Below are 57,671 nucleotides of genomic sequence, written 5' to 3' on the forward strand. Positions count from 1 at the left end.
CTATCATGCGGGAGAGTAGGTAGCTGCCATATTTATTGAAAAAAGGTTCAGGAGCAATCCTGGACCTTTTTTTATTTATACCCTTCCCGGAATGCAACTATAGAGTAGCATTGCTACTGCGCAAAATTGCCCCTGTTTTCCTTCCCCGAATGCAATTTTATTACACTTGCTCATTCCACTTTCCTCACATTCCTCTTTCCCCATCAATCAAACGCCCCAAACAATATCCCATTTAATAAAATGGATAGCTATTGGATTTCAAACCAGCCTGTTTTCTCCATACATGAATTCCCATCACGGATTACAATTTTACTACACGTCCTTACTCTTCTTTCCCAATATCCAAACGTCATGAAGAATACTCAGTACAGTTAACTGCTACGCGCGCTGGGCATTTTTGGTTATTCATCTTACACGTTTTACACCTACCAGGAATATTGAATTGCCCTTGTCCGTATACTATTATCCTTTCACAAGGCGATTTATACCCGTTTCGACGCTTTCAATTGCATTTATGGTACTGTATGTAGCAGCACACTTTCGTTCTTGGGCATTTATCACTGAAACATAAGCTGACATACGAGGAATTCGCCTTCATGCAAACGAATCCTTCCTTCATATTCGATTCTTTCTTATAACAACTATATTAATTGCAATCAATGTGCGGTGATTGCTCACTCCGAATCGAGACTCATATCATTTATACCCATCCTGAAATAGATAATACTGCAAGTTCTGGTTTAAACTAATAGACCAATCATTTGATAACAACCGCACTTAAGCTTCCCAACAAAAACGATCGGCCAGATCAATATCCCTTTATCAGTGCATCCACAAGGCCTTTCCAGACAACCACCAATGTCCTGATACCTCAAACATTATATTAACATCCTGCAGAAAATAATCCACTACGCAGATACAATGCGTACCGCCGTACGAAATTCACAGTCCCATCAAACCTAACTAGCGTATGAAACCTCTGAAAGGAAAAATCATCCTCGTCGCCGGCGCCACCCGGGGAGCCGGAAGAGGAATCGCATCCATGCTCGGTGAAACAGGTGCCACCGTCTATTGCTCCGGCCGAAGCACTATAGGTGCACCTGCTTCCGGCCCCTCCCGCCCGGAAACCATCGACGAAACAGCGGAAATCGTCACGGAATTGGGTGGGATCGGAATCGCCGTGCGGACAGACCACAGTAAAGAAGAGGAAGTGATCGCCCTGATGGACCGGATACAAAAAGACCATGGTCATCTCGACGTCCTCGTGAACGATGTATGGGGCGGCGATGCCCTCATGCAATGGAACCTCCCGTTTTGGGAGAATGACCTCTCAAAAGGATTCCAGATGATGCGCCAGGCGATCGATACACACATCATTACCGCCAAGTATGCCGTGCCGCTCATGCTTCCCGCGAAAAAAGGCCTGATCGTAGAAATAACCGACGGAGATGGCTATTTCTACCGTGGACAACTGTTTTATGATCTGGTCAAAACAACCATCATCCGTTTGGCCTACGACATGTCGCAAGACCTTGAGTCCCACGGCATTGGCGCGCTTGCCGTAACGCCCGGCTTTCTTCGCTCCGAAGCCATGCTGGAGCACTTCGGAGTTACGGAGAGCAACTGGAAGGATGGGGCCAGGGTAGATCCGAACTTTATTGCGTCCGAAACACCCTGGTTCGTTGGTCGTGCTGTTGCCGCATTGGCAGCAGACCCAACCGTCTTCGAAAAAAGAGGGAAAGTTTTCAGTTCCTGGAGCCTTTCAGATGAATATGGATTCTCCGATCGTGATGGGACCAGGCCACATTGGGGAAATTATGTTCGAACAACGATCCCCGAATACCTCCACAAACCGCTGGATGATGAATTTTATAGCTATTGGAAACTGATCTCGGGAAAGAAGATCGGCGGAGACGCGTGGGAATAGGGAGGGTGGATTTTGGATAATGAAGGTTGAAAGCACGCCCAATTGCAATGAGGATTCACAATGTGAATGGATGCATTTATAGTTAAGTGCTGAATTCGAATGCTGTTGCAGAAGTTTAACGAATGAAAGTGGTAGGGAAAGTTGTATGCAATACTCTTGTGTAGAAATGTTGTGCGAGTAGCAGAAAACGCCATACAATTCTCAAACAGCGCCATGCTGCCTGCCGAAAATTGCATGGGATCGATGTTACCTTTTTTAAGGATTATTGTTTGATCTATGAGGCATTTATTGTGGGTGATATCGATGGGCAGATCAGACTTTAGTAATAATGATGTAAACTCAGCACGATATTGAACCGTATGATATCCATTCACCATGGATAGCATGGGTAGCCAACATCAAGATTTCGTGTAGTGAAGTACAAATTGATCTGGGAATCTAGAAGTATCCATCTGCCAGAAATATGGTCAGATGAAAGAGATCCTATTATTAAGAAGAACTTAAGTTCGTTATGCCGAATTGTAAATAGTTCGATGGTTGTGAATCCAGTATACAGATCCGGATTATCGTACGCCGATGGCAGATGTCCTATTTTTGTGAACCAGTTTAAGTTGTTTGCCGAGTTGTACGTGGTTTGATGGCTGTAAATCCAGCATACAGATCCGGATTATCGTACGCAGATGGCACATTCCTATTTTTGCGAACCAATTTAAGTTGTATTCCGAGTTGGACATAGTCTGATGACTGAATCCAGCATACATATCTGGATTATCGTACGCCGATGGCAGACATCCTATTTTTGCGAACCAATTTAAGTTGTATTCCGAGTTGGACATAGTCTGATGACTGTGAATCCAGCATACATATCCAGATTATCGTACGCCGATGGCAGACATTCTTATTTTTGCGAACCAGCTTAAGTTGATTGCCGAGTTGTACATGGTTTGATGACTGTGAATCCAGCTTACATATCCGGATTATCGTACGCCGATGGCAGACGCCCTATTTTTGTGAACCAGCTTAAGTTGATTGCCGAGTTGTACATGGTTTGATGGCTGTGAATACAGCATACAGATTCGGATTATCGTACGCCGATGGCACATTCCTATTTTTGCGAACCAATTTAAGTTGTATTCCGAGTTGGACATAGTCTGATGACTGTGAATCCAGCATACATATCCGGATTATCGTACGCCGATGGCAGAGGTTCCTATTTTTGCGAACCAGCTTAAGTTGATTGCCGAGTTGGACATAGTCTGATGACTGTGAATCCAGCATACATATCCGGATTTTCGTACGCCGATGGCAGACGTTCCTATTTTTGGGAACCAGCTTAAGTTGATTGCCGAGTTGTACATGGTTTGATGACTGTGAATCCAGCATACATATCCGGATTTTCGTACGCCGATGGCAGACGTTCCTATGTTTGGGAACCAGCTTAAGTTGTTTGCCGAGTTGTACATGATTTGCTTACTAAGCATCCAGATCCAGATGATCGTACGCAAATTCCAGCCCTGTACTTGAAAAATAAATTGCAACCCGATCTACAATTTGCAGTAAAACATGTTTAAAAAAAGAGGCGCCGGATTTCCAGCGCCTCTTCAACATATAACGTGTATTAACTGCTAAAACGTAAATGCGTCCAGTTCAGCCGGTGTAAGCTGATGGCGCTGTTTCCCTGTCATGCTCTTGAGAAACACAACGCCAGGCGCATTGTCTTCTACATAAGCGATGTAAGGAATGCCACGCTTTTCGGCGTATTTGTATTGTTTGTCCTGCTTGATTTCGTCCGGGAAAATTTCCGTGCTGATACCGCGGTCCCGCAGGCGGGAGATATATCCGTAAACTTCCGCCAGTTTCTCCGCCCCAGGGTGAAAGAAGATCACCTGCGTACCCTGTTGCGCGGTTTCCGGGAACAGTTGCAGCTCCTCCAGCACATCGTAAATCCGGTCTACACCAAAAGAAATCCCCACACCCGAAATCCCCGGAAGCCCGAACAGCCCCGTCAGATCGTCGTACCGGCCGCCGCCACCAATACTTCCCATGTTCACGTTCTCAGGCGCCTTCACCTCCACGATCATGCCGGTGTAGTAATTCAGGCCGCGGGCCAGCGTCAGGTCGATCTCGGGTTGACGGCTGAACGACGTCAGCCCGCTTCCCAGAATGTAGCGCAATTCCTCCACGCCCTTGCGCCCCGTTTCCGACCCCGCAAAAAGCTGCGTCAGCCGGTCGAGCTTTTCGTCGTTGCTGCCCTGCAGCGAAATAAATTCCATCACTTTATCGGCCTCCGGCCCCGAAAGCCCACGCTGCGCCAGTTCTTCCCGGACCCCGCTATCGCCGATTTTGTCGAGCTTATCGATGGCGATCGTAATGGGAAGCATCAGATCCGGACGGCCGACAAGCTCCGCCAATCCCGTAAGGATCTTGCGGTTGTTGACTTTCATCCGATATCCCGAAAGCCCGAGCGTATTGAAAACCGTATCGTAAATCTGCAGCAGTTCGATTTCGTTCAGGAGGGAATTGCTGCCCACCACATCCGCATCGCATTGGAAAAACTCGCGATAGCGGCCACGTTGCGGCTTATCGCCCCGCCAAACCGGCTGGATCTGGTAACGTTTGAAAGGCAGATGGATCTTCCCCTGGTTCATCACCACGAATCGTGCAAAGGGGATGGTGAGGTCGTACCGGAGCGACTTTTCACACAGGATCAGCGCCAGTTCACGGCTGTCTTTCGCCATTTGCGCCTGGCCATAGATTTTATCGCCGTTATTGAGGATTTTGAAAATCAGGTTATCGCCTTCGTCACCGTATTTGCCGAGAAGGGTAGAGGTGTATTCCATGGCCGGGGTTTCGAGGGGCTGGAAGCCGAAACGTTCGAAAGCCTGCCGGATGACAGCGAAGATATGGTTGCGCTTGCGGACAACTTCTGGCCCGAAATCGCGCGTACCTTGAGGAGTGTTGAGTTTTGCCATGCTATAAAGCGTCAAGAATGTGAATGTTAGAAATGTCAGGCGAGCCGGACGATGCGTTCGCAAGCGGCGTGGATGAGCCGGAACACCGGCTCGAAAAGGGCATCGTCGTACCAGGGGTCCGGGACCGGCTGCTGGTCTTCCAGCAACAATTGTACCTTCTGCTGGTCGGCCGACGAGCGGGCTTTGCGGAGCACATCACGGTAATTGTCCAGGTCCATGACGAAAATCCGGTCGAACCGGTCGAAATCTTCGGTGGAGAACTGCCGGCCGCGAAGCCCGGAAATGTCGATCCCATGCTGTTTCGCCACGGCACCGGAACGGCGGTCGGGCGGGTGGCCCACATACCAGTTGCCGGTGCCGGCGGAATCAACGTCCCAATCCAGTCCTTTTTGGCCCGCCAGGTGGCGGAGGATGCCTTCGGCAAGCGGGGACCGGCAAATATTACCGAGGCAGACCATCAATATCTTCATGTTCGATCGATTGATCGGGAATTACTGGTTATCAATGATTTGATATAAATCCTGGATCCCTTTTACCCCGATTTTTCAGACCGCAAACCTACCGAATTTTCAGGGAAACCGCTAACGCATTTTGGAGGAATTGCATATGTTAAAACTTTGCTGTATTATGGAAAATGAAAGGTTCGGCATCATCTTTCTGAAAGCTTTAGAAACAGCCCGGAAAATTTTTAACAAACGAATAAAAGTTTGATGCGGTAGAAAAAAGCATTTTTTTTGTATACTTGTAATTTGCCACCAATGCGACAGGAGAACGACAATACGAACAATCGGACAAACGTGCAATATCGCCCGCTGGGCGAGCTGATCAGGGGAATTATTTTTATTCTTTTTGGATTGTACGCATTGTATTCCGAGAAACTGGGAATGGGTAGACTGGACATCTCCGATAAATGGCTCTACGTATTGGCCGGCTTGTTGAGCGCTTATGGATTATTTCGTGTCTACAGGGGTATCAAACAATTATTCTTTTAACCAAGTATCACCCACTAGTGCGTATGTTTTTAAAAGCTAAAAACTGGATGGGCCTGGCATTGGCGACGGCTTCCGTTACCATGCTGGCCGCAGGATGCGGAGGTAATAACTCCGGTAAAGGTGAATTGGACGGCCCCACGAAAGGAGAGATCCATATTTCGGTTGACAAAACGTATCAGCCGTTACTGGAATCGGAAATCCGGGTGTTCGAGTCACAGTACCCGAAAGCCAAGATCATCGCCCATTACAAGCCCGAAGCAGATTGCTTCAAAGACCTGTTCAACGACAGCGCGCGCCTTATCATCGTAACGCGCGACCTGAAAGAGAACGAACTGGAATATTTCAAAAAAGAGAAGATCCGCCCGCAAAGCGGTAAGCTCGCTACAGACGCCATCGCGCTGATCGTCAATCACAGCAATCCCGACTCCATCCTTACGATGGACCAGGTGCGCGAGATCATGAACGGCAAATCGCAGAAGAAATGGAATATCGTATTCGACGATCAGAATTCCAGCACGGCGCGCTACGTCCTGGACTCCATCAACAAAGGCCAGCCTTTGCCGGCCAACACGATGGCAGCCCATTCCAATGCAGAAGTGATCTCGCATGTGGAAAAGGATAAAAACGCCATCGGTGTGATCGGGGTGAACTGGATTTCCGACACGAACGATTCCACCGCCATCGAATTCAGCAACCGCATCACGACGGTAAAACTCCGTGCAGACGGATACACCGAATTCGTGAAGCCGTACCAATACTTTATCGGGACGAAGTCCTACCCGCTCACGAGAGGTATGTTCTATATCCTCAAAGAGCCCCGCCAGGGTTTGGGTTCAGGCTTCGCGACATTCCTCTCCGGTCAGCCCGGCCAACTGGTGATCGGAAAATTCAAGTTGTTCCCGGCCCGTTTGAACATCGTGTTCCGGGAGGCCACTTTAACAGAGTAAAAACTAAATACTGATAACACAACTAAAACCGGATTGCTCATGAACAGAAGGAACAGTTTATTTGTAGCCATGCTCTGCATAGCCAACGGAGCTATGGCGCAAACTGTGGAAGATGGTTTGAAGGATTTGTACTACGGCAAATACCAAACTGCCAAACAGAACCTCGAAAAAGCCATCACCGCGAAACCTACGGATGACCGCGCTTATTACTACCTCGGAATAGCCGAACTGGGACTGGAGAATAAGGACGCAGCTGCAGCCGCCTTCGCCAAAGGCCTCACCGCCGTTCCCACCTCCTCCCTCCTCATGGTAGGTCAGGGCCGCATCGATCTCCTCAACGGTAAAACCGCTGAAGCGAAACAGAAATTCGAAGCCGCCAGCACCGCCACCGAAGGCCGCGATGGCGACGTTGCCCGTGCCATCGCAGACGCCAACACCGAAGTAAAAGGCGGCGACCGCGGATATGCGCTCACCATCATGGAAAAACTCCTCAACAACGAAGGACGTAAGAAAAAACAAATGTATACCGCCACCGCGGCCGATTACATCGAACTGGGCGACGCTTACCGTTACCTCGGCGGTGAGAACGGCGGCAAAGCGATCACCACTTACGAAAAGGCACTCGAGCTCGACGCCAACAACGCCGAAGCCGTGATGAAACAGGGCCTGGTAAACTACAACGCCCGCCTGCTCCAGCAAGCCGTGGCCGATTGGGCCAAAGCCACCAACATGGACGCGAACTATGCGCCCGCATACTTCGAACTGTACCAGTTCTACATCACCCAGCGCAAAGAGCAGTTCTCGCTCCCCCACGCTGCACAATACCTCCAGAAATACGTGGAAGTTGGGGACCCCTCCGACAAGGCGAAAAACGAATATTACCTGGCTGCCATCAACTTCTACCAGAAAGACTATGATGGCGCTATCGCCAAGGCGAAAGCGCTCATTCCCTCGGCAAACGACTTTTACAAAGGAAAACTCACCCTGATCGCCGCAGATGCATATCTGTGGAAAGGTGACTCCCTCTCAGCAAAAGCCCTGATGGACGAGCGCGTAAAATCCGTTCCCGCAGAACAGCTTCAGGTGAACGACTATAAACTGCTCAGCGCCATCTATGGCAAACTGAAGCACTCCGATTCCGCCACCCAGGCTGGCTACCAGCAAACTGCCGGTCTCTACCTGGAGAAATACGCAGAAACAGACACCAGCACCGATGCGGAAAAATTCCGCAACGTGGCAGTAGCATACAAGGATATGCGTAATTATGGAAAAGCGGCTACCTGGTACGGTAAAGCGCTGGAAGTAAAAGACAATCCCGAAGCGATGACCGACCACTTCTACAAAGCGTTCTATGAGTACTACGCAGCCGATTACAGTGCTTCTGACTCTTCCTGGGGCAGCTTCGTGGAGAAATATCCTACCCAGCCCACTGCCTTCTACTGGAAAGGCATGGCCAACTTCGCGCTGGACCAGCAAGCCAAGGAAGGCCGCGGTAAAGACGCCTTCGAAAAATACATCGGAATGGTGAAACCTGAAGACGAAGCCCGTAACAAACGCTTCCTCCTCAATGCCTACACTTACCTGATGCTGTATCACTACAATAAGGAAGACCAGGCCGCCATGCAGCCTTATATGGACAAACTGGTAGCCATCGACCCGAACAACGATACCGTTCGCCAGGTGAAGGAATTCCTCAGCTCCTCCAACAAAGCCGCAGGTAGCTCCGCGAAAGCAGCCACCGCCAACGGCTCCAAATAATTCCGGACCCAAATCCCGGATCACCGGCAGCGCCCACACGGGCGCTGCTTTTTTTATGCCCATTTTTAACGTTTCCTGCATTGTTTTTACCGGATTATTTGAGTAAATTCAGAGACGGAGCCTGCCTGTATCGTGGCCGCAGCCATCATTCTGGCATGTTTTTTTATTACATGAACCCATACCGCAGCCGAACTAAAAGGCTCCGGTAACGTTAGTTAATCGGTTAAAACATTTTATCATGAAGAAGCGTATCAGTACCGTGGTTGCCCTTTTCCTCCTCGCAGGCGGGGCAATGGCGCAAACGATAGAAGACGGGCTCAAAAACCTCTATTACGGAAAATACGCCACCGCCAAATCCAATTTCGAGCAGGCGATAGCGGCCAAACCCACGGACGAACGGGCGTATTATTACCTCGGGATCGCTGAACTGGGCCAGGAAAACAAGGACGGAGCGGCAGCCGCCTTCCAGAAAGGGCTCACCGCCGTGCCGAATTCCCCTCTTCTCAATGTAGGCCTCGGCCGTATCGACCTGCTGAGCGGTAACGCCGCCGCGGCACGCCAAAAGTTCGATGCCGCCCTCAACGCCACCGCCAAAAACAAGAACGGCGACGTGGCCCGCGCCATCGCAGATGCCAACACCGAAGTGAAAGGCGGCGATAAAGCCTTCGCACTCGCCGTTATGAAACAGCTGGTAGAAGGGAACGACGGCCGGAAAGGATACAAACCCGTAGCAGCAGATTACATCGAACTGGGCGACGTTTACCGCTACATGGGCGGCGAAAACGGCGGGAAAGCCATCGAAGCGTACGAAAAGGCGCTGGAACTGGAACAAAACAACGCTGAAGCCGTGATGAAACGCGGCCATGTGAACTATAACGCCAAACTCCTCGAACAGGCAGTGGCCGACTGGTCGCAAGCCACCACGCTCGACCCGAACTACGCCCCGGCTTTCTACGAACTGTACCAGTTCTACTACACCCCCAAGCCCCGGCAGTTCTCTCTTCCCAAGGCGAAGGAATATTTACAGAAATACCTCGCCCTGAGCGACCAGGCCGATAAAACCCGGAACGAGTATTACCTCGCTTCCATCATGTTCCTCGACCGCGACTACGAGGGCGCCATCAACAAGGCGAAATCGCTCATCCCGCAGGCCAACGAATCCTACAAAATGAAGCTCGAGCGGATGATCGCCGATGCATACCTCCAGAAAGGCGATTCCCTCGCCGCCCGCCAGCATTTCGACGACTATGTGAAACGCTCCGGGGAAAGCAAGCTGGAACCTATCGATTACAAGCTCGGCAGCGAGATCTACAGCCGTATCAAATTGGGCGATTCCACCCAACAGGCCGCGATCGACCAGCAATCGCTCAACTACCTCGAGAAATACGCTACCTCCGACACCGCGAAAGACCTGGACCGCTACGAAAGCGTGGCCAAGGCCTTCCAGCAGGCGAGGGTATTCAATAAAGCAGGCGAATGGTACCAGAAAGTGGCCGACCTGAAAGCCGAGAAAGGAGAGAAACCCGCTGCGCTCGACCTGTTCAACATCGGCCAGAACTACTATTACGCCTCCAGCGGCGGTACAGACACGGCGATGCTGGCCAAATCTTCCGAAGCCTTCGGAAAACTGACCACCGCATTCCCCGACCTGACCACCGGGCACTTCTGGCAGGGGATGGCCGCTGCCGCCCGCGACGTGGAAGCCAAAACCGGTGTGGCTCAGCCCTTCTTCGAAAAATACCTGAGCCTGGCAGAAGCAGACCCCGCCAAGAACAAGGCAGGCCTCATCAAGGCGTATACCTACCTGATGGTATATTATTACAACAAGGAAGACAAAGCCAATATGCAGAAGTATATGGACAAACTGACGCCGCTGGACCCTACGAGCGAGCCCGTGAAGCAGATCAGGGACATCATGAACAAGCCCCAGCAAAAAGGCGGCGGACGCTAATAAATATTTAAATTTCAGGCATTTGACGTACACGGCCCGGGAATACTCCCGGGCCGTGTACTTGTTACACGTTTAGGCTCAATCAATTACACAAACGGGTGAGCGCCCGGGAAACTCCGGAAACCAACGTCACATATTTTATTATATTACATATACAAAAAAAAGATTAGATTTTCAGGATTGTCGATTTGAATTATAGTTTAGTTGCAGTATTTTTGCGCTTTCAGACAATATATTGGGAAGCTTATGTTTTTTGTCTCTGAATTTTTGACAGCAAGCAACACGCCGGTCAGCTATTTTCCTATCCTTTTACAAGTTGTTGCTGCTTTGGGTTTCGTTGGTATCACCATGATAGCCACGCACTTTCTGGGCCCGAAGCGTAAAACCAGTGACAAACTGGAGAATTTCGAAAGCGGTATCGAACAGATGGGGAACGCGCGCCAGCCGGTGGCTATCAAGTACTTTCTGACAGCTATCCTCTTCGTGTTGTTTGACGTAGAAGTCATCTTTTTCTATCCCTACGCTGTTAATTTTAAAGAGCTGGGATGGAGTGGTTTTATGGCGATGCTCGCATTTGTTTGCTTCTTCATGGGCGGATTCTACTACATCATTAAGAAAGGCGCCCTGAAGTGGGAAGATTGATACTTAGTTAACTATTAATAAATTCCCGCTGTGTGAATGCGGCGGGATTAGGAGGGTAAAGATTATGTCTCGTCCTGTTCAGTTTAATACGAATGTGAAGGTGGTGGAAATGCCGGAAGGCTATAGCGGAGAAGGTTTCTTTGCCACATCTTTCGATAAGGTCATCGGCCTGGCCCGTAAGAATTCCATCTGGCCGCTGCCGTTCGCCACATCCTGCTGTGGCATCGAATTCATGGCCACCATGGCCGCCCACTACGACCTCGCCCGTTTCGGTTCCGAGCGTCTGGGTTTTACGCCCCGCCAGTGCGACCTGCTCATGGTAATGGGTACCATCGCTAAAAAGATGGGTCCCGTGCTGCGGCAGGTTTACCTGCAGATGGCCGAGCCCCGCTGGGTGATCGCCGTTGGCGCCTGCGCCAGCAGCGGCGGTATCTTCGACACCTACTCCGTGCTCCAGGGCATCGACCAGGTGATCCCCGTGGACGTTTACGTTCCCGGATGCCCCCCGCGCCCGGAAGCCATCCTCGACGGCGTGATGCGCGTCCAGGACCTGGTGGGCCAGGAAAGCCTGCGCCGCCGCCATAGCGACCGGTATAAAGATCTCATGAATTCCTACGGAATACAATAGTCACGATAATAGCGATTACATGTCTTTGACGAATGAGCATATCAAGAACAGGCTGGTCGAGAAGTTCGGCGAGGCGTTGACCAATTTTGAAGAGTCGTACGGCATCATGTCGTTCCACGCGCCCAAAGAGATCAATCTGAAAGTCATGCAGTTCCTTTACGACGAAGAGGACCTGGCATTCCGTTTCATGACCGACCTCTGCGGCGTGCATTACCCCGATAACGCGGGTGCTGAACTCGGTGTGGTATATCACCTGCACAACCTCGTGCAGAACGTGCGCCTCCGGTTCAAAGTGTTTACCGCCGTGGAAACACCGCAGATTTTCACCGCCACGAAGTTGTTCGCCACCGCCAACTGGCAGGAAAGGGAAACATATGATTTCTTCGGGATCGACTTCGTAGGGCATCCGAACCTCGTCCGCATCCTGAACGTGGACGAAATGGATTACTTCCCCCTGCGCAAGGAATTCCCGCTGGAAGACCAGACCCGTGTGGACAAGGACGACGAGATGTTCGGCCGCGGCGGAAGCGTCGGTATTTAAGTTTAACTTTTAGCAAATCAGGATATGTCTGATCACCATATACAACTACCGGAAGGCTCCATAGAGAAGCAAACCAACACGCTCAACCTTGGGCCCACCCACCCCGCCACCCACGGCGTTTTCCAGAACGTGCTGGAGATGGACGGCGAAAGGATCGTGTCCGCCACGCCTACCGTTGGCTACATTCACCGCGCTTTCGAAAAAATCGCCGAGCGCAAGCCGTATTACCAGATCACTCCGCTGACAGACCGGCTCAACTACTGCTCGGCCCCCATCAATAACATCGGCTGGCACCTGACCGTGGAAAAGCTCCTGGGCATCAAAACGCCCAAAAGAGTGGATTACCTCCGCGTCATCATCATGGAACTGGCCCGTATCACCGACCACCTCATCTGCAACTCCGTTATCGGCGTAGACTCCGGCGCATTCACCGGCTTCCTCTACGTAATGCAGTACCGTGAACTGGTATACGAAATCTACGAAGAAATCTGCGGCTCGCGCCTCACCACCAATATCGGCCGTATCGGCGGTTTCGAAAGGAACTTCACCGAAACGGCTTTCCGTAAGATCAACAAGTTCCTCGACGAATACCCGGCCGTACTGAAAGAGTTCGAAAATCTCTTCACCCGTAACCGCATCTTCATGGAACGTACCCAGGGCGTTGGCGCCATCACGGCGGAACGTGCCCTCAACTACGGCTTCACCGGTCCGAACCTGCGCGCTGCAGGCGTGGATTATGACGTGCGCGTAGCCACCCCGTACAGCTCTTACGAAGACTTCGAGTTCAGCATTCCCGTAGGCACCACCGGCGACACGTACGACCGCTTCCTGGTGCGCAACGCGGAAATGTGGCAGAGCCTCGGCATCATCCGGCAGGCGATGGACAAACTGAAAGACCTCCCCGCCGATGTCTACCATGCCGACGTTCCTGCTTACTACCTGCCCGACAAGGAAGACGTTTATTCCAAAATGGAAGCGCTCATCTATCACTTCAAGATCGTGATGGGCGAAACCGACATCCTGCCCGGCGAAGTGTACAACGCCGTGGAAGGCGCTAACGGCGAACTGGGATTCTATCTCATTTCCGACGGCGGCCGCTCCCCGTACCGCCTGCACTTCCGCCGGCCCTGCTTCATCTATTACCAGGCGTACCCGGAAATGGTGAAGGGCGCGATGCTGAGCGATGCCATCATCTGTATGTCATCCCTCAACCTGATCGCTGGCGAACTGGACGCATAAATTCTTTGGCAGGGCCCCCGCGGGCCCTGCACGCATATATCCTGCTATCCCTGAATACCCTATGAAAAAAGTTCTTTTATTATTATTCGCAGCCCTGTGTGGGAATGTGAGCGAAACCGCCGCCCAACGGTCCACCGAAGTGCTGGTGCCTTACCGCAAAGGCAACAAGTGGGGGTACTGCAAGCTCGATAAAACGATCGTGATCGCCCCGCAATTCGACGATGCGCAGCCTTTCGGCGAGCTCGACGAAGAGGAGCTGGACGATGCTGACATTGCCCGGGTGAAGAAAGGGGCCGAGGAATTCTGGATAGACCGGAAGGGGAAACGGAAGAAACCCGAGGAAGTAGACGAGACCCGCGCCGGCGAAGGGCTTATGATGTCCGAGCTGGTGTCTGGCGAAATGGAAGACCCGCACCCGAAAGTGCGCATGCAGGACGGGAAAGCCGGATTGATGCAGGGAGACAACGTACTGCTGGGATTCCAATTCGATTCCATCCGTACGGGAATCTCCACGGCAAACGATTACGTGATCGCGAAAAGCGGCGGAAAGTGGGGCGTGGTTTTCACCGAAGCGGCCCGGCGCGGCAAATGGCTCATACCGGCACAGTTCGACGAGGTAAACGACCTCATGGAGGGCCGCTACCTGTTTGCCGTGAGCAAAAACGGCCAGCAGGGCGTTTGGGGCATCAACGGGGCAGTACTGCCGGTCGCTTATGACAAGGTAGCGCTGGCGGGAAGCAACTGGCACTATTGCGCCATCGCAGCTTTGGACGAAGCCGGGATCCGGCTGTTCGGGCTGAATGGCAAAAAGCTGAACGATGAAGTGTACGACTGGACGTATACCGAAGTCGGGAATGGCGTGGCCGGCGATAACAAGCTTGGGTTTTACAAGCTGATATATGTGTATAAAAACGGGAAATACGGCCTGGTGGACAACACCGGCAAAGCATTGACCGGTTGTAAATACGACGAGATACAACAGTTTTCCGGCAAGCCCTTTACGCTGGTCGGATATAAAGGAAAAAAGGGGTATATCGGGGTGAAGGGAACGGAATATTTTGAAGATTGACAAGATCATTCACCCGCGGGGGACCTGCATACAATGAAAATTAACTATAAAGACGAATATAAATGGCCGTTCAATTTTCTGAAGAGAAGCTGAATAAAGTAAAAGAGATCATCGCGCGGTACCCGGACGGGAAGCAGAAAAGCGCCCTGATCCCTGTGCTGCACCTGGCGCAGGAATCCTTCGGCGGATGGCTCAGTGCCGACACGATGGATTATGTGGCCGGCCTGCTCCAGATCGAGCCGATCGAAGTGTATGAAGTGGCTACGTTCTACTCCATGTTCAACCTGCAGCCCGTAGGCAAATTCCTGTTCGAGGTATGCCAGACGGGGCCCTGCATGCTCCGCGGGTCTGACGACATTATTCATTATATCAAGGAAAAGCTGGGCATCAAGGTAGGGGAAACCACGGCCGACGGGCTGTTTACCCTCAAAACCGTGGAATGCCTCGGCGCCTGCGGTTACGCACCGATGATGCAGCTGGGCAAGTTCTACAAGGAACACCTCACCAAAGAGAAAGTAGACCAGATCATCGCGGAGTGCCGCGCACAGGCGAACAACTAAAAGCTGACCGGCTTCCTGCCGCCGAAGTGTGCGACGCAACGGGGGAGGAGGGAAGACCGGAAAGCCGACCAAACGAAAAACATCACGTTGCCCAGGCAACAACTTATATAAAGCGAGACAATGGGACGTAAATTACTGTTAGACAAGGCGCATATAGAAGGCATCCGGTATTTCGACGTATACCGGAAAAACGGCGGATATGCCGCTGCCGAAAAAGCCCTGAAGAGCATGAGCCCGGATCAGGTGACGGAAGAAGTGAAGAAAAGCGGCCTGAGAGGCCGTGGCGGCGCGGGCTTCCCCACAGGATTGAAATGGAGCTTCCTGGCCAAACCGGAAGGAGTGCCCCGCTACCTCGTCTGCAATGCCGACGAATCCGAGCCCGGTACCTTCAAAGACCGGTACCTCATGGAGTTTCTCCCGCACCTGCTCATCGAGGGCCTGCTGATCTCCAGCTACGCCCTCGGTGCCAACACCACTTACATCTATATCCGCGGCGAATACGCCTGGATCCCCGATATTCTCGAAGAAGCCATCGCCGAAGCGCACAAGAACGGCTTCCTCGGTAAAAACATCCTCGGTTCCGGCTTCGATCTGGACATTCACGTGCAACGCGGCGCCGGCGCCTACATCTGCGGCGAAGAAACCGCCCTCATCGAATCGCTGGAAGGCAAACGCGGCAACCCGCGCATCAAGCCGCCGTTCCCCGCCGTGAAAGGCCTGTACCAGTGCCCCACCGTGGTAAACAACGTGGAAACCCTCGCCACCATCGTGCCCATCATCAACATCGGGGGCGATGAATACGTGAAATACGGCACGGGCAAATCCACCGGCACCAAGCTCATCTCCGCCTGCGGCAATATCAACAAACCCGGCGTGTACGAGATCGAGATGAACATCTCCGTAGAAGAATTCATTTATTCCGACGAATACTGCGGCGGCATTCCCAACGGGAAACGCCTCAAAGCCTGCATCCCCGGCGGCTCCTCCGTACCCATCGTTCCCGCCAACCTGCTGCTCACCACGGCCAAAGGCGAAAAACGCATGATGACGTACGAAAGCCTCAACGACGGCGGATTCGCCACCGGCACCATGATGGGGTCGGGCGGCTTCATCGTGCTGGACGAAGACCAGTGCGTAGTGCGCCACACCCTTTCGCTGGCCCGGTTCTACCACCACGAAAGCTGCGGACAGTGCAGCCCCTGCCGCGAAGGAACCGGATGGATGGAAAAAGTGCTCAAGAACATCGAGCACGGTAAAGGAAAAATGAGCGACATCGACCTGCTGTGGGACATTCAGCGCAAGATCGAAGGCAACACCATCTGCCCCCTCGGCGACGCCGCCGCATGGCCGGTGGCCGCCGCGATCCGTCATTTCCGTGACGAATTCGAATGGCACGTGCTGAACCCCGACGAGGCGCAGCGCCGCAATTTCGGCCTGGCACATTATGCAGACCCGCTGCCCGTAGCTGCCGCTGTCTGATAAGGAAACAACATTATTCTTCTTTTTTACTTTTTAATAATGGCGGAAGAAAAGAAATTATTCAAGGTCAAGATCGACAACATCACGGTGGAAGTGGAACCGGGAACGACCATCCTCAACGCTGCCCGCACCATCGGCGGCGAAGTGGTGCCCCCGGCCATGTGCTATTACTCCAAGCTGCAGGGCTCCGGCGGTAAATGCCGCACCTGCCTCGTGAAAGTGACGAAAGGCTCCGAAGCGGACCCGCGCCCCATGCCCAAGCTGGTGGCCAGCTGCCGCACCACGGTGATGGACGGGATGGAAGTGGCCAACATCACCTCCCCCGAAGTGCTCGACGCCCGCAAAGGCGTAGTAGAGTTCCTCCTCATCAACCACCCGCTCGATTGCCCCGTGTGCGACCAGGCCGGTGAATGCGACCTGCAGGACCTGAGCTACGAGCACGGCGTTTCCGGCACCCGGTACGAATTCAAGCGCCGCACTTTCGAGAAGGAAGATATCGGCGAACATATCAAACTGCACATGACGCGCTGCATCCTTTGCTACCGCTGCGTGTTCACGGCAGACCAGCTGACCAACAAGCGCCACCACGGCATCCTGAAACGGGGAGACGCTTCCGAGATCAGCACCTACATGCGCGCATCGCTGGACCATACCAACTTCATCGGCAACGTGATCGATGTTTGTCCCGTTGGCGCGCTCACCGACCGTACCGCCCGTTTCAAGAACCGCGTATGGTTCCTCAAACCGGTAGACGCCCACCGCGAATGCTCCGATCCGAAATGCTGCGGCAAAGTAGCGCTCTGGATGCGTGGCGACGAGATTTTCCGCGTTACCGCCCGCAAAGACAAATACGGCGAAGTGGAAGGCTTCATTTGCGATACCTGCCGCTTCGAGAAAAAAGATATCAAAGACTGGATCGTGGAAGGCCCCCGCAAGATTTCGCGCCACAGCGTAATCACCGCCGGCCACTACGTAGGTGTGCACAAGCCCCAGGAAACCGTGATGAAAGTGATGGACGGCCGCAGCCCCCGGTTGCTGATGGACATCCACTCGGTGAGCGAGGTGAACATGCCGCAGGTAGACCTGAGCCAGATCGAAGGGCCGGCGCACTCAACCGATTTTCCGACTAAAAAAGGCGATCAATAAAGCGAGTTATGGAATTCACAATTGACTGGTATTTCATTATAGAAAAGTTGCTGCTGATTTCGGCAGTGCTGGGTATTTCATTGGTGGTGGCGATGTACAGCACCTGGGGCGAGCGTAAGGTGGCCGCCTGGATCCAGGACCGCCGCGGTCCCAACCGTGCAGGCCCGTTCGGGTTGCTGCAGCCGTTGGCAGACGGTGGCAAGCTTTTCTTCAAGGAAGAGATCATCCCCGCGAGCGCCAACCGCTTTTTGTTCATCATGGGCCCCTCGCTGGCCATGTTCACCGCCTGCCTCACCAGCGCCGTGATCCCCTGGGGAGATACCCTCACCATCGCCGGCCGTGAAGTGAGCCTGCAGATCGCCGACATCAACATCGGCGTACTGTGGATCATGATGGTGGTAGGCATGGGCGTGTACGGCATCATGATCGGCGGATGGGCATCCAACAACAAATTCTCCCTGCTGGCCGCATGCCGCGGCGCATCGCAGGTAATTTCCTACGAACTGCCCATGGGCCTGGCCCTCATCGCCCTGTTCATGCTCAGCGGTTCCCTCAGCCTGAAAGAAATCGTGGAGCAACAGCGCGAAGGCACCTGGTTCGTGTTCCTCCAGCCCATCGGCTTCCTCATTTTCCTCATCTGCTCTTTCGCGGAAACCAACCGTACGCCGTTCGATCTTCCCGAAGCGGAAAACGAACTGAACGGTGGTTACCATCTCGAATATTCGTCCATGAAACTGGGCTTCTACCTCTTCGCCGAATACATCAACATGTTCATCAGCTCCGTGCTGATGGCCACGCTGTATTGGGGCGGATACGCCTTCCCTTTCATGGACAAACTGGGGATAGACGGTAATCTGCTGACGGTCCTCGGAATCGGGGCGCTGTTCATCAAGACGCTGTTCTTCATCTTCTTCTTTATGTGGGTGCGGTGGACGATCCCGCGGTTCCGCTACGATCAGCTCATGAAGCTCGGATGGAAAGTACTGATCCCGCTGGCATTGCTGAATATGCTCATTACCGGCGCCGTGATCCTTTTCCGCGAGAACGGATTTAATTTTTAAACTTCAAGAAACTCATCATATGCAATCTTTAACCAACAGGGCAACGCCGGTAGACAGGAGGCCCATGACCTTTGCGGAGAAACTTTATCTGCCAGCGATAGCGAAAGGTATGGGCATTACCCTGAAGCACCTTTTCAAGAAGAAAGCGACGGTGAACTACCCCGAAGAGACGCGCCCGTTCAGCCCCGTGTTCCGCGGGCTGCACATCCTGAACCGCGACGAAATGGGACGCGAGCGCTGTACGGCCTGCGGATTGTGCGCAGTGGCTTGTCCTGCCGAAGCGATCACCATGGAAGCGGCCGAGCGCCTGCCGGGCGAGGAGCATCTGTACCGCGAGGAGAAATACGCCGCGCGGTACGAGATCAACATGCTGCGCTGCATCTTCTGCGGTTTCTGTGAAGAAGCCTGCCCGAAACAGGCGGTTTACATGTCTGAAACCTTCGCGCCGGCGAACTACCAGCGTAAAGGGTTCATTTACGGGAAGGAAGACATGCTGATCCCCCATCCCCAAAAACAAATCAAAGAAAACAACCAATAAGGCAATGGGAATCGATATGATAATCTTTACAGTGCTGTCTGCGATCGCCATCGCATCCGCACTGGGCGTGATCCTGAGCAAGAACCCCGTGAACAGCGTGCTTTGCATGATCACCTGCTTCGTCGCCATCGCGGGCCATTACATCATGCTGAACGCACAGTTCCTGTTCGTGGTCCATCTCATCGTGTACACCGGCGCCATCATGGTACTGTTCCTCTTCGTATTGATGATGATGAACCTCAACGCCGACATCGAGCCGCAGAAACGCAACTGGCTGAAATACGCCGGCGCCATTTCCGGCGGTGCGCTGCTGCTGGTGCTCGTAGCCGCCCTGCGCGACGCGAGCCTCCCCGCCATCCAGAACGGCGGCAACACGGAGATCGGCCTGGTACAAAACCTCGGTAAAACATTGTTCACCTCTTACGTAGTGCCCTTCGAACTGAGCAGCGTGCTGTTCCTCAGCGCGATGGTCGGCGCCGTAGTGATCGGTAAGAAATAAAACGCATTCGATATGCCCGTTCAATATTACATCTTTCTCAGCATCGCCCTGTTCTGCATCGGCATCATGGGGGTACTGATGCGCCGGAACGCCATCATCATCTTCATGTGCATCGAGCTCATGCTCAACGCCGTGAACCTGTTGCTGGTAGCTTTCTCCAAAATGTGGGTAGACGCAGGGCGGATAGACGCCGCCTCGGCGCAGCTCTTCGTTTTCTTCGTGATGGTCGTTGCCGCAGCGGAAGTTTCCGTAGGCCTCGCCATTATCGTGATGATGTACCGGAACACCCATTCCGTAGACATCAACATTCTCAGCAGACTGAAAAACTAGGATTAAAAAATAGTATAGATCGATGATACATCTTGTTTGGCTGGTACCGTTTTTACCGTTGTTAGGTTTCCTGATCAATGGATTGGGCAGGAGGTATTTATCCAAGCCGCTCACCGGCATCGTAGGTAGCGGCAGCGTGGTCGCAGCTTTTGTGATCAGCTTGCTTATCTTCTTCGAAGTGCGGACGCCCGGCTTCACGCCCCAGGTGGTTACGCTGTTCGATTTCATCAGCGTAGGCAGCCTCCACATCCCCTTCGCATTCCAGGTAGACCAGCTGAGCGCCTTGTTCCTGCTGATCATCACCGGTGTGGGCTCCCTGATCCACATCTACTCCACTTCTTATATGCATGACGAGCCGAACGAAGGCTTTGCGCGCTATTTCGCGTACCTCAACCTCTTCGTGTTCTCCATGCTCATCCTCGTGCTCGGCGCCAACTATGTGATGATGTTCATCGGATGGGAAGGCGTAGGCCTCTGTTCCTACCTGCTCATCGGGTTCTGGTTCAAAAACATCGAGTACAATAAAGCCGCCAACAAGGCTTTCATCATGAACCGCATCGGCGACTTCGGTTTCCTGCTCGGCATCTTCCTGCTCATCCAGCAGTTCGGTTCCGTGACCTTCTCCGAAGTGCTGCCCCAGGCCGCCGGCCTCGGCGAAAACAGCGGCGTGCTCTTCGCCATCGCCATGCTGCTCTTCATCGGCGCCATGGGTAAATCTGCACAGATCCCCCTGTACACCTGGCTCCCCGACGCCATGGCCGGCCCCACCCCCGTTTCCGCCCTCATCCACGCGGCCACGATGGTGACCGCCGGTATCTACATGGTGGCCCGCAGCAACGTGATTTATACCCTCGCCCCGCACATCCAGACGATCGTGACGCTCGTGGGCCTGGCAACCGCATTGCTCGCAGCTTCCATCGCACTGAAACAGAACGACATCAAGAAAGTCCTGGCTTACTCCACCGTGAGCCAGCTCGGATACATGTTCATCGCACTGGGTGTTGGCGCTTACACCGCCGCCGTGTTCCACGTGATGACGCACGCATTCTTCAAAGCCCTGCTGTTCCTCGGTTCGGGTTCCGTGATCCACGCCATGGGCGGTGAGCAGGACATCCGGAAGATGGGCGGCCTGAAGAAATGGATGCCCATCACCAACTTCACCTTCCTTATCGGGTGCCTCGCCATCGCAGGGATCCCGGGGCTGAGCGGTTTCTTCTCCAAAGATGAGATCCTCGCCCACGCATTCGGGTACAGCCCGGTAATTTATGGCCTCGCCCTCATCGGCGCGCTCATGACCGCATTCTACATGTTCCGCCTGTACTACATCACCTTCACCGGCAAATTCCGCGGCACGCACGAGCAGGAACACCACCTGCACGAAAGCCCCGCCGCCATCACCTTCCCCCTGATCGTGCTGGCCATCTTGTCCGTGATCGGTGGTTATGTCGGGATGCCCGCCGTGTTCGGCGTGCCCAACCTGCTGGCCGAATACCTCAGCCCCATCTTCGCGCCTTCCGCGCCTTTCCTGCACGAACATCACCTGAGCCATAGCCTCGAATGGGGACTGATGGGCCTCAGCACCGGACTGGTAATCGTGATGATCCTCTGGGCGCGCAGCAAATTCGCCAACTATTCGGATAATGGTGAGCCCACGACCGGCCTGGCCAAAGTCCTGGAAAATAAATGGTACGTAGACGAACTGTACGACGCCATCATCGTGAAACCATTGATGTCGCTGAGCAAATTCTTCCAGGACGTGGTGGAGCGCTCCGGCATAGACAACCTCGTGAACGGCGTGGGCGCCGCGGTGAAATGGGGTGGCGGTCGCGCCAGGCTGTTGCAGAACGGCCAGGTGGGCTTCTACATCTTCGCCATGGTGATCGGTATGATCGTATTGTTTGTGATCAGTTTGTTTTTATAAATCGATAGCGGATTAAGAAAAAGATATGTTGACAGTATTACTCATATTGATCCCTTTGGTGACGGGGCTGATTACATTCGGACTCAGCGGCCGTGGCGCCAAGGTTTTCAGCCTGATTTCCTCACTGGCCACGCTGGCCGTTACACTGGCCGCTTGGGCGCAATTCCGTACGGCTCCCGAAGCGCTGCGCTTCACCGCCGAATGGATCCCCCAACTCGGCAGCCAGATCAACCTCGGCCTCGATGGTCTGAGCCTCATGCTCGTGCTGCTCACGACCATTTCCTTCCCGCTGATCTTCACCACCGTACTGAGCCGTAACTACGAAAGATCGGGCGCCTTCTACGGCCTGATGCTCCTTTCGCAGGCGGGCATGCTGGGCGTTTTCCTTTCGTACGACGCGCTGCTGTTCTACGTGTTCTGGGAACTGGCCCTCATCCCCGTATACTTCCTCTGCTCCATGTGGGGCGGCGAGAAAGCCATCCCGGTGACGTTCAAGTTCTTCGTGTATACTTTTGCTGGATCGCTGCTCATGCTGGTCGGCATTATTTATATCTACTTCCAGACCGAAGGCTCTTTCAGCTGGCAGACCTTCACCAGCCTGCACCTCAGCAACGATGAGCAAAGCTGGCTGTTCTGGCTCTTCTTCGTGGCGTTCGCCATCAAGATGCCGGTTTTCCCCTTCCACACCTGGCAGCCCGACACTTACGAGCAATCGCCCACGCCTGTTACCATGGTGCTGAGTGGTGTGATGGTAAAAATGGGCCTGTTCGGCGTGTTGCGCTGGCTGAAGCCCGTGCTCCCGGCTGGCGCGGACATGTGGCAGGAAGCCGCTATCCTCCTCAGCGTGATCGGCATCATCTACGCGTCCTGCATCGCCATCATGCAATCCGACCTGAAGAAACTGATCGCTTACTCTTCCATCGCCCACATCGGGCTGATGAGCGCCGCGATCTTCGCCGGTAACGAACAAAGCCTCGCCGGCGTGCAGGTGCAGATGTTCAACCACGGCATCAATATCATCGGCCTCTGGATCATCATCGAAGTGATCGAGCAGCGCCTCGGTACCAAAAACATGCAGCAACTGGGCGGTATCGCCTCCGTTGCGCCCGCCCTGTCCATCCTCCTGGTGATCGTAAGCCTGGCGAACATCGCCCTGCCGCTCACCAACGGGTTCATCGGCGAGTTCCTCATGTTCAGCGGTCTGTTCCAGCACAACGTTTGGTTCGCCGCCGTTTCCGCGATCGCTATCATCCTCGCCGCCGTATACATGCTGCGCATGCTGCAGAAAGTACTGTTCGGGGAAACCAACGCGCTCACGGCCACCACCACCGACCTGAAAGGCGGGGAGATGCTGGCGCTGGTGTGCATCACCGCCATGATCTTCGTGCTCGGCGTATATCCGAAACCGTTGCTGGAGCTCGTTTCCGGTACCGGGATTGAAAACACCGTTGCCGCACTGACCGGACGTTGATTTAATAAATGATTCTGTAACGTTACAATATGAACGCATTAATTACGACTGCTGTTTTTGGGATTATTCTGATGTTCGTGGGCCTGGTTGTCAAACAGAAGCAGTATATCAAATATTTCGCGATCGCCGGTACGGTGCTCGCCTTCATCGCCAACCTGCTCGACGTGCAGCAGGGCTACGGCGTGATGCACGGCATGGTGGAAGTGAGTTCCTTTTCCGTGCTGTTCAATGCCATCGCCATCGCCTCCACGGCCCTTTACTTCCTGCTTTGCGGCAGCGCGTTCGAGAAAGTGGGGGAAGACGTGGCCGATTATTTTGCGCTGATATTCTTCATCCTGGCGGGTATCATGCTCACCGGGGCGTACAGCAACCTGCTGATGCTGTTCCTCGCCATCGAGATCATCTCCATCCCGCAATACATCCTCGCGGGGGCCGATAAAAAGAACCTGAAAAGCAACGAAGCTTCGCTGAAATACTTCCTGATGGGCTCCTTCACCACGGGGATCCTCCTCATGGGCATCGCGCTCCTCTACGGTGCTACTGGCACGTTCGATCTGCGCGAAATGGGCCTGGGCACCGGGGAACTGAGCCCCCTGGCACTGTGCGGCATCATCCTGCTCGGGTTCTCCCTGGCATTCAAAGTATCCGCCGCACCCTTCCACTTCTGGACGCCCGACGTGTACGACGGCTCTCCGACCGTTTTCACCGCCTTCATGGCCACCATCGTAAAAGCCGCGAGCTTCATCGCTTTCATGCGCCTTTTCCATGTGAGCTTCTCCGGCGGCAACATCAGCCACCACTGGCAGCTGATCCTGGCCATCATCACCGCGGCTACCCTCATCATCGGTAACCTCACGGCCGTATTCCAGCAAAGCGTGAAGCGCATGCTCGCTTACTCCAGCATCGCACAGGCGGGTTTCATGCTGTTTGCCATCGTGGCGCATAATGAAATGTCAAGCCAGGGCCTCATTTTATATGCAGCGGCTTACAGTGTGGCTACCATCGGCATCTTCGCCATCTTGCTGAAAATGAACGACTATACGTTCGACGGATTCAACGGTCTTGCCCGCAGGCAGCCGCTGGTAGCCGTTGTTTGCGCGATTTTCCTGTTTTCGCTGGCGGGTATTCCGCTGACCGCGGGCTTCTTCGCCAAGTACTTCGTGCTGAGCGCGGCCGTTCAGCAGGGAGATCTGCTGTGGCTGGTGATCCTGGGCGTACTTTGCGCTGCAGTAAGCGCCTATTACTACTTCCGCGTGATCATCGCCATGTACTTCAAGCCCGGAGAGGCGGATGCACAGGGCGTTACGCCGGGCTTCAAAGCCATGCTGGTTGTGGCGGCGGCCATCGTGATCGTGCTCGGTATTTTCCCGAACCTGCTCCTGCAATTCCTGTAATCGCAACGATATTTTTCCGGAAACGGCAAGGCCAACGCGTCTTGCCGTTTTTTTTATGCCATTCCGCGGATGGATGGGGGTACAGATGATGGAAAACCGTTAACTTTAGTCAACGGTCGTTATGCGTACAAAAGATGTATTTTCCCTCGCCCTGCGCTCCGTGAGCGCCAACCGCCTCCGGGCGGGCCTTACCGTGACGGTGATCGCTTTCGGGATCATGGCGCTCGTGAGCATCCTAACGGTGATCGACGCGCTGCAATACAAGATCTACGACAGTTTCGCCAGCATGGGCGCCAATGGTTTCTCCATCCGCAACCGCGAGATGCGCATCCGTATGGGCGGCGGCGGCGGGGCCGTCCGGGGAACGAGCACGGGCCAGCGCAGGAAGGTCCGCACTTCCAACCAGAACAAGGTCATCACTTTCGGTGAAGCGATGGAATTCAAGAAACGGTACGATTTCCCTGCTACGGTAGGCCTCATGTTCCGTGCGGGCGGCGGTATGACCGTTTACCGCGAAAACTTCAGGACCAATCCCAACGTCCAGGTGATCGGCGGCGACGAGAACTACCTCAAGCTCAATAATTACAACCTTCGATACGGCAGGAATTTCACGAAAGCCGACATAGAATCCGGCCGGAACGTGGCTGTTTTGGGTTGGGATGTAGCCAAAACGCTGTTCGGGGAATTCCCGGAACGGGCCCTCAACTCGAACGTGCGCCTGGGCAACGTCCGCTACCGCGTGATCGGGATATTGGAAAGCAAAGGCAGCAGCAACATGTTCAGCGCCGATAACGTGGTGGTGACGACGGTGACCAGCACCCGGCGGGTGTTCAACCGTCCCTGGGCGTCTTACCAGATCAACGTCAACGTGAACGATATCAAGCTGCAGGACGAGGCGATAGGGGAGGCCACGGGGCTTTTCCGCGTCATCCGCAGGATGGATTTCAACGAGGAGAACAATTTCTTCATCAGCCGGAGCGATAGTATCGCCGAAATGCTGTTCCGGCAATTGGGGATGGTGACGGCGGCGGCTACATTGATCGGGCTCATTACACTGGTGGGCTCGGCGATCGGTTTGATGAACATCATGCTGGTGTCTGTAGCGGAGCGGACGCGGGAGATCGGGGTGAACAAGGCCCTCGGTGCCACGGGCCCTACGATCCGGCTGCAGTTCGTGTTCGAATCGGTGATCATCAGTATTTTGGGAGGGATGCTCGGGGTGATTTTGGGGATCCTGGTAGGGAACCTGGTGGCCAGTTTGATGGGCTCGTCGTTTTTCATCCCCTGGGGTTGGACGATCGGGGGAATCCTGGCCTGTGCGGTGGTGGGCCTGATGAGCGGGATATACCCGGCTGTGAAGGCTTCCCGGCTGGATCCCATCGTGGCGCTGCGCTATGAGTAAGCAAGTATTGATAACAATAGAAGGCATAAAAAAAGCTGCACCCGGTTGGATGCAGCTTTTTTAATATGGTGATCGGGCTGATTATTCAGCAACCACTTCGAATTCCAGTTCGGCTTCGTTGCCTTTACCGAAATCGAGGCGGGCTTTATACAGGCCCAGTTCTTTCACATCACCGAGGATATGGATGCGACGGCGGTCGATCTCATAACCTTTCTGTTCTTTGATCGCGCGGGCGATCTGAACGCCGGTAACAGAACCGAAGATTTTGCCGGAGGTGCCGGTTTTCGCGCCGATTTTAACGGGAGCGGCTTTCAGCACTTCTACCACTTTGGCGATTTCAGCGAGCATTTTCTCTTCTTTCACTTTCTGCACTTTCACGCGCTCGTTGAGTTGCTTCAGGTTAGACTCGCTGGCCTCTACGGCGAACTTTTGGGGGATCAGGAAGTTCCTGGCGTAACCGTTCTTCACGGCTACCAGTTCATTCTTCTGGCCCAGATTGTCTACGTCTTGTATTAAGATTACTTGCATTGTTTCTTACTTTAAAAGGTCAGTAACATAAGGCAACAGCGCCATCTGGCGGGCTTTCTTGATAGCCTCGGCTACCTTACGCTGGAATTTCAGCGAGTTACCGCTGATACGGCGAGGCAGCATCTTGCCCTGATCGTTCAGGAACTTTTTCAGAAACTCGGCATCTTTGTAATCTACATACTTGATACCCAATTTCTTGAAGCGGCAGTATTTTTTCTGGCGCTTCTCTTGCTTAACCGCGGTTAAGTACTTGATTTCTTGTTTAACTGCCATAACTTTTAAGCTTCTGCGGTTTTAGGTTCAGCATCATAGTTACCTTTCTTCCGGGTGTTGTACGCTACCGCGTGCTTGTCCAGTTTGGTAAACATGTAACGCAATACATTTTCATCGCGGTTCAGCTGGATCTTCAGCTTCTCATTGAAGTCGGATGGCGCAGTGTACTCCAGTACCAGGTACATGCCCGTGGTCTTCTTCTGGATCGGGTACGCCAGTGATCTCAGGCCCCAGGGATTTTCGTGCACAATCGCACCGCCATTGTCTTTCACAAGGTCAGCGAATTTTTTCTGGGCAGCTTTGTAGTCTTCCTCAGAAAGCACAGGGGTAAAGATCACCATCAATTCGTAGTTTGACATAATTTTCCCTTGTTAGTGATTTAAAATTAAAATGGAGTGCAAAGATAAGGGGTTTATTTGGATTCTCACGCTTATCTGGCGCGAATTTCCACGTTTTTTCCCACCCAATCCCCATCCTGTCGCAGTTTTCCGGCGAATAACCCGCAACTGACTGAAAATCAACGCCTGTTTTTTCGTTTGACGGTCAACTTGTCAGTCGCCCCCGCCATGGCACACCCTTTGACAAGGTTTCCCCGTCTAAAAAACCGAAAAACATATGCAGAAAGGTGCCATACGTGTACAAACAGAGAACATTTTCCCCATTATCAAGAAATTCCTCTATTCCGATCATGACATTTTCCTGCGGGAACTGGTCAGCAACGCAGTGGATGCCACCCAGAAACTCAAAACCCTGGCCAGCGTAGGCGAATTCAAAGGCGAGATCGGAGAAGCCGACGTCACCGTTTCCCTCGATAAAGAAAAGAAAACCATCACCATCTCCGACCGCGGCATCGGCATGACCGCCGAAGAAGTCGACAAATACATCAACCAGGTCGCCTTCTCCGGTGCGGAAGAATTCGTGAAGAAATATAAAGGACAGGGAGACGGCGCCAATATCATCGGCCACTTCGGCCTCGGGTTCTACTCCTCCTTCATGGTATCTTCCCAGGTGGAAATCTTCACCAAATCCTGGAAACCCGACTCCCAGGCCGTTCGCTGGGAATGCGACGGCAGCCCGGAATACCAGCTCGAAAACACCGAAAAAGATTCCCGCGGCACCGATATCGTATTGCATATCAACGAAGAAAGCGAAGAATTCCTCGACGAGCACCGCATCCGCACCATCCTCGAAAAATTCTGCCGCTTCCTCCCCGTGCCCATCAAATTCCAGGGAGAACAAATCAATAATACATCCCCCGCCTGGGTCAAAAAACCGTCGGAGCTCACCGCAGACGACTACCAGGCTTTCTATAAAGAGCTGTATCCCTTCGCGGAGCCGCCCCTGTTCTGGATCCACCTCAATGTAGACTATCCCTTCAACCTCACCGGGATCCTCTACTTCCCCAAAATCACCAAAACGTACGAAATACAGAAAGACAAGATCAGCCTGTATTCCAACCAGGTTTTCGTGACAGACGAGGTAAAGAACATCGTGCCCGAGTTCCTCATGCTGCTCCACGGCGTGATCGACTCGCCCGACATTCCCCTCAACGTTAGCCGCAGCTACCTCCAGGGCGATCCCAACGTGAAGAAAATCAACGCACATATCACCAAGAAAGTGGCCGATAAACTGGACGAAATGTTCCGGACCGACCGCAAATCTTTCGAGGAAAAATGGGAGCACATCGCCCTGTTCGTGAAATACGGGATGATGACCGAAGACAAATTCCTCGATAAAGCCAGCAAGTTCCACCTCCTCGAAGACGTGGACGGCGGCGCTTTCTACACATTGGAAGAATACCGCACCGCGGCCGCTGCCGTGCAGACCAACAAGGAAGGCAAGCTCGTGGTCCTCTACGCCACCAATCCCACACAGCAAGACAGCTACATCGCCGCCGCAAAAGCGAAAGGGTATAAATTGGTGAAAATGGAAACGATGGTAGACGCCGGTTTCATCAACCAGATGGAGCACAAATGGGAAAACGTCATGTTCACCCGGGTAGACGCCGACATCGCCGACAACCTCATCAACCCCGACGCCGCCACGCAAAGCGTGCTCAGCGAAGCGCAGGAAGGAACGTTGAAAGACATATTTACCGGCCAGGTGGCACTGCCAGGCGTGAAAGTGGAACTGAAAGGCCTCGGCGCGCAAGACCAGCCCGTGATCGTTACCCGCGGCGAACTGATGCGCAGGATGAAAGACATGGCCGCCATGGGCGGATCGGCCGCCAGCTGGTATGCCGGCATGCCCGACGAAATCACCATGACCGTCAACGCCAACCATCCTATTTACCAGCGCATCTTGGGAGAAGGGGACAGCGGGCTGCAACAGAAGCAGGTCCGCAACCTCGCCGACCTCGCGCTGCTGTCGCAGGGCCTGCTGACCGGCGCCGATCTCACGGCGTTCGTGAACCGCAGCGTGGAACTGATGGAGAAATAATCACAATCCGGTTATACAGGAAAAAGCAAAGCGCTCCGGTGCTTTGCTTTTTTTATTGGATGGGTGCGGGGACATGAAAAGTGTGATCGGGAATGATGCAGAAACTTTTGCATATTAACAACATTCCTAAGTTATGAGTAAGTGTTATGTATTAGCTGAAATTTGCTACCATGGCGGGTTTTGTGGTATGGAAGTTGAGTTACGGATGGCACGAGAACCATAATTTAACCATATCCGACATGAGTAACTTGAGTAAAATCCGAACGCTTTGCGTATTGGCCCTGGTGGCTTTAATGATGAGTTGCAGCCGCGAAAGCGAAGTGCCTGTGCCAGCCAAACCAGTTGATGGGAAAGGGACGGAAACGCCGCCGCCCCCTGCCACCGGTACCACCAACCTGACTACCGGGGTTACCGCGCAGAAAGTGAAGAGCCCCAAACAGGTGACCGACTTCCTCCGCCAGTTGCCGGCAACCTACAACGACAATCCGAACAAGAAATGGCCGGTCATTATTTTCCTCCACGGTGTGGGCGAGCGCGGCAACGACATTAACCTGGTAAAACGCGCCGGGCTGGCTGCACGGGCGGCCCAGGACCCCAACTTTCCGTTTATCGTCATCTCTCCGCAGTGTAAGGCCTCCAGCTGGTGGGACGTGCCCAGCCTCGAAGTGTTGTACGAACAGGTGGTGAAGGAATACAAGGTGGACCCGTCCAGGATTTACCTGACGGGCCTCAGCATGGGCGGGTACGGCACCTGGAGCTGGGCGCTCAGTAAACCCGACCGTTTTGCCGCCTACGTGCCGATCTGCGGGGAAGGCACCCCTTCGAAGGCTTGTGTGCTGAAAGATAAGCCGGTATGGGTTTTCCACAATGCCGACGACCCTACCGTTCCCGTAAAAGGCTCGCGGGACATGGTGAATGCCATCCGGAGTTGCGGCGGTACTTTGGTGAAATACACGGAGAATGCTACCGGCGGGCATAATGCCTGGACGAAAGCCTATAATGATCCGGCATTATACACCTGGTTGAACCAGCAAAAGCAATAACCGCTGCAAGAAGCGCAATTGACCCCGCGGGCCCCTGGGCCGCGGGGTTTTTTATGCCTGCACGGACAGGCAGCGATTTGGCATTGAGTTTATTGGATATTATGCAAATAAATGAATTGACAAAATCTTGCATTTGATGCTGAAATCCGCCACCATAGGGCGTTTATGGCATCTATGTGTTATACTTCCGCTGGTATAAGTGATGTATTTTCGCAGTTCCCATACTTATGAATTGAAATATGAATGTAAGATTGATTTTAATGTTAGCCTGGGCCGCATGTATAATGAGCTGTGGCCGAGATCATGAAGCTACACCTGTACCCACGCCAGGCCCCGGTACAGGAGGCGGAGGTACCGAAACCCCCAATCCGGGAACGCCCGCTGTACCGTTAACCACCGGGCTGACCGCGCAAAAAGTGAATAATCCGAAGCAGGTCACCGATTTTCTCCGCTATTTGCCCGCAAAGTATAATGAGGACCCGAATAAAAAGTGGCCCGTCATTTTTTCGCTCCACAGTGTGGGGGAGCGGGGCAACGATATCAATATCGTGAAGCGCTCGGCATTGGTCGTGAAAGCGGTAAACGACGCGAACTTCCCATACATCCTCATCGCACCGCAATGCAAAGTGACCAGCTGGTGGGACATTCCCAGCCTCGAAGTGCTGTACGCACAGGTCATGAAAGATTATAAGGCCGACCCTTCCCGCGTGTATCTCACGGGTATGAGCATGGGCGGGTACGGTGTGTGGAGCTGGATACAGGCTAAACCCGATCGCTTCGCCGCCGCGGTACCCATTTGCGGGGAAGGCTCGCCGGACAAGGGTTGTGTATTGAAAGACAAGCCATTATGGGTTTTCCACAATGCAGACGATCCTACCGTTCCGGTAAAAGGTTCCCGCGATATGGTGAGCGCCATCGAAGCATGTGGCGGCAAACTGGTGAAGTATTCGGAAAGCGCCACGGGCGGGCACGATGCCTGGACGAGGGCATATGCCGAGCCCACCCTGTTTACCTGGATGGACCAGTACACGAAATAATTGCGGCAGTACCGTCGCAGGAAAGACCCCGTGGCCATGGGCTACGGGATTTTCTTATGCCCCGGAAGGCCGGATGTCGATGGCTTTGAGCTGAAGGGTGGTGTTGCCGTTCCATTCGTTTTCTTCCACGGTAAAAACCAGGTCGAACGGTTTTTTACCGGAAATAATCTCGAATTTATCGGCCATGAAGAAGCCGATGCCGGAAAACGGGGTGCCGCCGCGCTGGCGGACGGATAATTTGATGTGCTCGTCTTTCACGATGCGGGAAAACCCGGTGTCGGTCAGGTTCCTGGCGATGAAAACGGGCCGGAGGTTCTCGGGGCCGAGGGGCTCGAATTGCCGGAGGATGTTGTAGAAAGCGGGAGTGAGGTCAGACAGCCACACTTCGGTGTCGATCACGATCTCGGGAATAAGCAGGTCGGGGCTGATGGTGGCAGACACCACGGCTTCGAAGCGCTCCTGGAAAGCCGTCACGTTCTCCGGTTTGAGGGTCATGCCCGCCGCGTAAAAGTGGCCGCCGTAGTTTTCGAGGAGGTCTTTGCACTGGTGGATGGCTTCGTACACGTTGAAGCCGGACACGGACCGTGCGGAGCCCGCCACCTTGTCGTTGCTCTGCGTGAGGATAATGGTGGGCCGGTAGAAATATTTATCGATGAGCCGCGACGCCACGATGCCGACAACCCCTTTATGCCAGTGGGGCTGGAACAGCACGGTGGATTTGCGGGCGATCATTTCCGCGTCGTTCTGGATAATGCTGACCGCTTCCTGGGTGATGCTCATATCGATCCCCTTGCGCTCCTGGTTGTCTCCATGCAGCATTTCCGCAATGGCGAAAGCCTTGTCTTCGTCGGTTTCCATGAAAAGGTTCACGGCCTTCCGGGCATCGTCCATCCTTCCGGCGGCGTTTACGCGCGGCGCGATGACGAATACCAGGTTGGAAGTGGTGAGTTTTTCCTTCAGGTTGCTGAGCCGCAGCAGCGCCTTGATCCCCGGCGACGGCGCTTCGTTGACCTGTTTGAGGCCATGGAAGGCGAGCACGCGGTTTTCGCCCGTCATGGGAACGATATCGGCGGCGATGCTGGTAGATACGAGGTCGAGATATTGGTACACCCCGCTCATGGGGATTCCTTTCTTCTGCGCCAGGGCGCTGATCAGCTTGAAACCGATCCCGCAGCCGGAAAGCTCCTTATAAGGATAAGGGCAATCTTCCTGTTTGGGATTGAGAATGGCGACGGCCGGGGGAAGAATGGCATCGGGAAGGTGGTGGTCGCAAATAATGAAATCGATGCCGAGAGAGGCGGCATGGCCGATGTACTCGACGGATTTAATGCCACAGTCCAGCGCGATGACGAGCCCGAAGTCGTTATCCCGCGCATATTCGATGCCTTGCATGGAGATGCCGTACCCTTCGCGGTAGCGGTGGGGGATATAGAATTCGATATTGTCGTACAGTTGTTGCAGAAAACCATACACCGTGGCCACGGCGGTGGTGCCGTCTACGTCGTAATCGCCGTACACGAGGATTTTCTCGCGGCGGAAGAAGGCTTCTTCCAGCCGGGAAACGGCTTTGTCCATATCCTTCATGAGCCATGGATCGTGGAGGTCGTCCAGCGAAGGCCTGAAGAAATGGCGTGCATCTTCAAATTTAGTGATCCCCCTTTGTACCAGCAAGCGGCATAGTATGGGGTGGATTTTCAAAGCTGCCTGGAGCTGCTGCTCCTGTGATGGTTGATATTTCTTTACTGTCCAGCGTTTCTGCATGCAATTGTATTATAGGGAAGCATCCCGGCGGATCTGGCTGAATCCGGTTGTAATATAATGATGATTGCCGTATTTCTGCCAAATGCGGGAAATTCTCCGAAAAAAGGAGGAAGGGGGACTAGAATTTGCGATCGGTGGTGAACCTGACGAGGGATTCCAGGCCTTTGCGGATGTCGTTGTCCGGGAAGGTGTGGAGGATGGCGAGGGCTTCGTCGCGGTACTGGAACATTTTTTCGCGGGTGTAGTCGATGCCGCCGGATTCGTTGACCATGGCGATGACTTCGGCTACGCGGTCCTTATCTTTATTATGGTTTTTCACAATATTGATAATTTTCCGCCGGTTTTCGGGGGATGCGTGCTGGAGGGTGTAGATGAGGGGAAGGGTCATTTTCTTTTCCCGGATATCGATGCCGGTGGGTTTGCCGATGTTGGCGGTGCCGTAATCGAAGAGATCGTCCTTGATCTGGAATGCGACGCCGACTTTTTCGCCGAATAGGCGCATTTGTTCGGTCACCTGGTCGTCGGCCGTGGTGCTCCATGCGCCGGCGGCGCAGGCGGAGGCGAGGAGGGAGGCGGTTTTGCGGCGGATGATCTCGAAGTATATATCTTCCTTGATGTCGAGCTTGCGGGTTTTTTCGATCTGTAGGAGCTCTCCTTCCGACATTTCCTTCACGGCCTGCGAGAGGATTTCGAGGCTGCGGAATTCCTTGTTGGTGACGGAAAGGAGGAGGCCTTTGGAGAGGAGGTAATCGCCGACGAGAACGGCTATCTTGTTCTTCCACAGTGCGTTGATGGAGAAGAAGCCGCGGCGTTCGAGGGAATCGTCGACCACGTCGTCATGAACGAGTGTGGCGGTATGCAGGAGTTCTACCAGCGCGGCGGCGCGGTAGGTGTTTTCATTGATGGTGTCGGCGAACAGCCGTGCGGAGAGGAGCACGAACATGGGCCGGATCTGTTTGCCCTTTCGTTTTACGATATAGTGCATGATCCGGTCCAGCAGGGGAACATGGCTTTTTACGGCGTCTGCAAACTTTCCTTCGAAATCGTGTAATTCCTTCCCAATCAGTTGTTTAATTTCCTCCATGCTATTAATAAAAAGGTACGCTAAGCTAGGCCTAAAATCGGACATTTTGCAAATTTGGCCCCGAATTTGTATGCATTACCTGGATGTTCCTTAAATTAGCGTTTAATATTGAAGCAGTTATCAATGCAAATAAAATCGCAAGAAAAATTTGTATATTCATTTAGGATTTTTACCTTTGCTTGGTAAAAAACGCGTTAATTGTAAAATCTTTAACAGTTTTTAAATAAAAAACAATTATGGCAAGCAAAAAGTACTTACTACTGGCAGGTGCAATGTCCGCTCTGGCTGCATCTCCTGGTTTTGCGCAGGTTAAGCCCTCATATGATGCCCTGGACTCCTCGAAAGTTTCGGCTAAGAATATGGCGCAATTCAACAGCTTCAGAAACAACCAGTCTGATTACCCCGCAAAACCCCGTAGCATGTGGGAACTGGGTTTCCACGGTGGCTACCACTTCATTCAAGGTGATGTTTCCGCTCTTCCCGGTTTCGGTGGCGGTATCTCGCTGAGAAAAGCACTCGGTCACACGTTCTCTCTGAGAGCTGAATATACCGGATCTTTCGACTACGGTCTGGATTATCAGCTGAAGTCATCTGTAGTTGGTGCAGATGGTTTAAACCCTTGGGGCGCAACTGCCGCTGCTAATGGCGGTAAAATCGTTCCCAACTACAAAACAGCGACTCACCAGCTCTCTCTGGACTTCATCGCTTCCCTGAGCAACATCCTGTTCTACAAGGCGCAGCCTAAAGTTAACTGGTATGTACTCGGTGGTTACGGTCTGATGCTCGCTGACGTAGATGTTGACGCACTGAATGAACAAGGTTCAGCTTACAACTATTCTTCTATCGACTTCGGCCGCAAGAAGAAAGACATCCGTAAAGATTTGAAAGACTTCTACGACCGCAAATATGAGCAAAACGCACCCGCACAGGGCAACCGTGTTCAAATCGGCCGTAAAGACGACAACCAATTGCTCCGTCACGCGTTGAACGTTGGTACCGGTATCGCTTTCAAAGTATCCAAACGCTTTAACATTGGCGTTGAAGAGAAATTGACGCTGCCCTTTGATAACTACCTGGATGGTTACACTCCTGGTCATTCTGATCAAACCAAAGACTTCTTCTCTTACACCTCTGTTCGCCTGAACTTCAACCTCGGTAACGCCAGCAAACGCGTAGAACCCCTCTGGTGGGTTAACCCGCTGGATTTCGCCTACAACGAGCTCAACAGCCCCCGTCGTATGAAACTGCCGGCTCCCGTACTGCCTGATGCTGATGGCGACGGCGTAACCGATCAGTTCGACCGCGAACCCAACACTCCCCAGGGTGCACCTGTTGACGTTCACGGTGTAGCTAAAGATACCGACGGTGACGGCGTTCCTGACTACAAAGACAAACAACTCATCACTCCGACTTACTGCCAGCCTGTTGACGCTGACGGTGTAGGCAAATGCCCGGATCCTGAGTGCTGCAAAGACCGTGTTCAAACTTCCTGCGCTAGCCTGGTATTCCCCAGCGTATCTTTCAAAGGTTCTTCTACAAAAGTTTCCTCTGAAAACGAAGCTATCCTGAGCAGCGTGGCTAACACCCTCCGTTCCAACCCCTCCTGCAACATCCTGGTTACCGGCCACGCTGGTGCCAAAGGCAAAAAAGGTGGTGTTGACCTGAGCAGCCGTCGCGTAGACGCAGTGATCGACTACCTGGCTGACAAGCAAGGCATCGACCGCGGCCGTTTCATCAAACAAAACACTCCTGGCGACGCTGGTACCGTGGACCTGAATCCCGCTAACTAATACCTCGCCAAGGTAAAATAACGAAAAGGGCTGCCTCACCAGGCAGCCCTTTTTTTATGGCCGTTCCCCGTTAATTTTTTTACTTCCGTGAACCCCCGGGCCCCCATCCCCGTTTTATTTACAACGCGTTTTTTACTTCTTGCAAATCCTGATTATTTATCACTACATTTGACTCGCCTAAACTTCATATCGTTTTTAGCGTGGTAAAAAACTTCAATAAAGCTACCCTTGCCGGCATCATCGTGGCACTGGGTATCATCTACGGCGATATCGGTACTTCTCCGCTCTACGTATTCAAAGCCATTGTCGGGTCCAATGAAATCAGCGAGCTGCTGGTCATAGGTGGCATTTCCTGCATTATCTGGACACTCACCCTGCAAACAACCGTAAAGTACGTTATCCTCACCCTCAAGGCGGATAACAAGGGTGAAGGCGGCATCTTTTCACTATATGCCCTCGTCAGGCGGCACGGTAAATGGACCGTCATATTCGGCATGATAGGAGGTGCGGCGCTCCTGGCAGACGGGATCATTACGCCGCCCATCACCGTTACTTCCGCCGTAGAAGGTCTGCGGACGCTGCCCGTGTTCAAGGACCTCGACACCATGACCATCGTGAAGATCGTACTCCTGATCATCTCCGGCCTGTTCTTCATGCAGCAGTTCGGCACCATGTCCATCGGCAAACTGTTCGGCCCTATCATGGTCATCTGGTTCGGCATGCTCGCCATCCTCGGCATCATGCACATCGCAGACGATCTTTCCGTGCTCAAGGCATTCAATCCCTACTACGGCGTTAAACTGCTCACCCTCTACCCGCACGGCTTTTTGCTGCTGGGGGCCGTTTTCCTCTGTACCACGGGGGCAGAGGCCCTCTATTCGGACCTGGGTCACGTGGGCCGCGGCAACATCCGCGTATCCTGGATATGGGTGAAGATCTCCCTCATCCTCAACTACCTGGGCCAGGGCGCCTGGCTCCTCACCCAAACCGGTCAGAAACTCAACGGCGAAAACCCGTTCTTCCTCATCATGCCGGAAGGGTTCGTGATCTTCGGCGTACTGATCGCCACCATCGCCTCCGTTATCGCATCGCAAGCCCTCATTTCAGGCTCCTTTACCCTGATCTCGGAAGCCATGCGCCTCAACCTCTGGCCCAAACTCAAAATCAACTACCCGACCGAGCAACGCGGTCAGTTATATATCCCCGGCATCAACCTCCTGCTGTTTGTCGGCTGTAGCGGTATCGTGCTGATCTTCAAGGAATCATCGGCCATGGAAGCGGCATACGGGCTGTCGATCACGCTGTGTATGTTGATGACGTCGTGCCTCTTCGCGTTTTACCTCTACACCCGCCGGGTAAAGCTCTGGTGGATAGGGCTGTATCTCGCCGTATACCTCACCATCGAGTTCTCATTCCTCCTCGCCAACCTGCAGAAATTCACGCATGGCGGTTACGTGACGGTGATCGTAGGCGGTGCGCTCTTCCTCGTGATGTACGCCTGGTACCGCTCGCGCAAGATCAAGAACCGGTACGTGGAATTCGTCAGGCTGGAAGATTACCTGCCCATCCTGCAGGAGCTCAGCAACGATTCTTCCATCCCCAAATACGCCACGCACCTCGTTTACATGAGCAGTGCAGACAACCCGAAGGAGATCGAGCATAAGATCATTTACTCCGTCCTCAATAAAAAGCCCAAACGCGCCGATATTTACTGGTTTGTGCACGTAGACGTGGTGGACGAGCCTTACATGAGCGAATACACCGTGCAGACCATCATCCCCAACGAAGTGATCCGCGTCGAATTCCGGCTCGGGTTCAGGGTGGAACAACGGATCAACCTGATGTTCAGAATGGTGGTGGAAGACATGGTGCGCAACAAGGAAGTAAATATCACCAGCCGGTACGAATCGCTCAGCAAAAACAATGTGGTAGGGGATTTCCAGTTTATCGTCATGGAAAAATTCCTTTCCCACGATAACGACCTGCCGCTGCACGAACGGATCATCATGCGGATCTACTTTATGCTGAAAAAGATCGGGCTGTCGGAAGAGCGCGGTTTCGGGCTGGATTCCAGCTACGTGACCATCGAGAAATTCCCGCTGGTAGTGGCCCCGGTTACCAATCTGCAACTCAAAAGGGTGGCCGACCGGCAAAGATTTGATGATTGACGGTTTGCAGGGATGGGAAGCGAGCAGTATATTGTGAGCTTCACCTTTACGCAATTCGTCATTTATGATAAGACAACTACTCGCCACGGGTATCTTCGTGGCCGCTTCCCTGACGGCATTCGGCCAGGCCGGTATTAATTCCGATTATTCGGAGCTGAAGGACTGGCGCAAGGCAGACCCCGCGGCCTGGAGCGCCATCCGCCCCGGAACGCACGTCCAGTTCGGCAGTGCAGACCTCCGGTACGACAAGCTCTATGCCCCCGAATCCGGAAGCCTGGCCACTTCCTGGAGCGCCCACGCCTGGAAGAACGAGAAAATCCACACCCAGTTCGTTATTTACACCACGCAGGCCCAGCCCGGCGTTACGGTGTCCAAATCCGCGCTATCAGACGGGAAAGGCAATACCATCCCCGCCAGCGCCGTTTCCACCGGGTTTCTGCGTTATGTGATGACCGATGAGCTGAACAGCGAAGGCGGCGGCTGCGGTTACCGCAAGCCCGAAGAATTCGATTCTTCCCTCGTGGCAGACGTCATCGATAATAAAACTTCCATCAACATCGCCGCCAATTCCACCCAGCCGGTATGGCTCAGCATCAAAGTGCCGGCCGGGACGGCTGCAGGTGTGTACAAAGGCACGGTGACGGTAAAAAACAACAAGGGCGTGTCGATCAAAACCCTCAGGTACGACGTTACCGTAAATGCCCGCACGCTCCCCGAGGCCAAAGACTGGCAATACCACCTGGACCTCTGGCAGAGCCCCTATGCGATTTCCCGCTACCATAACGTAAAACCCTTCAGCAAGGAGCATTTCGACGCCATGCGGCCCTATATGACCCAATTGGCGGGCATCGGGCAGAAAGTGATCACCGCCAGCATCATTTACGACCCCTGGAACAGCCAGACCGAAGATATTTACGGCGATATGGTCAAATGGACCAAAAAGCGCGACGGCTCCTGGACGTACGATTATACCGAATTCGACAAATGGGTGGAATTCATGATGGAATGCGGCGTCACCAAGCAGATCGCCTGTTACAGCATGATCCCTTGGAACCTGAAATTCTACTATTACGAAGAAGCCACCGGCAAAATGACCCACATCGTGGCCAAGCCGGGCTCCGCCGAATACGACGCACACTGGCGCCCCATGCTCGCCGATTTCGCCAAACACCTGAAACAGAAAGGCTGGTTCGATATCACCTGCATCGCGATGGACGAGCGCCCCATGGAGGCCATGCAGGCCGCCATTAAGCTCATCCGCAGTGTGGACAAGGATTTCAAGGTGTCGTTGGCGGGTAATTACCACAAAGAACTGGTGAACGATATCTATGATTATTGCATCGCCATCGGACAGGATTTCACGCCGGAAGAGCGTGCCATGCGCTTTGCCAAAAACTGGCCGACTACTTATTACACCTGCTGCACAGAAGGTTTTCCGAATACCTTTACCTTCTCGCCCCCCGCAGAATCCGCGTGGCTGGGATATTACGCCGCAGGCAAGGATTACAAGGGCTATCTCCGCTGGGCGTACAATTGCTGGGTGAAAGATCCGCTCCGCGATTCGCGTTTCCGCACCTGGGCTGCCGGAGATACTTACCTCGTTTACCCCGGCGGCCGTTCCTCGATCCGTTTCGAGCGGCTGGCGGAAGGCATCCAGGCGTATGAGAAGATCCAGATCCTGAAGAAGGAAGGGAAGGGGCCGCAACTGGAAAAAGTGCTGAAAACTTTCGAATGGAACCGGCTGAAGCAGAAGAAGGCGGAAGATATGGTGAAAGCCGCTGCTGCCGTGATCAACAGCTTGTAAGCGATCGATATGAAGCATAAAAAAATCCTCCGAGGAATCGGAGGATTTTTTTTTAACACAACTAAAAAACAATCAAACTAATATCATCTTAAAATTCATCAATCGGGCTTTTTCCCGTCGAGAAAGGTATTGATCGTGTTGATCTCTGCCTGGTTTTCGCCGTTCTGGCCAACTGTGTAGCTGGAGTAGAAATGCTCGGCGGAACCGGCGCCGTTGTCGAGATCGATGTTCCGGCGGAGGTACGCGGGAATGTTCTCGATTTCGGTGTTGTTATCCATATTTTTCACGTTGAAGCTGATGCTGCGCAGTTTGGCTACGCGTTCCAGCTGCTTCTTCCGTTGTTCTTCTGCCTGGTCGTCGTGCAGCGCCTGGGGCTGCGGGGGAGGAACGGGTGCGTTGTTGGCGTCTTCCCGGTACACCATTTTCATTTCTTCCTGCTGCTGGATGTTATTGCTGCTCACCGGTTCCACGTAGATGTTGGAAGGACGGTTGAGGTAGCCTCCGGAACCTGCGTTGGTAGCGGGTTTCTGCTGAACGGGCTGGGGCTGCGGAGCGGCTTGTGCCTGCGGGGCGGGGGGCTCTACGGGCTCGATGTTGAGCGTGTAGGTCTCGCGTTCAGGTTGCTGCGGAGCGGGGGGCATGAAGGAAGCTGCGCTGGCCGGGTGGGTAACGGTGGGCTCCACGAGGCGGGGCGCCATGATGTCGATGATCTCGGGCTCGTCGTCGGAGAAGAGCATGCCCTGGTTGTGCATTTTCTTTTCTTCGTTTTCGCCGCCGAGGGTCATGACGATCTTGGGTTCTTCCTGTTTTTCGGTCGTAGCGGCCGGCTGTTGCGATTTGGCCTGGCGGATGGGGTTCTGCTCAAAGCCGGTGGCGATGATGGTAACGCCCAGGTTGCGCTGGAGGCTTTGATCGTAGCCAACACCGAGGATCACGTCGCAATCTTCGCCTGCCATGCTCTGTACGTAGGCCTGGATGATGTCCATTTCATCGAGCGTGTGCTCGAATTCGCCTTCGGAAGAGGAGATATTGATCAGGATCCATTTGGCGCCTTTGATATCGTTGTCGTTCAGGAGCGGGGAAGTCAGTGCATCTTCGATCGCGGCCTGTGCACGGTTTTCGCCTTCGGCGATGGCCGATCCGAGGATGGCTACGCCGCCATTGCGCATAACGGTGCAAACATCGGCGAAATCGACATTGATCTGGCCGGTGGAGTTGATAACGTCTGTGATACATTTTGCCGCGGTGGCGAGCACGTTATCCGCTTTTTCGAAGGCGGCCTTGAATTTGAGGTCGCCGAATTTCTGACGGAGCTTGTCGTTGGAAATGATCAGCAGTGTGTCCACATAATCCTTGAGGCGGTTGATGCCTTCTTCGGCCTGGATCATTCTCTTTTTACCTTCGTAAGAGAAGGGTGTGGTGACGATGCCCACGGTAAGGATGCCCAGTTCCTTGCATATTTTGGCGATGATGGGAGCGCCGCCGGTGCCGGTGCCGCCGCCCATACCGGCGGTGATGAACGCCATTTTGGTGTTCACCTCCAGTATTTTTTTAATTTCTTCGAATGATTCTTCCGTAGCCTGTTCGCCGATCCGGGGATTGGCGCCGGCTCCGAGTCCCTGCGTCAAATGCGGGCCCAGCTGTACCTTGTTGGGTACGGGGCTGTTTGCAATCGCCTGTGCGTCGGTATTGCAAATAATGAAATTCACACCCTCAATGTTCTGACTGAACATGTGGTTCACCGCATTGCTTCCTCCGCCACCAATGCCTATCACCTTGATGATGGAGGATTTTTCCTTTGGAAGATCAAAATGTATCATGACTCTAGCTCTTTATATGGGTTAGTATTAGTGGTGTACCGTATCCTACGTTACGCTGATCGTTTTTATATGAATGTATATGAATCGCAACAATCAAGCCGAAACCTTTACAGTTTGGCGTCTTCTTCTTCCGTGAACATGTCGATGATCTTTGTTTTCATCCTGTCCAGGAAACCTTTGAGGGAGGCATTGCGCTCGCGCGACTTACGGTCTTGCCGTGCGTCTGCCGTTTCTTCCTCTGCTTCTTCTTCCATCCACTCGTCTCCGGCTTCGGCCTGGCGGGCCACTCTTTCCTTCGCGAAGTAGCTGGTGTTGATTTTCACGTAATTCTCCTCCAGCGCGCGGCGATCGTTCTCATAGTCGTTGTAGCCTTTGAGAATGAGCCCTACGCAGGTGGCGTACATGGGTTTGGTCAGCTCGTCGGTATGCCCGCTGGCGAGGTGCTCGTTGGGGTAACCGATGCGGGCGCTCACGCCGGTAGTGTATTCCGTCAGCTGGATGAGGTGTTTCAGCTGGGAACCGCCGCCGGTCAGAATGATGCCGCCGTTGAGCATCTTGTTGTCCATGCCGATCTGTTTCAGATGGTACACCACGAAATCGAGGATCTCGCTCATGCGCGCCTGGATGATATGGGCCAGGTTTTTCACGGAGATCTCTTTCGGGCTTTGGCCGCGCAATCCGGGGATGGTGATGTAGGCGTTGTTCTTGGCTTCGTCCGCAAGGGCGTAACCGAACTGCACCTTCATCTGCTCCGCCTGCGTCTTGAGCACGCCAAGGCCGTTCTTGATGTCGTTGGTGATATTTTCACCGCCATACGGGATCACGGCGGTATGTTTCAGGACGCCTTCGTAGAAAACGGCCAGGTCGGTGGTACCACCACCAATGTCTACGATCGCAACGCCGGCTTCGAAATCCATGTCGCACATAACGGCTGCCGCGGATGCCAGGGGCTGGAGCACCAGGTCCTTAATACGGAGACCGGATTTCTCCACGCTGCGGTTGATGTTGCGGATGGCGTTCTTGTCGCCGGTAATGATGTGGAAATTCGCGCCCACTTTCACACCGCTCATCCCGATGGGATAAGTGATGTTCTGCAGGGCGTCCACGATGTACTGCTGCGGGATCACGTCAATGATCTGGTCGCTGGCAGGGATGACCGTTTTATACTGATCGTTGATCAGCTGGTCAATGTCTTTCTGGGAGATTTCAGCGTCGGTGTCGTTCCGGACGATGTCTCCGCGGGTCTGCAAACTTTTGATATGATGGCCTGCGATACCCACATATACCTCGTTGATCTCGAGGTTGGGGTTAGACGCATAGCAGTTCTCCAATGCCTGTCTGATGGCCTTGATGGTCTGATCGATATTCAGCACCATACCGTGCTGTACACCGAAAGATGGGGCTTTCCCGAATCCGAGGATTTCCAATTTCCCGTATTCATTCTTCCTTCCTGCGATGGCTGCTATCTTCGTGGTTCCAATGTCGAGACCTACAATGATGGGAGCTTCCTGATTCATGGTTCTTTATTGTTTTTAGTTGCGATTACGTTGATTAGGTTTCTGATATACCGCCCTCGGCTGCCTTTCGGCGCTTGCGGGCTTCGGCGTTTGTTTTTGGGGTTTGGCTGCCGGCTTCTCCTGTTTCCTTTCCACTTTTTTCTCCGGCTTCTTTTCCGCGGGCCTGGGCGCTGCTGCCGCCGTTACCGGGGCCACGGGCGCTACTACCGCTGCGTCGTCGTCTGTTACCGCGATGTCTGCGGCCGACGAATCCTTATACATCGGCGGCGGCGGCGCGCTCTTTCCATCCCTTCTCGTTCCGATCACCTGGTCTTTGAACGCTACGTTCAGCCGCGTGTATGTGTTCCAGCCTGCTTTGCTCAGTCCTTCCCTGTAAAAGACAAGCAGCCGGTCGAATTTGTTGGCTACATCGGTGCCGTCCCCGAAATAAACCACATGGTCGCCGAGTTTCGGGATGAACTCGAACCTGCGGTCTTCGGTGATCACCACCTGTTCCACCTGCGCGTTCCAGAAAGTGTCTGCCGCGATGTACGCCGCCATGTCGCGCATTTGCGCGTAAAGCAGGCTGTCTTCCTTCCGCAGCTTTTGCGCGTCTGCTGGGAAGTTGGTGAACACGGGCACCCGGGCGGAGAACCTGTCCGAAACCGGGATGCGCTCGCCGTCGGCATCGAGGTAGAAGCTGTTGCCGGAAAAAGTGAACACCCGGGCGAGGGGATCCCGCTGTTCCACTTCCACCTGCAGCAGATCGTTGTTGTCGATGAACAATTGGGCCGACCGGATCCAGGGGTCCCTTTCCACGATCTTCTCCAGTTGCGCGAGGTCCACTTCGCTGATGGGCTTGTTCGTGGGATTGAGGGATTTGTCGCCCGTAATGATCGCCTTCACATCCTTCACGTCTACGAACGCATTCCTGTCGTCGCCCTTCAGCGTAACGCGGATGCCCTTGCACTTGGTGTCGTTCTTGTCATTCACCGCCGCCGCCAGCAAAACGACAAAGCCCGTGAGCGCGCCTCCCCAGAGGAGGACGGTCGCGATGCGCTTCATGGCCGTTTTGGTTTTAGGTTGCATGATGAATGAATTCCTTTTATTGTTTGTTAATAATGTCCGTCAAAGGTTCCCGCAGCAGGTCGATATCGCCGGCCCCGGCGGTGATCAGCAGTTCGGCCGGATGTGCTTTTATCCAGTCGGGCACCGCGTTCCTGTCCATAATATGCACATCCGGTCCTTTGATCCTGTCTGCGATCATCTGCGTGGTAACGCCGTCGATCGGCAGTTCCCGCGCGGGATAGATGGGCAGCAGAATCACTTCGTCGGCCAGCGACAGTGTCTCCCCGAACCCGTCCGCGAAATCGCGCGTGCGGGAAAAGAGGTGCGGCTGGAAGATCACGGTGCATTTTTTACCCCTGAACAACGTTTTGGCGCTCGTGATGAGGGCCCGCAGTTCTTCGGGATGATGCGCGTAATCGTCGATATACACATGCCGGTCGTGCTTCACCAGGTATTCGAACCGCCGGCGGATGCCTTTGAAGGAGGCTACCGCACTGCGGATTTTTTCATTCGGGATCCCGAGGATATGCGCCACTGCGATAGCGGCCACGGCGTTTTCCACGTTGTGCATGCCGCCGATGCGCAGCTGCACGTTATCGATCATCCAATCCTGCTGCACCACGTCGAATTCATACCCGCCATCGTCCAGCCGGATGTTGGTGGCGTAGATATCGGCCGCGTCGTTTTGCAGGCTGTAAGACAATTTGTTGTCTCCCTTCAGCTCCGATGCGCGGTGCAGGCCATGTTTCGCCAGCAGGGTACCGTTGGGTTTGATGTTGGCGGAATACTGGATGAAGGCTTTCTCTACTTCTTCGGCGGTGCCGTAGATGTCGAGATGGTCGGGGTCCATGGCGGTGAGCACGGCGATGTCCGGGCTCAGTTTCAGGAAGGAGCGGTCGTATTCGTCCGCTTCGATGACGGCCACGGGCTTTTCGCTCGACCAGAAATTTTTTCCGTAGTTGGCGCTTACGCCGCCGAGGAAGGCGTTGCAGCCGTAGCCGGCGTCGCGCAGCAGGTGGGCGATCATGGTGGAAACGGTCGTTTTGCCATGGGTGCCTGCCACGGTGATGGCGAACAGTGAGCGGGTGATCTCCTGGAGCACGTCGCTGCGCTTTACCACTTCGTACCCGTTTTCGCGGTAGAACACGAGCTCGGACATGGTAGCGGGGATCGCGGGTGTAAACACCACGAGCTGCGCTTCGCGGTCGAGTTGTGAAACGTCGTCGGTATAATGAATGCGGATGCCTTCCGCTTCGAGTTGTTGCGTGAGTTGGGTGGAAGTACGGTCATATCCGCTCACGGCCACTCCTTTTTCGTTGAAGTAGCGGGCGATGGCCGACATGCCGATGCCTCCGATGCCTACAAAATAGATCCTATGTAAGTTGTTCAAATCCATCCTGTTATTTTATCAGCCCGAGCACTGCGCGGGCGATGGTCATATCTGCGTTTTTGTTGCCCAGGGGGGCGATGTTCGATTCAAGTTGCTGCATGAGCGCCTTGTTTTGCACGAGGCTCAGGGCTTCGTTGGCCAGTTTGGCGCCGGCTTCGGCGTCGGGGATGAGCAGTGCGGCGTTTTTGTGCACGAGGCTCTCCGCGTTTTTGGTTTGGTGGTCTTCGGCCGCAAACGGGTAGGGCACGAAGATCACGGGTTTCTGCGCTACGCAGAGCTCCGCGATGGCGAGGGCGCCCGCGCGGGAGATGACGGCGTCGGCCGCTTTGTACGCGAAGTCCATGACATTGATGAAGTCGAAGACTTTCACGTGGCTGGAATATTGCGCCGCGGCGGATTTGGCGGTGTCATAATACAGCTTCCCGGTTTGCCAGATGAGCTGTACGTCTTTATTCACGAAATCCGCGAGGCGGGGCAGGAGGGCGTCGTTGATGGACTTGGCTCCCAGACTTCCGCCTACTGCAAATACTGTGGGCTTGCCCATCATGAGGCCGAAGTGGCGCATGGCTTCGTCTTTGGTGACGGCGCTTTGCGTGATGGACCCGCGCACGGGGTTGCCGGTATATAATATTTTATCGGCCGGGAAGAAGGATTCCATTCCTTCGTAGCCCACGCAGATGACGTTGGCTTTCCTGCCGAGGATTTTATTGCTTTTGCCCGCATAGGAATTCTGTTCCTGGATGAGGGTGGGGATGCCCATTTTCTGCGCTTTCCGCAGGATGGGGAACGACGCGTACCCGCCTACGCCCACCACGGCATCGGGTTGGAATCGCTGGAGGATGGTGCGCGCCTGGCGGAGGGATTTAAGCAGTTTGAACGGCAGCAGGATATTCTTGAAAATATTGCTGCGGTTGAAACCGGCGATCTCCAGCCCTTCGATGGGATACCCGGCCTGGGGTACCTTTTCCATTTCCATTTTGCCTTTGGCGCCCACGAACAGGATCTCCGCATCCGCTTCGATCTTGCGGATGGCGTTGGCGATAGCGATCGCGGGGAAGATGTGCCCCCCGGTCCCGCCGCCTGCTATGATGATCTTGTGTGCCAAATACAATTCGGTTTTATATGATTATGCGGCCACTGCCTGCGCAGCTACCGCCTGTTTGTTTTCTGCTTCTTCCACATGCCGCGATACGCTGAGGATGATGCCGATGGAAAGACTGGTAAATATTACCGACGATCCTCCCATACTCACCAGCGGCAGCGTTAACCCCGTTACGGGTAACAGGTTCACGTTCACCGCCATATGCATCAGCGCCTGAATTACCAGCGTCACACTCAGGCCCAGGGCCAGGAATGCGCCGAAGGCGTACGGACAATTTTTAAAAATCCGGATACTTCTGAGGAGTAAAATGAGGTAAGCGGCCATCACCAAAAAGGCGCCAAAGATACCATACTCTTCAAGAATTATCGCAAAAATAAAATCGGAATACGGGTGCGGAAGAAAATTTCTTGCCGTACTGTTTCCGGGCCCTTTCCCGAGCAATCCGCCGTTTACGATCCCGATCTTCGCCTGCTGCACCTGGTAGGGCTCTTCATGCGTTTCCGCAGATGTAAAGCTCTCGATGCGGCTCATCCATGTTTTGGTACGGCCTTCCATACCTGTGAGCTTGGCGATCCCGAACATCAGCACCACCAGCACCAATCCCGCTGCGATCATGCCTGCCAGGTATTTCAACGGCACACGGCCGATGAAGCAGAGCAGCATGCAGCTGGCGCCGAGCAGCAGGGCGGTAGACATGTTCGCTGGCATGATAAGCCCGCAAATCACGACAACCGGCAGAATGATCGGAAGGAACCCCTTCTTGAAATCATCGATCACACCCTGCTTTTTCGACAGCTGCCGCGCCACGTACATGAACAATGCCAGCTTCGCGATGTCGGAAGTCTGGAACGTCAGGTTGATGACCGGAAGCTTGATCCATCGGCTCGCATCGTTCAGGTTAGAACCGAATGCGAGTGTGTACATGAGCAGGGGGATCGATAAAAGGAACCCGATCTGCGCCACCCGGGAGTAAATCGTATAATTCACCCGGTGGGCGAAGTAAATGATGAGGATCCCGAGAATGAGTACCGACAGCTGTTTGAACAGGTAGTATTCCGTATGGCCGCTGTAAACGCGGTATGCCAAAGAGCCTGTGGAACTGTACACTGCCAACAAGCTTACCGCAGACAGGAAGAACACGATCGTCCATATCACCTTGTCGCCTTTCGTCTTTTGAAGCAAGTTGTTCACGTTGTTCCGTTTTTGTTGTTAGAGTTCCCTCACCGCATCCTTGAAGGCGCGGCCTCTTTCTTCATAATTCTTGAAGAGGTCGAAGCTTGCGCATGCAGGCGAGAGTAATACCACATCGCCTTTGCTGGCCAGGTTGAAGGCCTGGGCCACGGCGTCTTTCATGTTATCGGTGTTCACCATCACTTCCATGTCTTTGGACAGGGATTCGTGAATGGGGCGATTGTCGACCCCCAGGCAAACGATCGCTTTTACTTTTTCGCGGACCAGTTCGCGGATGGCGCTATAGTCGTTCCCCTTGTCCACACCGCCCATGATGAGGATCACGGGGCGTTCCATGCTTTCGAGGGCGAACCATACGCTATTGACGTTCGTGGCTTTACTGTCGTTGATAAAATCCACTCCGCGCACGGTGGTTACGTATTCCATCCTGTGCTCCAGGCTGGAGAACGTGCTGAGGCTTTCCCGGATCTTTTCTTTCCGGATATCCATCGTGCGGCCTGCAATCCCTGCTGCCATTGAATTATACAAATTATGCTTACCTTTTAATGCCAGATCGTACATCGACATAATTACCGGTTCGTCTTCTTTCACCTGAATGTTCAGCTGGTCGTTCGCTATGAATCCACCTTCTTTCAATTGTTCCATAATGCTAAAAGGTATTGTTGTAGAATAAATGGGTTTCTTGGCTAAATGTTCCCGGATCACCGGGTCGTCTATACAATAAATAAAATAATCTTCCTTGGTCTGGTTCATGGCGATGCGGAACTTGCTTTCCACGTAATTCTCCATTTTGTACTCGTACCGGTCGAGGTGATCGGGCGTGATATTGAGGAGAATGGCCACGTTCGGTTTGAAATCCACGATATCGTCCAGCTGAAAGCTGCTCACTTCCACCACATAATAATCGGCCGGTTCGGTAGCCACCTGTTTGGCGTAGCTCACCCCGATGTTCCCGACCAGCGCGGCGTTGAGGCCTGCCGTCTTGAATATCCAGTGGGTGAGGGCGGTGGTGGTGCTTTTGCCGTTGCTGCCGGTGATGGCGATCACTTTGCTCGTATCCTTGCTGAACCGCCAGGCGAATTCGATCTCGGAGATCACGGAAACCCCGCGCTCGCGGACCTTCTTCATCAGCTCCGACTTCTCGGGGATGCCGGGCGATTTCACGATCTCGTCGGCTCCCAGGATCACGTCCCACGAATGATGTCCTTCTTCGAACGGAATGCCGTTCACCGCCAGTTCCTGCTTGTACAGGTCTTTGATGGCGCCGCCGTCAGACACGAATACCTCGTATCCCTGCTTTTTACCCAGCAGGGCCGCACCAATGCCGCTTTCTCCGGCTCCGAGTATGACGAGTTTCTTCATGTTGACTATCTCATTTTCAGTGTGGCGATGGCGAATACGACGCAGATGATCGTCACGATCCAGAAGCGCACGGCGATCTTGCTTTCATGATATCCGAGCTTCTGGTAGTGATGGTGGAGCGGGCTCATGAGGAACACACGCCTTCCTTCACCGTATTTCTTCTTCGTATACTTGAAATAAGCCACCTGGATCATCACGCTGAGGCTTTCCACGAAGAAAACGCCGCAGATGATGGGCAGTAATAATTCTTTCCTGACGATAATGGCCAGCGAGGCGATGATGCCCCCCAGCGCCAGGCTCCCCGTATCGCCCATGAACACCTGGGCGGGGTAAGCGTTGTACCAGAGGAACCCGACACAGGCCCCCACGAACGCGGCGATGAAGATCGACAGCTCGCCGAGGTGCGGGATGTACATGATATTCAGGTATTCCGCGAACTGGATGTTGCCGCTCACATAGGCGAATATGCCGAAGCAGACCCCGATCACGGCCGAGACGCCCGTCGCCAGGCCATCTAACCCGTCCGTCAGGTTCGCCCCGTTGGAAACGGCGGTGATGATGAGGATCACGATGAGGATGTAGATCACGAAAGTGAATTTCTCCGCACCGGGGATCCAGGAGATCAGTTTGCTGTAGTTGAACTCGTGGTTTTTTACGAAGGGGATGGTGGTGATGGGGGTTTTTACGTCCACGAAGCGGTGCCCGTCGGGCGTTACGCGTTCGTTGCTCACCACTTTTTCGTAAGGCGCCAGTTTCTTGCCGTCCATGATCTCGCGGCTCATCACCACGTTTTCATTGAAATACAGGGTGGTGCCTACGATGATGCCGAGGCCTACCTGGCCGAGGATCTTGAATCTTCCCGCGAGCCCTTCCTTATTTTTCTTGAATACTTTAATGTAATCGTCGATAAACCCGATGAGCCCCAGCCAAACGGTGCAGAGCAGGATCAGGAGGATGTATACGTTCATCACCCTTGCAAACAGCAGGGTGGGGATCACCATAGCCGAGAGGATGATGAGGCCGCCCATGGTGGGAGTGCCTTTTTTGGTCTGTTCGCCCGCCAGGCCCAGGTCGCGGATGGTTTCCCCGATCTGCTTGCGTTGCAGGTATTTCACGATGCGCTTGCCCAGGAGCAGCGAGATCACGAGCGAGAGCAACAACGCCATGGTGATCCGGAACGTGATGAACTGCCACATGCCGGTACCGGTGTAGTTGAACTCGTTTTTAAGATAAGTGAACAGATAGTATAACATATAATTGGTCGTGATCTTCTATTTGTCAAACATTTCCAGGATCTCGCGCAGCACCTGCTTATCGTCGAAGGGGTGCTTCACGCCCTGGATCTCCTGGTATTTTTCGTGCCCTTTGCCCGCGATGAGGATGATATCTTCCGGCTTCGCGAGGCTCACGGCGGTTTTGATGGCTTCGTGGCGGTCGGTGATCGACAGCGTTTTCTTGCGCTGGGCCACGCTCACGCCGGCTTCCATTTCTTTGATGATGGCCGCGGGGTCTTCCGACCGCGGATTGTCCGACGTGAAAATGGCTTTGTCCGAATGTTCTGCGGCCACTTCTCCCATGATCGGGCGTTTCGTCGTATCGCGGTCGCCGCCGCAACCTACCACGGTAATGATCTGCTCATGGCCCTGGCGGAGGTTTTTGATGGTGGCGAGCACGTTGATGAGTGCATCCGGCGTATGGGCATAGTCCACGATGCCGATGATGCGTTCGTTTTTGGAAACGACGTAATCGAACCGTCCTTCCGCGCCGTTCAGGTTGCTGAGCACGGCCAGCACGGTGTCTTTATCGTCTCCCATCAGCACGGCGGCGCCGAACACGGCCAGGAGGTTGTAGGCGTTGAATTCGCCGATCAGCCGGAAGTGCACGTCTTTGGCGCCGATCTGCATCACCAGCCCGGTGAGGTTGTTTTCGAGGATCTTTCCCTTGAACTCGGCCATGGTACGCAGGCTGTACGTGGCTTTGCGGGCCTTCGTATTCTGCAGCATCACGTTGCCCCGCTTGTCGTCCAGGTTCGTGAGGGCGAAAGCAGAGGCGGGAAGGTTGTCGAAAAACGATTTCTTCACCCGGATATATTCGTCGAACGTCTTGTGGTAATCAAGATGGTCGTGCGTGATGTTCGTAAAGATGCCGCCCGCGAATTGCAGTCCCGCGATGCGTTGCTGGTGGATGGCGTGGGAGCTAACTTCCATGAAGGCGTAATCGCATCCCTCGTTCACCATGTCTGCCAGCAGGGCGTTCAGGTTGATGGGATCGGGCGTGGTATGCGTTGCCGGAACGATGCGCTCGCCGATCTGGTTCTGCACGGTCGACAGCAAACCGCAATGATGCCCCATGGCCGTGTACAAACGGAACAGGAGCGTGGCCACGGTGGTTTTGCCGTTGGTGCCCGTAACGCCGACGAGCCGCAGCTTGCGCGACGGGTTGTCGTAAAAATTGCCGGCCATGATACCTGCCGCCTGGTGGCTGTTGCTGACGCGCACGTAGCAAACGTTGGCGGCGGTCACTTCCGGCATTTCCTCGCAGATCACGGCAGCAGCGCCCTGCGCCACCGCTTTCGGGATGTAGGCATGGCCGTCGGCCGCTACTCCGCGGATAGCGATGAACACGTCGCCCGGTTTCACCTGGCGGGAGTCGATATGCAGCGCCTGCACGGCAATGTCGTTATTGCCCTGCACGTCCAGGATCTGCACCTGGTATAATATGTCCCGCAACGTCTTCATAATTCAGTATCAGCTCAGTTCTATTATGATCGTTTGTTCTTTTCCGATGTTGGCGCCTCCGGGGAGCGACTGGCTGGTCACTTTCCCGGCGCCGCGGATCACCACGCGCAGCCCTGCGTTTTCCAGCAGGTACAATGCGTCTTTGAGGCCCATTCCCTTAACATCGGGAACGGTGCCGCTTTGTTGTTTCACCGGCTCGAAGGCCAGTTTGTTCCCTTTCACGTCTGCCGTCACCCAGTTGCTGCTGGAGAGGTTGCCGGAGTAAGGGAGGCCCAGGGTGGCGGCTACGCTTTTCCATTCACTGCCTTTCCCGCCTTTCATGGCCATCATGGAATCCAGCCCGCCGTTGCCCGCGAGGTAACGAGGTTTCTTCACGGCCAGGGCGTAGAGCTTGTCGGCCACTTCGCGGAAAACCGGTCCAGCCACGGTGCCGCCATAGAATTTGGCGGCATGGGGCTTGTTCCGGATCACTACCACGCAGGTGTATTGCGGATCGTCTGCCGGGAAATATCCCGCGAAAGACGATTGGTAAATCTTGTCGGCATAGCCCCGCTTGCCGTCCGCGATGAGAGCGGTGCCGGTTTTGCCGGCGAAGCGGTAGTAGGGCGTTTGCAGTTTGGCGGCGGTACCGTTCAGTACCACGCCTTCGAGCATTTCGTGCAGCGCGTTCAGTGTTTTGGCCGAACAGATGCTGTCTGCCACGATCACCGGCTCGAAGTTTTTCACCGGTTGCCCATATTCCTGGATGCTGTTCACCAGGTAAGGCTTCATCATTCTGCCGCCGTTGGCTACCGCGTTGTACAGCATGGCGGTATGCATGGGCGTTTGCGTCACTTCATAACCGAACGCCATCCACGGAAGGGTGGTGGCGCTCCAGCTTTTGTTGGCCGTGGTCTTGATCATCGGTTTGCCTTCGCCGAGAAGGTCGATGCCAGTGAGCTCGTCCAGGTGCAGTTTGCGGAGGCGGGCCGAGAATTCGTTCGGCTTCTTCGCATAATATTGATATACCAGCTTGGCCATCCCTACGTTCGAGCTGCGCTCGAATGCGCGTTTGACGGTTACGTTGGTGAGGTGGTGCGGTTCGGAGTCGTACACGATGCGGCGGTTGATGGGCCAGCGGCCATAATTAAGGTCTACCATCGTGTTCGGCGTGATGTATCCGTCTTCCAGCAGGGCGATCATGGTGGCCAGTTTGAAGGTGGAACCGGGTTCCCCTTTCTGGATGGCGTGGTTCATATCTTCCCAGTAGGTGCCGTCGGGTTGGCGGCCGAGGTTGGCGATGGCCTTGATCTTGCCGGTTTTCACTTCCATGAGGATGGCGGTGCCGTGCACGCATTCGTTCTGGACCATCATCCGCATGAGCGCCGTTTCCACTATGTCCTGCATGTTCACGTCGAGGGTGGTGATGACGTCTTTCCCGTTTTCCGGCTCGATGTCGTACCCTTCCACCGGCATATACGTGCCGCCGGCGATCCTGCGCATGAGGCGCTTCCCGGTCACGCCGCTGAGATATGCGTCGTAGGTATTTTCCAGGCCTACGTTCTGCGAGTTGGTGCGGGCGAGGCCGATGGTGCGGTTGGCGAGCAGTTTGAAGGGATTGATCCGTTTGTTCTTGGTCTCAACGATGAGGCCGCCCTTGTTGCGCCCGAGGCGGAACATGGGGAAGGTGCGGAGCTGCTGGTACTGGTCGAAACGGATATCGCGCTTGAGGAGGAAGTAACGGTCCTTTTCTTTATAGCCTTCCTGCAATATCTTTTTATAGTCGGCCGCGGAGCGGTCCATGAACAGGTTGGCGAGTGCGCGGGAAAGGGAGTCGACGTTATCCTTGAAAATCGTTTTCTTTTTATCCTGCAGGCCGTCGGCTTTGAAGTCGATGCGGATATCGAAATAGGGGATGGAGGTAGACAGCATGCGGCCCTCTTCGGAATAGATGGTGCCGCGGTCGGCGTCGAGGTCCATATAAGCGGTGTGGAGGCTGTCGGACATGTTGCGCCAGTAGTTGCCTTCCACCTGCTGGAGGAAAACTACCCGTCCGACGATGGCGACCGCGAAGATGCCCATGCCGATGAGGCACAGATACGACCGCCATAATATGTCTTTTTTAATCTCCATTTGCCGGGTTAGAATCAGTATCGGTGTGAATTTCCTATTGCTCGTTGTCGGTTTTCGCCTTCGGTTCGATCCGTTGGGGCGGGGTGCTGAGTTCTTTGAGGCCGAGGGGCTCCACGGCTTTGCTCACTTCACTGAGTTTGCTTCTGAACATCAGTTCGCTTTTCACGCTCAGGTATTCCCATTTCAGTTCCTTGATCTCGCGGCTGAGCCGGTTGATCCGGATGACCTTCTTCTCGGCGAGGTGATTATTGGCGATGTATACCAATGCCACTACGGCGAGGAAGAGGATGAAAGGGAGGTTTTCCGTGATCATCCGGTAATTGATCCGCAGCCGCCATTCCCGCCGCGGCGTTGCCGGGGTGCTCTCCTGCGGTATTTCCGCTGATATGTCTTTTACTTCTTCCTGCAAACCTTTACGTGTTTAGCGATTGATGATGCTGACAGTATATTCGGTAAAAGGGGATGATAGGATGGAAGTAACAACTTTAGCGTTTCTCCGCGACCCGCAGCTTTGCGCTCCGGCTTCTGGGGTTCTCTTTCAACTCGGTGGCGCCGGCCGTGACCGGCTTCTTCGTGACCAGGCTGAACACTTTCGGCGGGGTTTCGAAACTGTACGGATTATCTTCCACCGTCTCGAAACTGCCGGTCTTCATAAAGTTCTTCACCAGCCGGTCTTCCAGCGAATGGAAGGTGATGATCGACAGCCGGCCACCGGGTTTGAGCACGGCGGTAGACTGGGAGAGGAGGTCTTTCAGTGCCCCCAGCTCGTCGTTCACCTCGATCCGCAGCGCCTGGAATACCTGTGCGAGGTATTTGGCCGGATTGCCTTTCACGATGGGCTGGATGAGCGATTTGAACTCCCCGATGGTCCGCAGCGGATGTGCTTTCCGGAGCGTCACGATCGTTTTGGCCAGCGTGCGCGAATTGGTCACTTCGCCGTAATCCTGGAACAACTGGTGCAGGTGATGCTCGGAATAAGTGGTGAGCACGTCTGCGGCGGTCAGCTTCGCGCGGTTGTCCATCCGCATGTCCAGCGCCCCGTCGAACCGCGTGGAGAAACCCCTCTCCGCCGTATCGAACTGGTAACTGGAAACCCCGAGGTCGGCGAGGATGCCATCGGCGCCCAGCGCTTTATGCAGCTTGCAGAAACGCTCCAGGTGCCGGAAATTCTCGCGGACGAACGTGACCCGCTCGTCCGGGATGCGATTGCGGTAGGCGTCTTCGTCCTGGTCGAACACCACCAGCCGGCCCTGCGGCCCCAGCTGCGAAAGGATCGCGCGGGAATGGCCGCCGCCGCCGAAAGTGGCGTCGATATACAGGCCGTCTGGCCGGATCTGCATATGCTCGATCACTTCCTGGAGAAGGACGGGCTGATGATAGAAACCTGCTTCCATACGTACCGTTTTTACAACCCGGGAATATTGCTACCGTCGGGCGACATGACCTGTTGGGCCAGATTGCTGAAGGCTTCCGGTGAAAAATTATCAAAGAACTCCTGGTATTTGGCCTTGTCCCAGATCTCGATCTTGTTGTTGGCTGCGGCCAGGACGATGTCTTTGTCCAGCCCCGCATGTACAGCAAGGTTCTTCGGGATGTTGAGGCGGCCTGCACTGTCCAGCTCCACAATGGTCGCACCATTCAGAAAATAGCGGCGGAATTCCCTAACTTTCGGATCAAAATCGTTCAACTTGGCAATTTTCTCCTGGATAGGCGTCCACTCACTCATCGGGTACAAAGTCAGGCACTTCTCGAAGCCGCGGTTCAGCACAAACTGGGCCCCTGCGTCTTCCGGCAGCTGCCGTTTAAACCCGGCAGGGAGCAGGAAACGCCCTTTTGCGTCCAGCGTTGATTCATATTCTCCTAAAAAGCCCGTCATGCTTCGTTTTAGTACCTGATTTCCATTTTCTAACACAAAATAACACTTTTTCCCACTTTTAACCGAAAAAATGTATTCTATATTTTTTCCACACGAGGTTTGTGCCTGCAGGCACAGGTTTGAGGTGCGTGGGGAAGGGTGGGTTGTGGATAAAGTTGAGGATGTGTGGAAAAAATGTTTATAACCAGGGTTTTGGTGTTGAAAACGCGCCGTGGGACGGAAATCCGCTTTTTTGCAAATTTTTAACGGCCCTCCATTATGTCAAGTCCGGATTTTGCTTTTAATTCGTACCTTTGCGATTCTTTTTTATGAGGAAAATTTTCTTACTAGCTGGCCTTGTGGCCCTTACGCTCGCTGCTGCTTCCTGTAACCGGGAACTCAGGCGCATTGAAAAAAGCAATGACCTGGACAAGAAGTTAGCGTACGCCGATAAAATGTACGAGAAGAAGAAGTACCAGATGGCCCAGACCTTATATGAGGAAATGATCCCCGTATTCAAAGGCACTGACAAATTCGAGCCGCTGTACTATAAATACGCCTACTGTTCTTTCTACCTGAAAGATTACACCCAGGCCGCCTTCCATTTCAAGAATTACCTGGACGCCCTGCCGTCCAGCCCCCGGGCCATGGAGATCGACTATCAGCAAGCCTATTGCTATTATAAGCTCTCCCCCAAGGTAGCGCTCGACCAGACCAATACCATGAAGGCCATCGCAGCCATGCAGACCTTCATCAACACCTATCCCCAGTCCGACAAATCCACCGAGGCCTCCGTCGTGATCGACCTCCTCCGCCGGAAACTGGAACAGAAAGATTTCAACGCCGCCGAGCTGTATTACAACCTCGGGCACTTCAAAGCATCCGGCGTGGCCTTCAAAAGCCTCATGCGCGCTTACCCGGACTCCGAGCGGAGCGACAGCTATAAGTATATGGCTATCAAGGCATATTACAACTATGCCAAGAACAGCGTACACTTCCGCCAGAAAGAGCGCTTCGAGACCGTCGTAAACGAATATCTCGAGTTCAATGACCGCTATCCCTCCAGTAAATTGCGCGGGGATGCCGAAAAATACTTTACCTTAGCAAAAAATAACATTAAAACGCTGGAAAATGAGCAAAATA

The 57,671-nt window shown here is 53.9% G+C and carries 48 protein-coding genes (2 of these 48 only partly in view); 28 read left to right on the forward strand and 20 right to left on the reverse strand.

The genetic code is table 11. The features are described from left to right. The first annotated feature begins 970 nt into the window (after nt 1–970). Entirely contained in the window at nt 971–1,927 is a 957-nt protein-coding gene (locus ACQKLP_RS25280; RefSeq protein ID WP_427325888.1) for an SDR family oxidoreductase, read from the forward strand. Nucleotides 1,928–3,552: 1,625 nt separating this feature from the next. Here ACQKLP_RS25280 and hisS read toward each other — a convergent pair. Further along, entirely contained in the window at nt 3,553–4,899 is a 1,347-nt protein-coding gene (gene hisS / locus ACQKLP_RS25285; RefSeq protein ID WP_427325890.1) for a histidine--tRNA ligase, read from the reverse strand. 35 nt (nt 4,900–4,934) lie between these two features. Then, the gene (locus tag ACQKLP_RS25290; protein ID WP_427325892.1) at nt 4,935–5,369 is read right to left on the reverse strand and encodes a low molecular weight protein-tyrosine-phosphatase; all 435 of its coding nucleotides are present in this window, start codon (nt 5,367–5,369) and stop codon (nt 4,935–4,937) included. Between the two features lie 545 nt (nt 5,370–5,914). Here ACQKLP_RS25290 and ACQKLP_RS25295 point away from each other — a divergent pair. The 19 genes from ACQKLP_RS25295 to ACQKLP_RS25385 all read left to right on the forward strand — a co-directional run bounded on the left by ACQKLP_RS25295 (nt 5,915) and on the right by ACQKLP_RS25385 (nt 26,467). Beyond that, nucleotides 5,915–6,838, forward strand: a complete 924-nt coding sequence (locus tag ACQKLP_RS25295) for a substrate-binding domain-containing protein (protein WP_341841389.1) — start codon at nt 5,915–5,917, stop codon at nt 6,836–6,838. A gap of 39 nt (nt 6,839–6,877) precedes the next feature. Next, on the forward strand, nt 6,878–8,596 hold the full coding sequence (locus ACQKLP_RS25300; protein WP_427325894.1) for a tetratricopeptide repeat protein: 1,719 nt from the start codon (nt 6,878–6,880) through the stop codon (nt 8,594–8,596). Nucleotides 8,597–8,834: 238 nt separating this feature from the next. Continuing rightward, nucleotides 8,835–10,547: a tetratricopeptide repeat protein gene (locus ACQKLP_RS25305; protein ID WP_427325896.1), complete on the forward strand. Its 1,713-nt coding sequence runs from the start codon at nt 8,835–8,837 to the stop codon at nt 10,545–10,547. Between the two features lie 246 nt (nt 10,548–10,793). Beyond that, complete coding sequence (locus tag ACQKLP_RS25310) at nt 10,794–11,189, forward strand: NADH-quinone oxidoreductase subunit A (RefSeq protein WP_205687116.1); 396 nt, start codon at nt 10,794–10,796, stop codon at nt 11,187–11,189. Nucleotides 11,190–11,253: 64 nt separating this feature from the next. Next, nucleotides 11,254–11,817, forward strand: coding sequence for an NADH-quinone oxidoreductase subunit B (locus ACQKLP_RS25315; protein ID WP_126249351.1), 564 nt, complete (start codon nt 11,254–11,256; stop codon nt 11,815–11,817). A gap of 19 nt (nt 11,818–11,836) precedes the next feature. After that, nucleotides 11,837–12,358, forward strand: coding sequence for an NADH-quinone oxidoreductase subunit C (locus ACQKLP_RS25320; RefSeq protein WP_427325899.1), 522 nt, complete (start codon nt 11,837–11,839; stop codon nt 12,356–12,358). Between the two features lie 24 nt (nt 12,359–12,382). Next, nucleotides 12,383–13,597 (forward strand): NADH-quinone oxidoreductase subunit D, encoded by a 1,215-nt coding sequence (locus ACQKLP_RS25325; RefSeq protein WP_427325900.1) that lies wholly within the window; start codon nt 12,383–12,385, stop codon nt 13,595–13,597. Between the two features lie 61 nt (nt 13,598–13,658). Beyond that, nucleotides 13,659–14,666 (forward strand): WG repeat-containing protein, encoded by a 1,008-nt coding sequence (locus tag ACQKLP_RS25330; protein WP_427325901.1) that lies wholly within the window; start codon nt 13,659–13,661, stop codon nt 14,664–14,666. Between the two features lie 62 nt (nt 14,667–14,728). Further along, nucleotides 14,729–15,226, forward strand: coding sequence for an NADH-quinone oxidoreductase subunit NuoE (gene nuoE, locus ACQKLP_RS25335; protein WP_427325903.1), 498 nt, complete (start codon nt 14,729–14,731; stop codon nt 15,224–15,226). Between the two features lie 120 nt (nt 15,227–15,346). Then, complete coding sequence (gene nuoF / locus ACQKLP_RS25340; RefSeq protein WP_427325905.1) at nt 15,347–16,705, forward strand: NADH-quinone oxidoreductase subunit NuoF; 1,359 nt, start codon at nt 15,347–15,349, stop codon at nt 16,703–16,705. A 39-nt stretch (nt 16,706–16,744) separates the two neighbouring features. Beyond that, nucleotides 16,745–17,851, forward strand: coding sequence for a 2Fe-2S iron-sulfur cluster-binding protein (locus ACQKLP_RS25345; protein WP_126249356.1), 1,107 nt, complete (start codon nt 16,745–16,747; stop codon nt 17,849–17,851). 8 nt (nt 17,852–17,859) lie between these two features. Next, on the forward strand, nt 17,860–18,912 hold the full coding sequence (gene nuoH / locus ACQKLP_RS25350) for an NADH-quinone oxidoreductase subunit NuoH (protein WP_427325907.1): 1,053 nt from the start codon (nt 17,860–17,862) through the stop codon (nt 18,910–18,912). A 19-nt stretch (nt 18,913–18,931) separates the two neighbouring features. Then, nucleotides 18,932–19,450, forward strand: coding sequence for an NADH-quinone oxidoreductase subunit NuoI (gene nuoI / locus ACQKLP_RS25355; RefSeq protein ID WP_341841377.1), 519 nt, complete (start codon nt 18,932–18,934; stop codon nt 19,448–19,450). 16 nt (nt 19,451–19,466) lie between these two features. Beyond that, complete coding sequence (locus ACQKLP_RS25360) at nt 19,467–19,949, forward strand: NADH-quinone oxidoreductase subunit J family protein (protein ID WP_427325909.1); 483 nt, start codon at nt 19,467–19,469, stop codon at nt 19,947–19,949. Between the two features lie 12 nt (nt 19,950–19,961). After that, entirely contained in the window at nt 19,962–20,279 is a 318-nt protein-coding gene (gene nuoK, locus ACQKLP_RS25365; protein ID WP_126249360.1) for an NADH-quinone oxidoreductase subunit NuoK, read from the forward strand. A 22-nt stretch (nt 20,280–20,301) separates the two neighbouring features. Further along, a complete protein-coding gene (gene nuoL, locus ACQKLP_RS25370; protein ID WP_427325911.1) occupies nt 20,302–22,200 on the forward strand; it encodes an NADH-quinone oxidoreductase subunit L in 1,899 nt (632 codons plus the stop codon). A gap of 25 nt (nt 22,201–22,225) precedes the next feature. After that, nucleotides 22,226–23,671 (forward strand): complex I subunit 4 family protein, encoded by a 1,446-nt coding sequence (locus ACQKLP_RS25375; RefSeq protein WP_427325913.1) that lies wholly within the window; start codon nt 22,226–22,228, stop codon nt 23,669–23,671. Between the two features lie 29 nt (nt 23,672–23,700). Further along, nucleotides 23,701–25,065 (forward strand): NADH-quinone oxidoreductase subunit N, encoded by a 1,365-nt coding sequence (locus ACQKLP_RS25380; protein ID WP_427325915.1) that lies wholly within the window; start codon nt 23,701–23,703, stop codon nt 25,063–25,065. Between the two features lie 121 nt (nt 25,066–25,186). Then, the gene (locus tag ACQKLP_RS25385) at nt 25,187–26,467 is read left to right on the forward strand and encodes an ABC transporter permease (protein WP_427325917.1); all 1,281 of its coding nucleotides are present in this window, start codon (nt 25,187–25,189) and stop codon (nt 26,465–26,467) included. An 81-nt stretch (nt 26,468–26,548) separates the two neighbouring features. On the opposite strand, the gene rplI is transcribed toward ACQKLP_RS25385, so the two are convergent. Genes rplI through rpsF form a run of 3 tightly spaced genes read right to left on the reverse strand, consistent with a single transcriptional unit; the run spans nt 26,549 to nt 27,627 of the window. After that, nucleotides 26,549–26,995 (reverse strand): 50S ribosomal protein L9, encoded by a 447-nt coding sequence (gene rplI / locus ACQKLP_RS25390; RefSeq protein ID WP_126247767.1) that lies wholly within the window; start codon nt 26,993–26,995, stop codon nt 26,549–26,551. Nucleotides 26,996–27,001: 6 nt separating this feature from the next. Further along, complete coding sequence (rpsR, locus tag ACQKLP_RS25395) at nt 27,002–27,268, reverse strand: 30S ribosomal protein S18 (protein ID WP_074240327.1); 267 nt, start codon at nt 27,266–27,268, stop codon at nt 27,002–27,004. A 5-nt stretch (nt 27,269–27,273) separates the two neighbouring features. Continuing rightward, nucleotides 27,274–27,627 (reverse strand): 30S ribosomal protein S6, encoded by a 354-nt coding sequence (gene rpsF / locus ACQKLP_RS25400; RefSeq protein ID WP_126247765.1) that lies wholly within the window; start codon nt 27,625–27,627, stop codon nt 27,274–27,276. Nucleotides 27,628–27,883: 256 nt separating this feature from the next. On the opposite strand from rpsF, the gene htpG reads away from it, so the two are divergent. From htpG to ACQKLP_RS25415, 3 genes are all read left to right on the forward strand, one after another. After that, entirely contained in the window at nt 27,884–29,707 is a 1,824-nt protein-coding gene (gene htpG / locus ACQKLP_RS25405) for a molecular chaperone HtpG (RefSeq protein WP_427325921.1), read from the forward strand. A gap of 239 nt (nt 29,708–29,946) precedes the next feature. Continuing rightward, the gene (locus ACQKLP_RS25410) at nt 29,947–30,750 is read left to right on the forward strand and encodes a hypothetical protein (protein WP_427325922.1); all 804 of its coding nucleotides are present in this window, start codon (nt 29,947–29,949) and stop codon (nt 30,748–30,750) included. 416 nt (nt 30,751–31,166) lie between these two features. Next, the gene (locus tag ACQKLP_RS25415) at nt 31,167–31,787 is read left to right on the forward strand and encodes a hypothetical protein (RefSeq protein WP_427325924.1); all 621 of its coding nucleotides are present in this window, start codon (nt 31,167–31,169) and stop codon (nt 31,785–31,787) included. A gap of 54 nt (nt 31,788–31,841) precedes the next feature. Here ACQKLP_RS25415 and recJ read toward each other — a convergent pair whose 3' ends face one another. Then, on the reverse strand, nt 31,842–33,548 hold the full coding sequence (gene recJ, locus ACQKLP_RS25420; protein ID WP_427325925.1) for a single-stranded-DNA-specific exonuclease RecJ: 1,707 nt from the start codon (nt 33,546–33,548) through the stop codon (nt 31,842–31,844). A gap of 118 nt (nt 33,549–33,666) precedes the next feature. Beyond that, the gene (locus tag ACQKLP_RS25425; RefSeq protein ID WP_427325927.1) at nt 33,667–34,632 is read right to left on the reverse strand and encodes a polyprenyl synthetase family protein; all 966 of its coding nucleotides are present in this window, start codon (nt 34,630–34,632) and stop codon (nt 33,667–33,669) included. A gap of 236 nt (nt 34,633–34,868) precedes the next feature. Here ACQKLP_RS25425 and ACQKLP_RS25430 point away from each other — a divergent pair, with 236 nt between their 5' ends. The 3 genes from ACQKLP_RS25430 (at nt 34,869) to ACQKLP_RS25440 (ending at nt 40,394) form a co-directional block, all read left to right on the forward strand. After that, nucleotides 34,869–36,422, forward strand: coding sequence for an OmpA family protein (locus ACQKLP_RS25430; protein ID WP_427325928.1), 1,554 nt, complete (start codon nt 34,869–34,871; stop codon nt 36,420–36,422). Nucleotides 36,423–36,622: 200 nt separating this feature from the next. Next, nucleotides 36,623–38,590, forward strand: a complete 1,968-nt coding sequence (locus ACQKLP_RS25435; RefSeq protein ID WP_427325929.1) for a KUP/HAK/KT family potassium transporter — start codon at nt 36,623–36,625, stop codon at nt 38,588–38,590. Nucleotides 38,591–38,654: 64 nt separating this feature from the next. Further along, the gene (locus ACQKLP_RS25440; RefSeq protein ID WP_427325931.1) at nt 38,655–40,394 is read left to right on the forward strand and encodes a glycoside hydrolase domain-containing protein; all 1,740 of its coding nucleotides are present in this window, start codon (nt 38,655–38,657) and stop codon (nt 40,392–40,394) included. A 98-nt stretch (nt 40,395–40,492) separates the two neighbouring features. On the opposite strand, the gene ftsZ is transcribed toward ACQKLP_RS25440, so the two are convergent. The 13 genes from ftsZ to mraZ all read right to left on the reverse strand — a co-directional run bounded on the left by ftsZ (nt 40,493) and on the right by mraZ (nt 56,549). Beyond that, nucleotides 40,493–42,214: a cell division protein FtsZ gene (gene ftsZ / locus ACQKLP_RS25445; protein WP_427325933.1), complete on the reverse strand. Its 1,722-nt coding sequence runs from the start codon at nt 42,212–42,214 to the stop codon at nt 40,493–40,495. Nucleotides 42,215–42,321: 107 nt separating this feature from the next. Next, on the reverse strand, nt 42,322–43,731 hold the full coding sequence (gene ftsA, locus ACQKLP_RS25450) for a cell division protein FtsA (RefSeq protein WP_427325935.1): 1,410 nt from the start codon (nt 43,729–43,731) through the stop codon (nt 42,322–42,324). 15 nt (nt 43,732–43,746) lie between these two features. Next, on the reverse strand, nt 43,747–44,799 hold the full coding sequence (locus ACQKLP_RS25455; protein WP_427325937.1) for a cell division protein FtsQ/DivIB: 1,053 nt from the start codon (nt 44,797–44,799) through the stop codon (nt 43,747–43,749). A 16-nt stretch (nt 44,800–44,815) separates the two neighbouring features. Then, nucleotides 44,816–46,174, reverse strand: a complete 1,359-nt coding sequence (gene murC / locus ACQKLP_RS25460) for a UDP-N-acetylmuramate--L-alanine ligase (protein ID WP_427325939.1) — start codon at nt 46,172–46,174, stop codon at nt 44,816–44,818. A 4-nt stretch (nt 46,175–46,178) separates the two neighbouring features. Next, nucleotides 46,179–47,273: an undecaprenyldiphospho-muramoylpentapeptide beta-N-acetylglucosaminyltransferase gene (murG, locus tag ACQKLP_RS25465; RefSeq protein WP_427325941.1), complete on the reverse strand. Its 1,095-nt coding sequence runs from the start codon at nt 47,271–47,273 to the stop codon at nt 46,179–46,181. A 21-nt stretch (nt 47,274–47,294) separates the two neighbouring features. Further along, entirely contained in the window at nt 47,295–48,461 is a 1,167-nt protein-coding gene (locus ACQKLP_RS25470) for an FtsW/RodA/SpoVE family cell cycle protein (protein WP_427325942.1), read from the reverse strand. A gap of 18 nt (nt 48,462–48,479) precedes the next feature. Next, nucleotides 48,480–49,823 (reverse strand): UDP-N-acetylmuramoyl-L-alanine--D-glutamate ligase, encoded by a 1,344-nt coding sequence (gene murD, locus ACQKLP_RS25475; RefSeq protein WP_427325944.1) that lies wholly within the window; start codon nt 49,821–49,823, stop codon nt 48,480–48,482. A gap of 5 nt (nt 49,824–49,828) precedes the next feature. Then, nucleotides 49,829–51,076, reverse strand: a complete 1,248-nt coding sequence (gene mraY / locus ACQKLP_RS25480) for a phospho-N-acetylmuramoyl-pentapeptide-transferase (protein ID WP_427325945.1) — start codon at nt 51,074–51,076, stop codon at nt 49,829–49,831. Nucleotides 51,077–51,094: 18 nt separating this feature from the next. After that, nucleotides 51,095–52,561, reverse strand: a complete 1,467-nt coding sequence (locus tag ACQKLP_RS25485) for a UDP-N-acetylmuramoyl-L-alanyl-D-glutamate--2,6-diaminopimelate ligase (RefSeq protein ID WP_427325946.1) — start codon at nt 52,559–52,561, stop codon at nt 51,095–51,097. A gap of 9 nt (nt 52,562–52,570) precedes the next feature. Then, nucleotides 52,571–54,673 (reverse strand): penicillin-binding protein, encoded by a 2,103-nt coding sequence (locus ACQKLP_RS25490; RefSeq protein WP_427325947.1) that lies wholly within the window; start codon nt 54,671–54,673, stop codon nt 52,571–52,573. 34 nt (nt 54,674–54,707) lie between these two features. Then, complete coding sequence (locus ACQKLP_RS25495) at nt 54,708–55,082, reverse strand: FtsL-like putative cell division protein (protein ID WP_427325949.1); 375 nt, start codon at nt 55,080–55,082, stop codon at nt 54,708–54,710. A gap of 76 nt (nt 55,083–55,158) precedes the next feature. Further along, nucleotides 55,159–56,067 (reverse strand): 16S rRNA (cytosine(1402)-N(4))-methyltransferase RsmH, encoded by a 909-nt coding sequence (rsmH, locus tag ACQKLP_RS25500; RefSeq protein WP_427325951.1) that lies wholly within the window; start codon nt 56,065–56,067, stop codon nt 55,159–55,161. An 11-nt stretch (nt 56,068–56,078) separates the two neighbouring features. Further along, nucleotides 56,079–56,549: a division/cell wall cluster transcriptional repressor MraZ gene (gene mraZ / locus ACQKLP_RS25505; RefSeq protein ID WP_341841350.1), complete on the reverse strand. Its 471-nt coding sequence runs from the start codon at nt 56,547–56,549 to the stop codon at nt 56,079–56,081. 308 nt (nt 56,550–56,857) lie between these two features. Here mraZ and ACQKLP_RS25510 point away from each other — a divergent pair, with 308 nt between their 5' ends. Continuing rightward, nucleotides 56,858–57,671: the 5' portion of an outer membrane protein assembly factor BamD gene (locus ACQKLP_RS25510; protein WP_427325953.1), read on the forward strand. 20 nt of this gene lie beyond the right edge of the window; only the first 814 of its 834 coding nucleotides appear in the window; the start codon lies at nt 56,858–56,860; the stop codon falls past the right edge of the window. Further along, nucleotides 57,660–57,671: the beginning of a DNA-directed RNA polymerase subunit omega gene (locus ACQKLP_RS25515; RefSeq protein ID WP_126247713.1), read on the forward strand. The gene runs 330 nt beyond the window's last position; only the first 12 of its 342 coding nucleotides appear in the window; its start codon is at nt 57,660–57,662; its stop codon lies beyond the right edge, outside the window. The genes ACQKLP_RS25510 and ACQKLP_RS25515 overlap by 32 nt, the downstream gene beginning before the upstream one ends.

The sequence above is a fragment of the Chitinophaga sp. NPDC101104 genome (assembly GCF_050277495.1).
Taxonomy (GTDB): Bacteria; Bacteroidota; Bacteroidia; order Chitinophagales; family Chitinophagaceae; genus Chitinophaga.

Coding starts and splice junctions, on each gene's coding strand:
- ACQKLP_RS25380 (WP_427325915.1), top strand. CDS start 23,701: ATGAACGCATTAATTACGACTGCTGTTTTTGGGATTATTCTGATGTTC.
- recJ (WP_427325925.1), bottom strand. CDS start 33,548: ATGCAGAAACGCTGGACAGTAAAGAAATATCAACCATCACAGGAGCAG.
- ACQKLP_RS25385 (WP_427325917.1), top strand. CDS start 25,187: ATGCGTACAAAAGATGTATTTTCCCTCGCCCTGCGCTCCGTGAGCGCC.
- murD (WP_427325944.1), bottom strand. CDS start 49,823: ATGAAGAAACTCGTCATACTCGGAGCCGGAGAAAGCGGCATTGGTGCG.
- ACQKLP_RS25455 (WP_427325937.1), bottom strand. CDS start 44,799: ATGCAACCTAAAACCAAAACGGCCATGAAGCGCATCGCGACCGTCCTC.
- ACQKLP_RS25330 (WP_427325901.1), top strand. CDS start 13,659: ATGAAAAAAGTTCTTTTATTATTATTCGCAGCCCTGTGTGGGAATGTG.
- ACQKLP_RS25310 (WP_205687116.1), top strand. CDS start 10,794: ATGTTTTTTGTCTCTGAATTTTTGACAGCAAGCAACACGCCGGTCAGC.
- nuoK (WP_126249360.1), top strand. CDS start 19,962: ATGCCCGTTCAATATTACATCTTTCTCAGCATCGCCCTGTTCTGCATC.
- mraZ (WP_341841350.1), bottom strand. CDS start 56,549: ATGACGGGCTTTTTAGGAGAATATGAATCAACGCTGGACGCAAAAGGG.
- ACQKLP_RS25490 (WP_427325947.1), bottom strand. CDS start 54,673: ATGGAGATTAAAAAAGACATATTATGGCGGTCGTATCTGTGCCTCATC.
- nuoE (WP_427325903.1), top strand. CDS start 14,729: ATGGCCGTTCAATTTTCTGAAGAGAAGCTGAATAAAGTAAAAGAGATC.
- nuoH (WP_427325907.1), top strand. CDS start 17,860: ATGGAATTCACAATTGACTGGTATTTCATTATAGAAAAGTTGCTGCTG.
- ACQKLP_RS25410 (WP_427325922.1), top strand. CDS start 29,947: ATGAGTAACTTGAGTAAAATCCGAACGCTTTGCGTATTGGCCCTGGTG.
- ACQKLP_RS25300 (WP_427325894.1), top strand. CDS start 6,878: ATGAACAGAAGGAACAGTTTATTTGTAGCCATGCTCTGCATAGCCAAC.
- ftsZ (WP_427325933.1), bottom strand. CDS start 42,214: ATGATACATTTTGATCTTCCAAAGGAAAAATCCTCCATCATCAAGGTG.
- ACQKLP_RS25425 (WP_427325927.1), bottom strand. CDS start 34,632: ATGGAGGAAATTAAACAACTGATTGGGAAGGAATTACACGATTTCGAA.
- nuoI (WP_341841377.1), top strand. CDS start 18,932: ATGCAATCTTTAACCAACAGGGCAACGCCGGTAGACAGGAGGCCCATG.
- ACQKLP_RS25315 (WP_126249351.1), top strand. CDS start 11,254: ATGTCTCGTCCTGTTCAGTTTAATACGAATGTGAAGGTGGTGGAAATG.
- rpsR (WP_074240327.1), bottom strand. CDS start 27,268: ATGGCAGTTAAACAAGAAATCAAGTACTTAACCGCGGTTAAGCAAGAG.
- ftsA (WP_427325935.1), bottom strand. CDS start 43,731: ATGAATCAGGAAGCTCCCATCATTGTAGGTCTCGACATTGGAACCACG.
- rpsF (WP_126247765.1), bottom strand. CDS start 27,627: ATGTCAAACTACGAATTGATGGTGATCTTTACCCCTGTGCTTTCTGAG.
- ACQKLP_RS25295 (WP_341841389.1), top strand. CDS start 5,915: ATGTTTTTAAAAGCTAAAAACTGGATGGGCCTGGCATTGGCGACGGCT.
- ACQKLP_RS25290 (WP_427325892.1), bottom strand. CDS start 5,369: ATGAAGATATTGATGGTCTGCCTCGGTAATATTTGCCGGTCCCCGCTT.
- nuoF (WP_427325905.1), top strand. CDS start 15,347: ATGGGACGTAAATTACTGTTAGACAAGGCGCATATAGAAGGCATCCGG.
- ACQKLP_RS25440 (WP_427325931.1), top strand. CDS start 38,655: ATGATAAGACAACTACTCGCCACGGGTATCTTCGTGGCCGCTTCCCTG.
- ACQKLP_RS25320 (WP_427325899.1), top strand. CDS start 11,837: ATGTCTTTGACGAATGAGCATATCAAGAACAGGCTGGTCGAGAAGTTC.
- ACQKLP_RS25345 (WP_126249356.1), top strand. CDS start 16,745: ATGGCGGAAGAAAAGAAATTATTCAAGGTCAAGATCGACAACATCACG.
- nuoL (WP_427325911.1), top strand. CDS start 20,302: ATGATACATCTTGTTTGGCTGGTACCGTTTTTACCGTTGTTAGGTTTC.
- ACQKLP_RS25485 (WP_427325946.1), bottom strand. CDS start 52,561: ATGAAGACGTTGCGGGACATATTATACCAGGTGCAGATCCTGGACGTG.
- rsmH (WP_427325951.1), bottom strand. CDS start 56,067: ATGGAAGCAGGTTTCTATCATCAGCCCGTCCTTCTCCAGGAAGTGATC.
- rplI (WP_126247767.1), bottom strand. CDS start 26,995: ATGCAAGTAATCTTAATACAAGACGTAGACAATCTGGGCCAGAAGAAT.
- ACQKLP_RS25360 (WP_427325909.1), top strand. CDS start 19,467: ATGATAATCTTTACAGTGCTGTCTGCGATCGCCATCGCATCCGCACTG.
- hisS (WP_427325890.1), bottom strand. CDS start 4,899: ATGGCAAAACTCAACACTCCTCAAGGTACGCGCGATTTCGGGCCAGAA.
- htpG (WP_427325921.1), top strand. CDS start 27,884: ATGCAGAAAGGTGCCATACGTGTACAAACAGAGAACATTTTCCCCATT.
- ACQKLP_RS25325 (WP_427325900.1), top strand. CDS start 12,383: ATGTCTGATCACCATATACAACTACCGGAAGGCTCCATAGAGAAGCAA.
- ACQKLP_RS25305 (WP_427325896.1), top strand. CDS start 8,835: ATGAAGAAGCGTATCAGTACCGTGGTTGCCCTTTTCCTCCTCGCAGGC.
- ACQKLP_RS25375 (WP_427325913.1), top strand. CDS start 22,226: ATGTTGACAGTATTACTCATATTGATCCCTTTGGTGACGGGGCTGATT.
- ACQKLP_RS25280 (WP_427325888.1), top strand. CDS start 971: ATGAAACCTCTGAAAGGAAAAATCATCCTCGTCGCCGGCGCCACCCGG.
- mraY (WP_427325945.1), bottom strand. CDS start 51,076: ATGTTATACTATCTGTTCACTTATCTTAAAAACGAGTTCAACTACACC.
- ACQKLP_RS25430 (WP_427325928.1), top strand. CDS start 34,869: ATGGCAAGCAAAAAGTACTTACTACTGGCAGGTGCAATGTCCGCTCTG.
- murC (WP_427325939.1), bottom strand. CDS start 46,174: ATGGATTTGAACAACTTACATAGGATCTATTTTGTAGGCATCGGAGGC.